Source organism: Acinetobacter geminorum (assembly GCF_013009345.1).
Lineage (GTDB): Bacteria > Pseudomonadota > Gammaproteobacteria > Pseudomonadales > Moraxellaceae > Acinetobacter > Acinetobacter geminorum.
Genome location: NZ_JABELE010000011.1, coordinates 111858 through 160381 on the forward strand (window position 1 = coordinate 111858; position 48524 = coordinate 160381).

55 protein-coding genes, 1 tRNA gene and 2 pseudogenes (1 of these 58 only partly in view) are annotated in these 48524 nt (G+C 39.2%); 32 read left to right on the forward strand and 26 right to left on the reverse strand.

The window, feature by feature from the left end; translation table 11 throughout:
- From HJG58_RS12005 to HJG58_RS12040, 8 genes and pseudogenes are all read right to left on the reverse strand, one after another.
- Positions 1 to 254, reverse strand: the start of a protein-coding gene (locus tag HJG58_RS12005) for a L,D-transpeptidase family protein (protein ID WP_005249581.1). The gene continues 784 nt to the left of window position 1, outside the view; 254 of the gene's 1038 nt are visible here — the first part of the coding sequence; its start codon is at positions 252 to 254; its stop codon lies beyond the left edge, outside the window.
- A gap of 128 nt (positions 255 to 382) precedes the next feature.
- A pseudogene (locus HJG58_RS12010) lies at positions 383 to 886 on the reverse strand (IS4-like element ISAba33 family transposase); the annotation flags it as partial.
- A gap of 28 nt (positions 887 to 914) precedes the next feature.
- A protein-coding gene (locus HJG58_RS12015; RefSeq protein WP_456263974.1) for an IS1 family transposase occupies positions 915 to 1615 on the reverse strand; the annotation gives its coding sequence in 2 pieces (ribosomal slippage) (positions 915 to 1534 and positions 1534 to 1615; 702 coding nt in all).
- Positions 1616 to 1810: 195 nt separating this feature from the next.
- On the reverse strand, positions 1811 to 2557 hold the full coding sequence (locus tag HJG58_RS12020; RefSeq protein WP_068534509.1) for an ATP-binding protein: 747 nt from the start codon (positions 2555 to 2557) through the stop codon (positions 1811 to 1813).
- Positions 2558 to 2567: 10 nt separating this feature from the next.
- Positions 2568 to 3146: a DUF1376 domain-containing protein gene (locus HJG58_RS12025; RefSeq protein ID WP_068550931.1), complete on the reverse strand. Its 579-nt coding sequence runs from the start codon at positions 3144 to 3146 to the stop codon at positions 2568 to 2570.
- A 69-nt stretch (positions 3147 to 3215) separates the two neighbouring features.
- Positions 3216 to 3464: a hypothetical protein gene (locus tag HJG58_RS12030; RefSeq protein WP_004684367.1), complete on the reverse strand. Its 249-nt coding sequence runs from the start codon at positions 3462 to 3464 to the stop codon at positions 3216 to 3218.
- Entirely contained in the window at positions 3457 to 4638 is a 1182-nt protein-coding gene (locus HJG58_RS12035; protein WP_004684368.1) for an Arm DNA-binding domain-containing protein, read from the reverse strand. Before HJG58_RS12035 ends, HJG58_RS12030 begins: the two co-directional genes overlap by 8 nt.
- Positions 4639 to 4651: 13 nt before the next feature.
- Positions 4652 to 4867: a hypothetical protein gene (locus tag HJG58_RS12040; protein WP_004684369.1), complete on the reverse strand. Its 216-nt coding sequence runs from the start codon at positions 4865 to 4867 to the stop codon at positions 4652 to 4654.
- 110 nt (positions 4868 to 4977) lie between these two features.
- Between HJG58_RS12040 and HJG58_RS12045 the strand changes: the two genes are divergently transcribed.
- Positions 4978 to 5187: a helix-turn-helix domain-containing protein gene (locus tag HJG58_RS12045; protein ID WP_017396932.1), complete on the forward strand. Its 210-nt coding sequence runs from the start codon at positions 4978 to 4980 to the stop codon at positions 5185 to 5187.
- A 447-nt stretch (positions 5188 to 5634) separates the two neighbouring features.
- Here the strand turns inward: HJG58_RS12045 and HJG58_RS12050 are convergent.
- Positions 5635 to 5710, reverse strand: a tRNA-Gly gene (locus tag HJG58_RS12050).
- 230 nt (positions 5711 to 5940) lie between these two features.
- Here HJG58_RS12050 and HJG58_RS12055 point away from each other — a divergent pair.
- From HJG58_RS12055 to HJG58_RS12075, 5 genes are all read left to right on the forward strand, one after another.
- Complete coding sequence (locus HJG58_RS12055; protein WP_002114074.1) at positions 5941 to 6249, forward strand: BolA family protein; 309 nt, start codon at positions 5941 to 5943, stop codon at positions 6247 to 6249.
- Between the two features lie 11 nt (positions 6250 to 6260).
- Positions 6261 to 6653, forward strand: coding sequence for a SirB2 family protein (locus HJG58_RS12060; RefSeq protein WP_005071964.1), 393 nt, complete (start codon positions 6261 to 6263; stop codon positions 6651 to 6653).
- Positions 6654 to 6729: 76 nt separating this feature from the next.
- Positions 6730 to 7572 (forward strand): ParA family protein, encoded by an 843-nt coding sequence (locus HJG58_RS12065; protein WP_005071966.1) that lies wholly within the window; start codon positions 6730 to 6732, stop codon positions 7570 to 7572.
- A 10-nt stretch (positions 7573 to 7582) separates the two neighbouring features.
- The gene (locus HJG58_RS12070) at positions 7583 to 7969 is read left to right on the forward strand and encodes a hypothetical protein (RefSeq protein WP_170249051.1); all 387 of its coding nucleotides are present in this window, start codon (positions 7583 to 7585) and stop codon (positions 7967 to 7969) included.
- Between the two features lie 214 nt (positions 7970 to 8183).
- Positions 8184 to 8774, forward strand: a complete 591-nt coding sequence (locus tag HJG58_RS12075) for a LysE family translocator (RefSeq protein WP_170249053.1) — start codon at positions 8184 to 8186, stop codon at positions 8772 to 8774.
- A 7-nt stretch (positions 8775 to 8781) separates the two neighbouring features.
- Here the strand turns inward: HJG58_RS12075 and HJG58_RS12080 are convergent, their stop codons facing one another.
- Positions 8782 to 9423 carry a DedA family protein gene (locus tag HJG58_RS12080; protein ID WP_069036563.1) on the reverse strand — a complete coding sequence of 214 codons (642 nt, stop codon included), beginning with the start codon at positions 9421 to 9423 and terminating at the stop codon, positions 8782 to 8784.
- Between the two features lie 194 nt (positions 9424 to 9617).
- On the opposite strand from HJG58_RS12080, the gene HJG58_RS12085 reads away from it, so the two are divergent.
- Positions 9618 to 10055 carry a DoxX family protein gene (locus tag HJG58_RS12085; protein ID WP_002114126.1) on the forward strand — a complete coding sequence of 146 codons (438 nt, stop codon included), beginning with the start codon at positions 9618 to 9620 and terminating at the stop codon, positions 10053 to 10055.
- Positions 10056 to 10118: 63 nt separating this feature from the next.
- On the opposite strand, the gene HJG58_RS12090 is transcribed toward HJG58_RS12085, so the two are convergent.
- Positions 10119 to 11336, reverse strand: a complete 1218-nt coding sequence (locus HJG58_RS12090; protein WP_014208114.1) for a DUF445 domain-containing protein — start codon at positions 11334 to 11336, stop codon at positions 10119 to 10121.
- 384 nt (positions 11337 to 11720) lie between these two features.
- Here HJG58_RS12090 and guaA point away from each other — a divergent pair, with 384 nt between their 5' ends.
- On the forward strand, positions 11721 to 13289 hold the full coding sequence (gene guaA / locus HJG58_RS12095) for a glutamine-hydrolyzing GMP synthase (RefSeq protein ID WP_170249054.1): 1569 nt from the start codon (positions 11721 to 11723) through the stop codon (positions 13287 to 13289).
- A gap of 56 nt (positions 13290 to 13345) precedes the next feature.
- Here guaA and HJG58_RS12100 read toward each other — a convergent pair whose 3' ends face one another.
- Positions 13346 to 13843: a GNAT family N-acetyltransferase gene (locus HJG58_RS12100; protein WP_069036562.1), complete on the reverse strand. Its 498-nt coding sequence runs from the start codon at positions 13841 to 13843 to the stop codon at positions 13346 to 13348.
- Between the two features lie 270 nt (positions 13844 to 14113).
- On the opposite strand from HJG58_RS12100, the gene HJG58_RS12105 reads away from it, so the two are divergent.
- The 5 genes from HJG58_RS12105 (at position 14114) to HJG58_RS12125 (ending at position 17278) form a co-directional block, all read left to right on the forward strand.
- Positions 14114 to 14620 (forward strand): PadR family transcriptional regulator, encoded by a 507-nt coding sequence (locus tag HJG58_RS12105; RefSeq protein ID WP_170249057.1) that lies wholly within the window; start codon positions 14114 to 14116, stop codon positions 14618 to 14620.
- A 60-nt stretch (positions 14621 to 14680) separates the two neighbouring features.
- Positions 14681 to 14986 carry a DUF3861 domain-containing protein gene (locus HJG58_RS12110; RefSeq protein WP_086266226.1) on the forward strand — a complete coding sequence of 102 codons (306 nt, stop codon included), beginning with the start codon at positions 14681 to 14683 and terminating at the stop codon, positions 14984 to 14986.
- Between the two features lie 158 nt (positions 14987 to 15144).
- The gene (locus HJG58_RS12115) at positions 15145 to 16092 is read left to right on the forward strand and encodes a pirin family protein (protein ID WP_170249059.1); all 948 of its coding nucleotides are present in this window, start codon (positions 15145 to 15147) and stop codon (positions 16090 to 16092) included.
- Entirely contained in the window at positions 16089 to 16496 is a 408-nt protein-coding gene (locus tag HJG58_RS12120; RefSeq protein WP_046813010.1) for an OsmC family protein, read from the forward strand. The genes HJG58_RS12115 and HJG58_RS12120 overlap by 4 nt, the downstream gene beginning before the upstream one ends.
- Before the next feature lie 113 nt (positions 16497 to 16609).
- Entirely contained in the window at positions 16610 to 17278 is a 669-nt protein-coding gene (locus HJG58_RS12125) for a glutathione S-transferase (protein WP_170249061.1), read from the forward strand.
- A 41-nt stretch (positions 17279 to 17319) separates the two neighbouring features.
- Here HJG58_RS12125 and HJG58_RS12130 read toward each other — a convergent pair whose 3' ends face one another.
- Positions 17320 to 17934, reverse strand: coding sequence for an SPOR domain-containing protein (locus HJG58_RS12130; RefSeq protein ID WP_170249063.1), 615 nt, complete (start codon positions 17932 to 17934; stop codon positions 17320 to 17322).
- Between the two features lie 156 nt (positions 17935 to 18090).
- A complete protein-coding gene (gene argS, locus HJG58_RS12135) occupies positions 18091 to 19881 on the reverse strand; it encodes an arginine--tRNA ligase (protein ID WP_086266224.1) in 1791 nt (596 codons plus the stop codon).
- Between the two features lie 494 nt (positions 19882 to 20375).
- On the opposite strand from argS, the gene HJG58_RS12140 reads away from it, so the two are divergent.
- Entirely contained in the window at positions 20376 to 22073 is a 1698-nt protein-coding gene (locus tag HJG58_RS12140) for an NAD-dependent malic enzyme (RefSeq protein ID WP_170249065.1), read from the forward strand.
- 44 nt (positions 22074 to 22117) lie between these two features.
- On the opposite strand, the gene HJG58_RS12145 is transcribed toward HJG58_RS12140, so the two are convergent.
- Positions 22118 to 23038: a Dyp-type peroxidase gene (locus HJG58_RS12145; protein WP_068929850.1), complete on the reverse strand. Its 921-nt coding sequence runs from the start codon at positions 23036 to 23038 to the stop codon at positions 22118 to 22120.
- A 158-nt stretch (positions 23039 to 23196) separates the two neighbouring features.
- Between HJG58_RS12145 and HJG58_RS12150 the strand changes: the two genes are divergently transcribed.
- Entirely contained in the window at positions 23197 to 23823 is a 627-nt protein-coding gene (locus HJG58_RS12150) for a LysE family transporter (RefSeq protein WP_170249067.1), read from the forward strand.
- Between the two features lies 1 nt (position 23824).
- Here the strand turns inward: HJG58_RS12150 and znuB are convergent, their stop codons facing one another.
- The 3 genes from znuB to HJG58_RS12165 are packed head-to-tail and all read right to left on the reverse strand — an operon-like array spanning position 23825 to position 25896.
- Positions 23825 to 24634 carry a zinc ABC transporter permease subunit ZnuB gene (gene znuB, locus HJG58_RS12155; RefSeq protein WP_170249069.1) on the reverse strand — a complete coding sequence of 270 codons (810 nt, stop codon included), beginning with the start codon at positions 24632 to 24634 and terminating at the stop codon, positions 23825 to 23827.
- A gap of 3 nt (positions 24635 to 24637) precedes the next feature.
- A complete protein-coding gene (gene znuC, locus HJG58_RS12160) occupies positions 24638 to 25426 on the reverse strand; it encodes a zinc ABC transporter ATP-binding protein ZnuC (protein WP_170249071.1) in 789 nt (262 codons plus the stop codon).
- Positions 25399 to 25896 (reverse strand): transcriptional repressor, encoded by a 498-nt coding sequence (locus tag HJG58_RS12165; protein WP_002114130.1) that lies wholly within the window; start codon positions 25894 to 25896, stop codon positions 25399 to 25401. Before HJG58_RS12165 ends, znuC begins: the two co-directional genes overlap by 28 nt.
- A gap of 127 nt (positions 25897 to 26023) precedes the next feature.
- Between HJG58_RS12165 and HJG58_RS12170 the strand changes: the two genes are divergently transcribed.
- The 10 genes from HJG58_RS12170 (at position 26024) to HJG58_RS12215 (ending at position 34200) form a co-directional block, all read left to right on the forward strand.
- On the forward strand, positions 26024 to 26863 hold the full coding sequence (locus tag HJG58_RS12170; protein ID WP_005804756.1) for a metal ABC transporter substrate-binding protein: 840 nt from the start codon (positions 26024 to 26026) through the stop codon (positions 26861 to 26863).
- A 170-nt stretch (positions 26864 to 27033) separates the two neighbouring features.
- The gene (locus HJG58_RS12175; protein ID WP_002114124.1) at positions 27034 to 27432 is read left to right on the forward strand and encodes an ATP synthase subunit I; all 399 of its coding nucleotides are present in this window, start codon (positions 27034 to 27036) and stop codon (positions 27430 to 27432) included.
- A gap of 104 nt (positions 27433 to 27536) precedes the next feature.
- On the forward strand, positions 27537 to 28412 hold the full coding sequence (atpB, locus tag HJG58_RS12180; RefSeq protein ID WP_002114072.1) for a F0F1 ATP synthase subunit A: 876 nt from the start codon (positions 27537 to 27539) through the stop codon (positions 28410 to 28412).
- 84 nt (positions 28413 to 28496) lie between these two features.
- Entirely contained in the window at positions 28497 to 28742 is a 246-nt protein-coding gene (atpE, locus tag HJG58_RS12185; protein WP_000424060.1) for a F0F1 ATP synthase subunit C, read from the forward strand.
- A gap of 38 nt (positions 28743 to 28780) precedes the next feature.
- Positions 28781 to 29251, forward strand: coding sequence for a F0F1 ATP synthase subunit B (locus HJG58_RS12190; RefSeq protein WP_001024691.1), 471 nt, complete (start codon positions 28781 to 28783; stop codon positions 29249 to 29251).
- Between the two features lie 12 nt (positions 29252 to 29263).
- The gene (locus HJG58_RS12195) at positions 29264 to 29800 is read left to right on the forward strand and encodes a F0F1 ATP synthase subunit delta (RefSeq protein ID WP_002114070.1); all 537 of its coding nucleotides are present in this window, start codon (positions 29264 to 29266) and stop codon (positions 29798 to 29800) included.
- Between the two features lie 46 nt (positions 29801 to 29846).
- Positions 29847 to 31391: a F0F1 ATP synthase subunit alpha gene (gene atpA, locus HJG58_RS12200; RefSeq protein ID WP_002114049.1), complete on the forward strand. Its 1545-nt coding sequence runs from the start codon at positions 29847 to 29849 to the stop codon at positions 31389 to 31391.
- Positions 31392 to 31468: 77 nt separating this feature from the next.
- Positions 31469 to 32338, forward strand: a complete 870-nt coding sequence (gene atpG, locus HJG58_RS12205; protein WP_002114131.1) for a F0F1 ATP synthase subunit gamma — start codon at positions 31469 to 31471, stop codon at positions 32336 to 32338.
- A gap of 30 nt (positions 32339 to 32368) precedes the next feature.
- Positions 32369 to 33763 (forward strand): F0F1 ATP synthase subunit beta, encoded by a 1395-nt coding sequence (gene atpD, locus HJG58_RS12210; RefSeq protein WP_002114045.1) that lies wholly within the window; start codon positions 32369 to 32371, stop codon positions 33761 to 33763.
- A gap of 17 nt (positions 33764 to 33780) precedes the next feature.
- Positions 33781 to 34200 carry a F0F1 ATP synthase subunit epsilon gene (locus tag HJG58_RS12215; protein WP_003655525.1) on the forward strand — a complete coding sequence of 140 codons (420 nt, stop codon included), beginning with the start codon at positions 33781 to 33783 and terminating at the stop codon, positions 34198 to 34200.
- A gap of 57 nt (positions 34201 to 34257) precedes the next feature.
- Here the strand turns inward: HJG58_RS12215 and HJG58_RS12220 are convergent, their stop codons facing one another.
- The 4 genes from HJG58_RS12220 to HJG58_RS12235 all read right to left on the reverse strand — a co-directional run bounded on the left by HJG58_RS12220 (position 34258) and on the right by HJG58_RS12235 (position 37661).
- Positions 34258 to 34854: a hypothetical protein gene (locus tag HJG58_RS12220; RefSeq protein WP_170249073.1), complete on the reverse strand. Its 597-nt coding sequence runs from the start codon at positions 34852 to 34854 to the stop codon at positions 34258 to 34260.
- Positions 34855 to 34995: 141 nt separating this feature from the next.
- Positions 34996 to 35541, reverse strand: a complete 546-nt coding sequence (locus tag HJG58_RS12225; protein WP_016144051.1) for a glutathione peroxidase — start codon at positions 35539 to 35541, stop codon at positions 34996 to 34998.
- A gap of 119 nt (positions 35542 to 35660) precedes the next feature.
- Positions 35661 to 36425, reverse strand: a complete 765-nt coding sequence (locus tag HJG58_RS12230) for an AraC family transcriptional regulator (protein WP_170249075.1) — start codon at positions 36423 to 36425, stop codon at positions 35661 to 35663.
- Positions 36426 to 36446: 21 nt separating this feature from the next.
- Positions 36447 to 37661, reverse strand: coding sequence for an MFS transporter (locus HJG58_RS12235; protein WP_057086151.1), 1215 nt, complete (start codon positions 37659 to 37661; stop codon positions 36447 to 36449).
- 135 nt (positions 37662 to 37796) lie between these two features.
- On the opposite strand from HJG58_RS12235, the gene HJG58_RS12240 reads away from it, so the two are divergent.
- A complete protein-coding gene (locus tag HJG58_RS12240) occupies positions 37797 to 38450 on the forward strand; it encodes a TetR/AcrR family transcriptional regulator (protein ID WP_170249077.1) in 654 nt (217 codons plus the stop codon).
- A 104-nt stretch (positions 38451 to 38554) separates the two neighbouring features.
- Entirely contained in the window at positions 38555 to 39475 is a 921-nt protein-coding gene (locus HJG58_RS12245; protein ID WP_081309703.1) for a DMT family transporter, read from the forward strand.
- A gap of 392 nt (positions 39476 to 39867) precedes the next feature.
- Here the strand turns inward: HJG58_RS12245 and HJG58_RS12250 are convergent, their stop codons facing one another.
- From HJG58_RS12250 to HJG58_RS12260, 3 genes are read right to left on the reverse strand one after another with little or no spacing between them, the layout of a single operon-like run.
- Positions 39868 to 40437, reverse strand: coding sequence for an L-threonylcarbamoyladenylate synthase type 1 TsaC (locus tag HJG58_RS12250; protein WP_005072030.1), 570 nt, complete (start codon positions 40435 to 40437; stop codon positions 39868 to 39870).
- A 51-nt stretch (positions 40438 to 40488) separates the two neighbouring features.
- Positions 40489 to 41622 (reverse strand): DNA-processing protein DprA, encoded by a 1134-nt coding sequence (gene dprA, locus HJG58_RS12255; protein ID WP_170249079.1) that lies wholly within the window; start codon positions 41620 to 41622, stop codon positions 40489 to 40491.
- 20 nt (positions 41623 to 41642) lie between these two features.
- A complete protein-coding gene (locus HJG58_RS12260) occupies positions 41643 to 42797 on the reverse strand; it encodes a LysM peptidoglycan-binding domain-containing protein (protein WP_170249081.1) in 1155 nt (384 codons plus the stop codon).
- Positions 42798 to 42919: 122 nt separating this feature from the next.
- Here HJG58_RS12260 and def point away from each other — a divergent pair, with 122 nt between their 5' ends.
- From def to HJG58_RS12280, 4 genes are all read left to right on the forward strand, one after another.
- Positions 42920 to 43450 (forward strand): peptide deformylase, encoded by a 531-nt coding sequence (def, locus tag HJG58_RS12265; RefSeq protein ID WP_002114101.1) that lies wholly within the window; start codon positions 42920 to 42922, stop codon positions 43448 to 43450.
- 46 nt (positions 43451 to 43496) lie between these two features.
- Positions 43497 to 43922 carry a DUF2946 family protein gene (locus HJG58_RS12270; RefSeq protein ID WP_086394857.1) on the forward strand — a complete coding sequence of 142 codons (426 nt, stop codon included), beginning with the start codon at positions 43497 to 43499 and terminating at the stop codon, positions 43920 to 43922.
- Between the two features lie 72 nt (positions 43923 to 43994).
- Entirely contained in the window at positions 43995 to 46109 is a 2115-nt protein-coding gene (locus tag HJG58_RS12275; RefSeq protein ID WP_170249083.1) for a TonB-dependent copper receptor, read from the forward strand.
- 53 nt (positions 46110 to 46162) lie between these two features.
- Entirely contained in the window at positions 46163 to 46369 is a 207-nt protein-coding gene (locus HJG58_RS12280) for a hypothetical protein (RefSeq protein WP_005072046.1), read from the forward strand.
- Between the two features lie 68 nt (positions 46370 to 46437).
- Here HJG58_RS12280 and HJG58_RS12285 read toward each other — a convergent pair whose 3' ends face one another.
- The gene (locus HJG58_RS12285; protein ID WP_170249085.1) at positions 46438 to 47652 is read right to left on the reverse strand and encodes an oxygenase MpaB family protein; all 1215 of its coding nucleotides are present in this window, start codon (positions 47650 to 47652) and stop codon (positions 46438 to 46440) included.
- Positions 47653 to 47739: 87 nt separating this feature from the next.
- Here HJG58_RS12285 and HJG58_RS12290 point away from each other — a divergent pair.
- Positions 47740 to 48310 (forward strand): annotated as a pseudogene (locus HJG58_RS12290) (TetR/AcrR family transcriptional regulator).
- The last annotated feature ends 214 nt before the right edge of the window (positions 48311 to 48524 follow it).

Consider the following 48524-nt stretch of genomic DNA (forward strand, 5'->3'; position numbering starts at 1 on the left):
CCTGAGGATGAGTAATGGCGACTCAACAGCACTTGTAACTTTGCGTAAACAGGAAGATAGCCTTTTTCAAGATTGTCCGACCACTCCGCTTTATTTAGATTATCTAAAGACCATGTGTCGGCTTGGTTTAACAGTGCTAAATTGTTTAGATTGTTAGTGGTAGGAGGAAGTGATTTTTGTGGTTCAGCTGCAAGAGTATAAGTCGAAAAAATATACATACTACTCAGGCAAATAACTAAAAAGCGACTCAACATAACGACTAACCCCCAAACTAATTTTATTGATCAAAATAACTGCACTCATATTTTAAATAAAGTTGATAATTTAAAAATGTATATAAAATGCGGCTTTGTAACAATTTTAACTCTGTACACGACAAATTTCATAGGGCCCTTGTCCTATCAGGCTTTTTCTTTCTTAAAATTGCTAGCACTTTCTTAAATTCTTCTTTTTTCCCAAAACCAATCAAACGTAGAATAGCCATTTGAACATGGTCCAAACCGTAGCGAAATAAACTTACTGAAAGTCGTCCATGCTTCTTTATTTTTATCGCTTTTTTTCGATCATGTTGCCATTCACCTGTTAAATAGCACCAACAGAAACCGATAGCTAGCACTGCTATCAATTTCTTGACTCGTCTAGGGTCTGTTAAACGAGTATTTTCAAGATTGAATCCACGTCCTTTGAGACAACTAAATAAGGTTTCGATTTCCCAGCGTAATGCATAATCACGAATAGCTGAAGCATTCAACATAGGAGAAACAACAAGTAAAAGTTCTCCATCTTCTAATCGTAGCGCACTAATATACAGTTTCACTCGACCAACCCAAATACGTCGTTTACGACATTCAGTTTGACCAACTTGAAGATGACGAAATAAATCACTAGGTGGTGTTTCAAAAAGTATGCTGGCGTTAAACAAATCCGTTATTAAGGTAAAAGAAAGTCAAATCAAAGGCTTTAAAATGATTTTCGAGCTTTTTAGAAAAGTTGCAACTTCTCCTAAATCCACGCCTGATTCGATGACGAATTCTACAATTGTTACCTTCAATACCGACGGTAAAAAACTTACCGATCACTTGCTTGCAACATTGAAATGCTGTAATAAAACTATCCCAATGATCACTCGCAATTCGAGCATATTGAACCCCAAGCTTTTTAAGTCTAGCTTTAAGACGTTGAACCGTTGCTAAATCCCGCTTACCCCAAACATAAGCAACAATTTCTCCAGATTCTCGATGGTAGGCATAAATAAGCCATTGTTTATTTTTCTTATTCCCTACAAAAGTCCAAAGTTCATCGACTTCAAGACATTCGTAGTGGCTTTGTTTAGGCTGAATCTGATAGATCGATTCACTTAAGGTTCGTAATACCTTGCCAATGCTGATACGCTCGACTTCAGCAATATCTCTTACACCGCTTCCTCTGATCATTAAATGTAATATCTTGCCGGTAATACCTGAGTTACACCCTTGATAGCTTAATGCATGAGCACCAATAAACTGACGTTTGCAATCTTTGCATTGATGGTTTTATTTCCATCTACTTTGATGCCATTTCTCTTTATATTGTTACTTAGACAGGTAGGACATTTGATTTGTAGCGTTATTTTCATACCTCTATTTTATCAAAAGCCATATTGTTTTTTTCAGCATACTTTTTGAAACACCACCAAATAAGAACGGGTGTTTAGCTTCAAATAAGAATATCTGTCCATTTAATAAGAATATGCAATTAATGCAATTTTGAAAAATCTAATTATAAAAGCCAATTATTTCAGCGAGATAATTGGCTTAAGTAAAGAGTCGTATTATTTGGTTATCCGCTGATCATCCCAATAACACGGTACTACAATCAAATTGTTTTCATGTAATCGTGACCATAATCGGATACCTAAATCTCGCTGCATATTTTGGACTGTGAAATTGGAAATCAGAAGGGTAGATTTCATGTTGTCATAACGACTATACAAAACCTTATGTACCATCTCCAGGCGTTTTTCATGCCGGTCATGCAGGCCATATTCATCAATCACTAATAAATCAAAACTGGAGAAATGGTCGATGACTTCTTTCTCAGAGCGTGAAGTATCTGACCAAGTATCCATCATTTTTTGAGCAATTTCTGCACTGGTATAGTAGCGTGCAGATTTTGTACTGTTATGCAGAATGTTGCGAATAATTGATGCACTCAGATGGGTTTTACCTGTACCCGGTGTACCAATCATCAACATGTTCGGGTTGTGGTCAGAAATAATTTGCTGTGCAAATGCCTGACATAGCTTGATGATATTGTCTTGTGCAGGGCATGCAACTACATAATTCTTGAAGCCACTATCCAGGTAGCGTTTATTGAGCCCTGAATTTTTAATTTTCTGTTGTAGCAATCGCTGTTGCAGTTCATCCTCATAGGCTGCATGTGAGTGATGCACGGTTTCTTTGGCACACAATTTACAGAGCCTGTGACCTGCGATTTCCATCAGGGGTGTATGATGGGTAGGACAGAGTGTTTCCGTTGTTTCTGAGTGAAACTGGAGTGTTTTAAGCATGGTATTCATGACTGATCTCCTAAATCCACTTTGAATTTTCTAAAAAATCCTCATTTTTTTCTTCAAAATTTGAAGATGAAGATGAAGATGAAGATGAAGATGAAGATGAAGATGAAGATGAAGATGAAGATGAAGATGAAGATGAAGGGCATGGTTCAAGCATGACTTGAGTAATACTCAGGCTCTTCTCTAGAGCTGCTTGAGCATTTACTTTTCGTTGCATAGTTGATGCTTGAGCATTACTTGCAGATTTATTCCAGCGTGCTTGAGCTGCATTTTTAGCTTTATCAGATTTCATCTGTTGATTTTGCAATGCTTGGTTTTTTAAACTGGTTAAAAAACTTGAAAGAATTTGTTCAGATTCGACTTCAAATAATTCCAATGCTGTCAGCGTATTCAACAAAGTTTTAGCCTTGGTATGCTGCGGTAATTTCGTGATGCTGCATACCGTTGCTAAATCATGAGGAATAGTTCCATTTTTCCAGAAATCCATCATTAACAGCAGTGATGCACCGATTTGCTCTGCAGTCATTCGTGCAAATTTTGCCTGTAAGTCGCCAATATAGAGTGGCATCCAAATTGAAATATCTTTATGCATGTGTTCACCTTTTTTATAGGTATAGAGGGGCTAAGGTCATCGATTGGACGACCTTGTATATTTATTAGATCAGGGAGCTAAGCTCATTAACCGGAGGCGAGCCTGTTGGGCCAGGTCGTCGTAATGGGCTTGTCCATCATCCAGCATTCGCTGTAGCCAAAGTCTCAACGCCTGGTGATCATCGAAGCATTTATTGATTTCCAGCAAAAAGGCCAGATTGTGCAGTTTGGGAATGTGTAACTCATGAATGAGTTCACGCGCGACCATATCTGCTTCTGGGCTAACGACTACACCACCAAAGAAAGCTTTACTATTCATGTGCAAGCTCCTCTGTATTTAGTCTTTCCAGCATGGCTTCAAATGCACTGCCATCGCGACGCGTAACATTGGGAATATAGCGGCTGTAAACACGGAACAGCATTTCAGTGGTCGAATGACCTAGCTGACGTGCAATCCATTCAGGATTTTCACCCGCAGATAACCAAAGTGTGGCAGCTGTGTGACGTGTTTGATAAGCACGACGAGGCGTTAATCCTAAAAAACGCAGGATAGGGTGCCATACACGCTTATTAACTAAACGGTAGTCTAGAGGACCACCATCACGGTTGCAGAAGACGAAGTCCGATTTTCCGTTGTTGAGGCTTTTCTGTTGCAGAAAGGCTTGGTACACCCGGTCATTCATCTGGATCGTGCGGTCAGAACCATACGTTTTGGTTCCACCAAGAACACCATTCACTAACGCTTCACGGATATGGATCTCACGACGTTGCAAGTCGATATTTTTCCATTGAAGGCCATCGATTTCACTGGTGCGCATACCCGTAAAAAAGCGGATGGTGTAATAAGGTTTAAAGTCGTCACGAACAGATGTAATAATTCGCTGAACTTCTTCAAGAGAGAAAGGCGTGACTTCAATCCGACCTTCTTTCAAACTTTTTATGTTTTTGTAAGGGCTATCAAAATCATATCGTTCGGATGCGCTATCTAGTATCATACGAAGTACTGTCATAATCTGGTTGATTCGTGATGGTGAAAGGCATTCTTGGTTATTTCCGTATGTCACTTTGGCGAGGGATGAACGGAATCCAAGGATGTCTGACTTTTTGATGTTAATAACAGAAATTGTTCCGAAATATGGAGTTAAATATTTTCGAATAACAATCCTAATTTTTTCTGCGTAGCTGCTACGCCATTCTATTTCTTTATCAGCAACCCATATTTCACAGTACTTAGAAAAAACAGGTGCTTTAGAACTCACTGCATTGATTTGGTTTTCAGCAGCTTTAATTTCTGCCAGTCGAGCACTTTTGGGAAAATATTTTGCATAATCAAATACACCTAAGAGCATTTCAGCTTCCATACGTTCAATCGCTTTTTCAAGTTTTTTGCGATTGTTAGGTGTGTCCTCCATTGCAGTTGTTTCACGGCAACGCTTATTTAAGTACCGAAAATCGATTGTAAGCTTGCCGTATCTAGTACGGATTGAAGCCATTGGCTTGAAACTCCTATTGTAGTTGTAGGCTATGTAGAGAACCGAACGAGGTTTTAGTCATGTCTTCCTCAATACGTTCCCAAACAAAAAGAATTTTGCGTCCACCAAATGGGCGAATGTAATGAACGCCTTCGAGTAAAACACTATCTTTGAGTTGATTTCGGATAGTACGCTCGTTGTAATGAATTCGTTCCGACAGTTCTTTTGTAGTAAGATACGTGAAGTTCATATGTATATCCTTTTAAAAAGTATCACAATGATGTTATTTAAGATCACAATGCAATACTATAAGCATTTAATACATCATGCAAGTACTTTATTACACAATGGTGGTAATTAATGATAGTTTGCAATTTACCAGTCTTATTAGCTGAGCGCAGAATGAAGGTTGCGGATGTTGCGCGTGAAACAGGGATGAGTAAAACTACTCTGCATAAACTCTATAATGGTCAATCGACGCGTATTGATTTTGAAACTATTGAAAAGCTCTGCTTATTGCTAAATGTAGAAGTAGGGGAGCTTCTAAAATTACAAGCTGATGAAGACTAAGTTAATGAAATATTAATAAAAATAAGGTGACCAAATTTGGTCACCTTCCTTTTTTGAAGTATTTTTAATTGTGAGAACAGTCGTTAAATCTGGCTCTTTGGGCAGAGTTTTTGAAACTAGAAATGATTAGTATTTGTCGATATTTTTATTGCGTGACCAAATTTGGTCACGATCCTATTTGATCTTGTAAAAATATTGAATTGAAAATAATAGAAGTCTAATGACATAGAAATTTTCGATGGAATAATTTTTTAAGCAGTTTTAGAAAGGGGTTCTTATCTTTTTGATTTATTGAAGGCACTTTTTGGTCACTTATGGTCACCTGCAAATTGAAGACGTTGGGATAGACGTTATTTGAAAGCAGTCTAAAAATCTTTCTTGTTTTAAAAAATCTAATAAAATCAACAATAAAAAAGCCCCCATCTTTCGATGAGGGCTTTCTGAATTTGGAGCGGGAAACGAGACTCGAACTCGCGACCCCAACCTTGGCAAGGTTATGCTCTACCAACTGAGCTATTCCCGCGTGCCGCTTATAATACATTAAGCAAAACAAGGGTCAACAACTTTATGCAAATAATTATGCTGATTGCATAAAATAAAAACAGAAATGAGCATTTAGTGGTATTTCTATTGTTAAGTTGCCGAATAAATAGACATTTTGTTTGAAGTCAAAGCATACAAGAGCAACTTTTGTTTGTGTGTAGACAAGGTATACTAGGTTCAAATATACGAATAATCGTAAAAGGAAAAGCTATGAGCCTTGAACAACAGTTGATTGAACGGTTACAAACACTTGCACCTAGCCATTTGGAAGTGATCAATGAGTCTGCCGGGCACGGTGGTTATTTTCCAGGTAAGGAATCTCATTTTAAAGTGATTATAGTGAGCGACGAATTTAATGGATTGCGTTTGGTTCAACGTCATCAAAAAGTATACGCCTTAGCTTCTGATTTGATGAATCCGGGCCAAATTCATGCTTTAGCGATTCATGCTTATTTGCCAAGTGAGTGGCAAGGTCAAGCACCTGCTAGCCCAGAATGTGCACATGCACCTAAAAGCTAAGGGTTAATTTCATGGATGCACATTTACTCACTAAAATTATTCATATGACTGCGGTGGCTGCCGCACTTATGGTCTTCGTTTTACGCGCTTCAACTCTGTTTATAGGTGTTCAAGGTGAACAACCCAATCCAGCAGGGCGTAAAGTATTAGTTGCCTTACAACATTTGTCATTTACCGTAGTTTTCATTACGGGTGCAATTTTGTTAGTCATGAAAGACTTTCAAGTACAACCGTGGTTTTACGCTAAAATTATTCTATTTTTAGTGTTGTTATCTTCCCTGATGAAAGCCTTTAAAAAAGATGACACTCTTTTATTGGCACAGCGCCGTGCAGGTTTGGTCATTAGTGCGATTGCATTTATTGCTATTATTATCTTAGTGATTGTGAAACCTGTTTTTGCTTAATTGTTCTACATTCTTTGCCTTTTTGATTAAGCTCTAGGTTAAACTGCGTACAGTAAAATAATATGCAGAGGGAAACATGTTAACTCGTGTGGTGTTTAACCAAAAAGGCGGTGTAGGGAAATCAAGTATTACTGTAAATTTGGCTGCAATTAGTGCCAAACATGGCTTAAGAACATTGGTGATCGATCTTGATCCTCAAGCCAATTCTAGTCAGTATCTTTTAGGTGACGAAGCAACCTATTCTGCTGAAAAATCAATTTTAGAGCCAAATATCGAAAATTTCTTTGATGATGTGTTGGGCAACAATCAACAAAAAGGTCTAATCGGTAATGCATTAGGTTCAATTTTAAAAGCTCCAAGAAATAAAGATCTCGACAGTTTTGTTCATTCAACTCCTTTTGCAAAATTAGATGTGCTTCCAGCAAGTCCGACACTGGGCGCGCTTGAACATGCGCTTGAAAGTAAACATAAAATTTATAAATTACGTGATTCGATTCAAAACTTAGTCGGACGATATGACCGTATCTATATAGACACACCACCAGCATTTAACTTTTTTACTCTCTCTGCTCTGATTGCGGCAGATAAAGTACTTATTCCTTTCGACTGTGATGTTTTTTCAAAGCGTGCGTTACAAACATTGATTGAAAATGTTCTCGAAACGCAAGATGATCATAATGATCGCTTGGAAATTGAAGGAATTGTGGTGAATCAATTCCAATCCCAAGCAAAATTACCTCGGGAAGTGGTTCAGCAGTTAAAAGATGAAGGGTTGCCTGTACTCAATAGCATGTTACCGCCTTCAATTTTGATGAAAGAATCGCATCAGAAAAATTTACCTTTGGCCCATTTGGCACCCGAACATAAATTGACTCAAGCGTATGAGACATTGTTTGGTGAGATTGAGCCAAAACGATAAGAGAAAAATGATGAAAGGCTTATATATTGTGCCTTTAGTGGCAGCCACTTTACTTCTTGGCGCTTGTGCTACAACGGTAAAACCGACTTATGTGTCTCCAACACAATATCAATCTTTGAGCTGCCAACAGCTACAAAGTGAATATAACCGTATTCAGCAATATATCGACAATGGCGTGCAAACTCCAAAAAGTACAGGTATGGGTGTTGGTCTTGGACTCGGTGGTGGCTGGGGACGAGGTGGTTGGGGATTCGGTCCATCTATTTCTGTAAATATGGGACAGTCTTCTTCAACGAAAAATACCGAACTTTCACGTGTTTTAGGCCAACAAGAAGCAATTGTTCAGGCTGCCCAGTTTAAGAATTGTCCAATTATTGTTCGTAAAAAGACCAATTAATAGTCAACTTTGCATCACAATATGCTAACTAAGGCATGTTGTGATGAATAAAGTTTAGCAAAATGTTTCATAATAAAATTAATATAAATAAGTGGTTTATCAATTTTTAAGCTTCCAAAATTCTGTATTTTCTGTAATCAAGAAGCCTCATAAACTTGCTATATTTTGCCTGTTTCGTTTAAGGTGGCCCCATCTTGGATATTATGGAAACTTTATGATTGAGAGTTGGTTTTTTGTATTAGCAATGTTGGCTGTTTTGCTCATTCCGGGGCCGACAAATGCTTTACTTGCAACCGCAGCTCATTCTCAAGGTTTATCTAAAGCTTTTTGGCTTATTCCAATGGAATGGTTAGGCTATGCTTATGGCATTAGCTTCTGGGCTGTATTCATTCATTTGGCAGCTCCAGTTTGGCCTGCGCTATTGCTCATTTTGCATATTACAAGTGTGGCATATGTGTTCTGGATGGCATTCCGATTATGGAAAACTACCCATTTACAACAATTTAGTCAAACTCACCGTAACATTCGCCCACGTCAATTATTCTTCTCAACCTTAAAAAATCCGAAATCCTTACTTTTTGCCGCAGGTATTTTCCCTGCCGAAACATGGAATTCGCCTGAAAATTGTCTAATGGTATTTGGTGTTTTTACATTGACTCTTATTCCTGTTGCGAGTTTCTGGATGATTTTTGGACGTGCACTATTAACGGGCCCAGTACAGAAAATAAAAGCCGATCATTTATATAAAGGATCGGCTATGTTACTCATTTTATGCATGCTTCCGGTGGTATTCCGTTTCTTTTAAACCAATCTCAAATCTTGGTTTTTCGGTTTTTTAGTTTTTCACGTATAAAGCCGATGATACCCGGTAAAACACTAATAATAATGATGCCAAAAATAAGATGAGTGAAGTTGTCTTTAACGATTGGCATATTTCCAAATAGATAGCCCAACGCAACAAAAGAAGCGACCCAACAAAATGCGCCAATCACATTATAAGTTAGGAAAAACTTATAGTTCATGCTGCCAGCACCCGCAACAAAAGGGGCAAAAGTACGGGCAAATGGAACAAAGCGAGCAAAAATAATTGTTTTGCCACCATGACGAGCAAAGAATTCTTGAGTTTTAATTAAATGCTGCTTATTAATGAATCGTGAATTCATTTCAAATACACGTGGCCCGATAAAACGACCAATATGGTAGTTCACTGTATCGCCTAAAACGGCAGCAATGAAGAGTAGAGCACCCAATAACCATGGATCCATCGCACCTGTAGATGCTGCTAAAGCACCAGCTGCAAATAGTAAACTATCTCCCGGTAAAAACGGCATAACCACTAAACCGGTTTCGACAAAGATAATTAAAAATAAAATGCCATAAATCCACGTCCCGTAATTTGTAATAAACTCGGCGAGATGCTGATCAACGTGTAGAATAAAATCAAGAAGTTCCATGAGATGATTAAGTGGTAAACCGTGCTCAAATCCTAGCAGTGAGCCTATAGAAAGTCAGTATAAAACATCAAAAATATACAAATTGATCATCCTGTTTGTGCAACGATATATATGGATTTTGAGTATTTAATTATCAATGTCCCAAACCTAGAATGAGCTCATCAATAAATAAGCATTTAAATAAAGGTGGCAAAATGTTTAATCCAAATGTAGTGGTCAAAAATATCGTAACGCAATCAGGCGCGGACAGTTTTATTAGCCTTATTGCTCGTCTTCTTATGGCTTATATCTTCCTTGTTGCTGGTTGGGGGAAAATTACCGGTTATGCAGCAACTGCAGGATATATGGAAGCAATGGGTGTACCAGGTGGAATTCTTCCATTAGTTATCTTGGTTGAGTTTGGTGGTGGTTTAGCCTTGTTATTTGGTTTCCAAGCACGCTTTGCAGCTTTTGGTCTTGGTATCTTTAGTATTTTAACTGCATTCTTGTTCCACCAAGGTGGGGCTGACGCAGCAGCACAATACAATAATGGCATCCATTTTATGAAAAACTTAGCAATGGCAGGTGGTTTATTCTTCCTAATGCTTCATGGTGCTGGCCGTATTAGTCTGGATCATGCAATCGAAAAATAAGATATAAGACAAAAGAAAACCGGATGAGCAATTCATCCGGTTTTTTATTTCTTTATTTAAAAATTAAAGCATAAATTGGATTTGCAATTCCCCAACCACGAAACCAAGAACTGCGCCGACTGCAATCAAGGCCCACTCATCTTCTTTAAATGCAGGACGTAACATCCCTTCAAATTCAGAAGGTGTTAATTTTTGCATACGTTCAATGAGTGTGCTACGAATATTCATTGCATCTTCTGCATAAGACTCTACATATTTCATCGTCTCTGGAAGCTGTTGCATAATACGTTCAGCAACTTGTGATTTCATATTCTGATATTTTTCTCCGCCAATTGCATATACAACTAACGGACGAATAACCCCAGCTTGCATATCAATTTCTTGTTTGACATGGCGGTTAACCAGATCAATAACACGTGCTGAATGTGTACCCGAAAATAACTCTTCCATCATGTGACGTGAAGTTAAAAGCTGTTTAGAAATTAAAGCTGCATAGTCAGCTGCAACTTCATTTTGACGTTTAATAAACAGGCCTTGCCATGTGTAACCCAATATCTTTTTAGGATAAAGTGGTCTAAACATCATTTGCAGTGCAATCCAGTCACTGAAGAAACCCACAAAACCACCAAACAAAGGTAGCATCCAAGGATATTTTCCTTGAGTGACAATCCAGCACAGCATCTGAATCACACCGATACCGAAGCCAAATACGAAACCCACATTACTGAAAAATTTAAATTCTTGTTTCCCTACACGTTTAAAAATATTGTTGAGTAAACGTTTATCTTTAAGCAAGTTGCTGATAACCAGATGTTTAATATCAAAGTATCGATTCACATCACGCTGTACTTCGCTCATGATGTGTTCAACGATTTCGGGTGCTTTGGATTGCACACGACGGATGAGTCTTTGGCGAGCAAATTCTGGCATGCCTTCCCATAAACCGGGCTGATACTCTTGAGCAACGTCACGGGTAATATCTTCAGCCGCTGCAAGTAGAGGTTTTTCTATTTCTTTGGCAATACGTTTAGGATCTAGGCGTGCAAAAATTTCTTCAGGTTTAATCAGCTTTGCTGTCATGAGTTCAACAGCAATGGTTGCCATTTTCTCGGCCTTGCGAGGCACAATGCCTTGCCAACCCAAAAATGGTTTAATACCTTTAAATTCAAGTGGTGAAAACATCATCTGGATGGCAACCACCTTGGTGATATAGCCAATTAAACCACTCATAAAAGGAATAGAGACATACAACCAAAAATGTTGCTGGAAATCTGCAATCATAGTTTGAAGCATTGTTGTTCCTTAGATTTCTATTGATTTTGATAGGGGGCAACAAGCCATAAAAATGGATAATTGTTTAAGCACAGACAAATATCGCTTATGGTATTTACCTTTCCATGGTAATGCCTGTTTTATCGGCTCATCTTAACATCAAATCCAAGACGATGTTGCATAGAATGTGATGAATTTATCAATACACATGGAGTTTTTAAGCGTAACCCATACAGTTGATAAATATAAGTAAATTTTGATTTATATCAAACAATTCAATTATAGAAATGATTCTGATATGAAAAAAATAAGATATATGATGATTTGCGGTGCGTCGAAGCGCGAAAAATGTTAAAATGGCGCGCTTAATTCTTTTGCCATTAGTGGTTTGTCATGACTACCAATACTCAAATTACTGAAGATCGTATCCTGATTTTGGATTTCGGCTCTCAATATAGTCAGCTCATTGCACGTCGTGTGCGTGAAGCTGGTGTTTACTCTGAAATGTATGCTTTTGATATGTCTGAAGAAGACATTCGTGCTTTTAAGCCAAATGGCATTATTTTGTCAGGTGGACCTGAGAGTGTGCATGAAGAAGGCAGCCCTCGTGCACCACAAGTGGTGTTTGAGTTAGGCGTTCCAGTATTGGGTATTTGCTATGGCTTGCAAACCATGTCTGAACAGTTAGGCGGTAAAGTTGAGCCTGGTACTGTGCATGAGTTTGGTTATGCCGAAGTTGATATCGTTAAACGCGACCAACTGATTGGTAACTTACAAGACCGTGAAAACCAACTTCATGTTTGGATGAGTCATGGCGATAAAGTTAGCCAAATTCCAGAAGGCTTTACGATTACTGCAAGCACACCAAGTTGTCCAATTGCTGCTGTAAGTGATGAGGCACGTCGTTTCTATGGCGTGCAATTCCACCCAGAAGTAACGCACACGGCAAAAGGTGAAGAGTTACTTGCGAACTTCGTTCATAAAATTTGTGGATGTGGTGGTCTTTGGACACCTGAACACATTATTGATTTACGTGTAGAACAATTACGTGAACAAATCGGTAATGAAAAAGTTCTTTTAGGCCTTTCTGGTGGTGTTGACTCATCTGTCGTTGCTGCTCTTTTACATAAAGCAATTGGCGACCAGTTAACATGTGTATTTGTTGATAATGGTTTACTTCGCTTAAACGAAGGCGATCAAGTGATGCAAATGTTTGCTGAAAACATGGGTATCCGTGTTATTCGTGCAGATGCTGAACAACGTTTCTTAACTGCATTGGCTGGTGAAGTTGATCCAGAGAAAAAACGTAAAATCATTGGCCGTGAGTTTATTGAAGTATTTGCTGAAGAAGCACGTAAACTTGATGGTGTGAAATTCTTGGCACAAGGTACGATTTACCCAGACGTAATCGAATCTGCTGCAAGCAAACAAGGTAAAGCACATGTAATTAAATCACACCATAACGTGGGTGGTTTACCAGAAGATTTAGCATTTGAATTGGTAGAACCTTTACGCGACTTGTTCAAAGACGAAGTTCGTAAATTAGGTACTACACTTGGCTTGCCACATAGCATGATTTACCGTCATCCATTCCCAGGCCCTGGTTTAGGTGTTCGTATTTTGGGTGAAGTGAAAAAAGAATATGCAGATATTCTTCGTCTTGCTGATGACATCTTCATGCAAGAGCTTCGTGACAGTGGTTGGTATGATAAAACTGCTCAAGCTTTTGCCGTATTCCAACCTGTTAAGTCAGTTGGTGTAGTAGGTGATGGTCGTCGTTATGCATGGGTAATTGCGCTTCGTGCAGTTGAAACGGTTGACTTTATGACAGCTCGTTTTGCACATTTACCATACGAATTGGTTGATAAAATCTCAACGCGTATTATGAATGAAATTAAAGATGTATCACGTGTTGTATACGACGTGTCATCTAAACCACCAGCAACGATTGAGTGGGAATAATCAAATGAAAAGGCAGGATTAAATCCTGCCTTTTTTTATGTTTATTGATAAAAATATTATTTATGTTTATCGATATACTGGTGACTAGTAATAAAAAAAATACTTTGATTTGAACCAAAACGTTCTACTGATTTGCCAAAAATCATTCCAACACGTTCTAGCAATTTGATAGATGCTTTGTTCTGTGTTTGAGTCTCGGCTATTACTTTCTTAAGATTTAATTCATTAAATGAATAATTTAAAACAAATTCAAGTGCTTGAGTTGCATATCCATATCCCATATATTCCGGCAGCAATTCATATGATACTTCGATATCTGAGCCGTCATGATGGGTATCCAGAGATATAATTCCTAAAAAATTATGATTAGTAGAAGATCGAATTGCCCAAATAGGTAATTTACTTGGAGTATTAATATCAGCATGTGCTCGTGTTTGAGCTAAAGATACTTCCAATGGGCCGCCTAAATACTTTCTAGTCGTATCATTTGTATAAAGTCTAACTAAATTAGAGGCATCTGCTAATGTTAAATCGCTTAAATAACACAAGTGCATATTATTTATGATTAAAGAGAAAAATTAACATATTACATTTTATAAGAAATTCATCCTAAATATTATTTTCTTTCGTCAGCTTAAACTTTTTCTCAGAAAACTAGCTAGTAAGATGCTTGAGCACTCTTTTTTATTACTTAGCTTTTAAAGCTCAAAATTAATTTTGATAACTATCAAAGCAATAGATCAACTCTTATTACTTTTACTTGATAAAAGATATATTAAGATATATCTTAATAGTTATAAATTGATCATTTTGGGTCTTAAAAGATGAAACAACAATCAGAACAGCATCATGCTGAACATCATCGTTCGGGACGCCGTGGAAGACTTTTTGAAGCTGGACGCATGAAACTTTTAGTGCTTCATCTCATTCAGCAAAGCCCAAAACATGGTTATGAAATTATTAAAGAAATAAGTGATTTGGTGGGCGATGGCTATACGCCAAGTGCAGGAACAATTTATCCAACGTTAACTAGCCTTGAAGAAATGAATTTAATTAATTTGCTAGATGTTGAGCGTAAGCAATATCAAATCACGGAATTTGGGAAAGCTTACTTAACTGAACAACAAGACAAATTGAACGAACTATTAGAAAAACTACGCTTAAGACGAGAAATCCACAGTAATGATGAATTAATTGAAATTCATCGTGCAATGGAAAACCTAAAAACAGCCTTACGTTTGAAGTTGAACTCTGCTGGTTTCCAACAAGAGCAGATTTTTCAAATTGCCGAAAAAATTGACCAAGTTGCGGTTGCGATTGGGCGCCTATAAGTCGACCTTAAGCAAATTGAAATTATTCAAAGTTATTAATTTTTAAGAGAGAATTTTTATATGAAACAACATCAATATCATGTCACGGTTCAACACTTAAAAAATGCGAAAGGAGAGGCCTCTACCTATACTGAACGTCTTGAATTCTATACGGGAAATCATGACGATATTTTTGAAATTGTCGAGCGCTTAAAAAAAGCAGATTTTTTTGATGATGAAACAACAAAATCTTTTGGTGTTGGCTTGAAGTTATTTAGTGAAGTCATGTTAGAAAATCGAGACCATCCACTATTTCAAGAGTTTCTCCCACAATTCGGACAATTCATGAAAAACCTAAAACAGCTCGTTAAAACTCAATCAACTTAAGCTGCTCAGTGCAGCTTTTATTTTTCTATAATTAAAAAATGGATTGTCTCATTCATAGCACCCTGTGTATTACTAAAAGACTATATTGAATAATGAATGTATTGTTAAGATCAATATAACAACTCATTGCAAAAGCATAGGTAAAAGAGAGTAATATCATGAGCAATAATAATGATTACGATATTTCTGATTCAAAGGATTGCGAGAAATTTGCCAATCAGTTTATTCAGGAGTTTCCAATTCGCTCTGCTGAAATTGGACAGGGGACAGTCATTAAGCGGGCTTTACCTAGCCGACAAAAACGAATGATTGGTGCGTGGTGTTTCTTAGATCATGCCGGCCCAGTGACCTTCCCTGTGGGTGATGGTTTAGATGTTGGTCCTCATCCTCACATTGGTTTGCAAACCTTCACGTGGATGATTGAAGGCACCATGATGCATACCGATAGCTTAGGCTCAAAACAATTAATTCGTCCTAAGCAAGTTAATTTGATGACAGCGGGACACGGAATTTCGCATACAGAAGTTGCACCTGATACAGAAACTCAAATGCATGCTGCTCAGCTCTGGATTGCTTTACCAGATGATAAGCGCAACATGGATCCGAAATTTGAACATTATCCTGAACTGCCTGTGGTTGAGAAAGACGGTCTAGAATTTACCGTGCTTGTGGGTGAATACTTGGCAACTACTTCCCCAGTCTTGGTACATACGCCATTAGTGGGTGTTGACTTAATTGCTACTGAAGATACTAAAACCCGCATTCCATTAAATCCTGAGTTTGAATATGGTTTTATGGCATTAGATGGTGTTGCCCATGTGAATGGCCATGAGTTAACGGCTGACAACATGGTGGTATTAGATACGGGTCTTAGTGAGATCGAAATTGAAGTAAAGAAAGGGAACCGTGTGCTGTTAGTTGGTGGTGAACCGTTTGAAACTCCAATTTTACTATGGTGGAATTTTGTTGCACGTACAATGGATGATTTAAAAGAAGCCCGTGAGCAATGGATTAACCATGATGCACGTTTTGGTGAGATTCCAGATTATGTTGGTGCACGTTTAGAAGCCCCTGTTCTTCCAGATCAAATGAGAGCATCAAAATGACAGCAGTAATCGCAAGCAGTAAAGCAAAGCCCCTTACTGAACAATGGAAGGGCGAAATCACCAGTGGTCGCCATCAATATTTTTGTGATGAGCCAGAGAAGTTGGAGGGGCAAGATCAAGGCCCAGCACCATATGATTTGCTTACTGGGAGTTTAGCAGCGTGTACGCTCATTACTTTAAGAATGTATGCAAAGCATAAGGGTTATGATTTTGGTGAGTTTTCGGTTGAAATTGATTTTCATACCAATAGAGAGCATGAAGAACATATAGAACGTCGTATTGTTTTTAAAGACTTGCCAAACGAAGAGCTTCAACAAAAAATCTTAGCGGTATGCGGTAAAACCCCAGTCACTAAAACTTTGTTACGTAGTTTAGACATTCATACTGTGCTTGTTACAGCGTAAAAATGCTATTTTGTTGAGGTGGATGATTTTATATCCATCCCACAAATGGAATAAAGCAGCATGTTCACATGCTGTTTTTTATGTAAAAAAGAAAAATAAAAGCAGGCAATAACATGATTAGTGTACACCACCTGGAATGTTCGCGTTCATTTCGAATTTTATGGGCTTTAGAAGAGTTAGGCTTAGATTATGATATTCATTATTATCAGCGCCTACCTAACTATTCCGCTCCAGAAACATTGAAATGTATTCATCCTTTGGGTAAGGCTCCAATTCTGACAGATGATGAGCAAGTCATCGCAGAATCTGCTGTGATCTTGGAATATCTACAGCAACGTTATGATCAGAATCAACAATTTAAACCTACACAGCCCCAAGACTTACAGCAGTATATTTATTGGATGCACTATGCAGAAGGCTCACTCATGCCACTCTTAGTCATGACTTTGGTCATGAATAATGTAAATAAGCATGTGCCATGGTTAATTCAGCCAGTAGCAAAAAAAATCACAGAAGGGGTGAAAGCAAATTTTGTTCGCCCGCGTATGAAAGATCATATTAGTTTTTTAGAAAACTATTTGGCAGAGCATGAATATTTTGCAGGTGACTTTTCCTTTGCTGATATTCAAATGAGTTTTCCTTTAGAGGCTTTGCAAACGCGTTTGCAAGGTAAGTATCCTCATATTCAGGCTTTTTTACATCGTATTCGGCGAAGGGTAGCGTTTCAAAAAGCGAAAAAAAAGGGAATTGGTTCTAATGAAAGGAATTGTGCTGATATTTAAAAGAAAAGGAACAAATATTTGTTCCTTCTTTTATTTTCACTTTACTTGCGTTTGATCACAATAGAATCAATGCCGCTGTGTTGTAAGGTTTGCTGCGCAGCTAAAGCAGCGTCTTGAGTGTCATATGGTCCGGAAATAACGCGATACCATGTTTGTCCGTTTTCAGTACTTTTGACTACATCAGCAGATAAACCATTTAAAATGATTTCTGCACGGCGGGCATCAGCCTGATCAGGATCATTATAACTACGAACTTGTAAAATATAGGTGGGTTGCTGAGGAGTTGTAGCTGACTGATTCGGGTCAATTCCTGCACTTTCTGAAGCAGCTGGTTGAGTTACACTTGGTGCCTCAACAATCATGGCCGTGCCTTGATTTTTGCTTTCAGGAATCGCTTGTTCCGGAATAGGCGTTACTTGCTGTTGGGGTAATAGATCGTAGAAACGATAGTCTTTATTGGTATCTTCTTCTTGATAGTGTTCAGAAGTAATCTGATTTTTTGAAGGAACAGGTTGCCAAGGTTTCCAAAGCATAAGCATTACAGCGATACATAAGACCGCCAAAATAGCGACAAGTGTCCCTAACCATTTGGGAATTAGGGGCTTTTTAGGCTTGTTAGGTCTTTCAGATACACCGCGTTGCGTTTTGCCAAACACGTGGATTATTCCTCTGTATTTTGATTGTTTTAATTCGAGTTTGATTCTCGTATTACGATGCTAAAAACAGTGGTCTGTATTCGCTATCTTAATTATACAAACCACCGCTTACTATATATTGCATGACCTTTGTTTTGCTGTCATGCAATATATTTATTACATAGATTCTGGTGCAGATACACCAAGTAATTCTAAACCATTACGAAGCACTTGTTGTACATTGATTGAAAGCAATAAACGGGCTTGTGTAAGCTCTGCATCATCGCTTAATACTTTATGTTCATTGTACCAACCGTGGAACAGGGCAGCTAACTCTTTTAAGTAGTTACCAACCTGATGAGGTTCATATGCATTTGCAGCACGTAATACCGCGTCTGGGTATGCTGCCAGTTTAGCAAGAATCTCAGTTTCTGCATCAAGAGACAAGCGAGCTGCATGTGGACGAGCAGCGTTTACATCGAATTGTAAATCTGTGCTTGCTGCTTTTTCTAACATACGACAAATACGTGCGTGTGCATATTGAATATAGTACACAGCATTGTCTTTACTTTGTGAAACAGCAAGGTCAAGGTCAAAGTCGATATGTTGTTCGCTCTTACGCATTACGTAGTAGAAACGAGCTGCGTCATTGCCCACTTCTTTACGCAAGTCACGTAAAGTTACGAACTGACCAGAACGAGAAGACATTTGAACCATCTCGCCGCCACGCCATAAACTTACAAACTGAACTAAAAGAACAGTCAATTTTTTAGAGTCATAACCCATTGCATCAATCGCCGCTTTTACGCGAGAAATATAGCCATGGTGGTCAGAACCCCAAATGTCGATTAGGTCAGTATAACCACGTTGTAGTTTATTTAAGTGATATGCAATGTCAGATGCAAAGTAAGTCGTTTGGCCATTACGACGCTTAACAACACGGTCTTTTTCATCACCAAATTCAGTTGACTTGAACCAGATGTTGCCATCTTTTTCATAAAGGAAGCCACGTTGATCTAACGTTTCTAAAGCTTCATCAATTTTTGCACTAAGTGATGCTTCACTGAACCATTGATTGAACGTTACACCAAAATCAGCAAGGTCATCTTTAATATCATCTAAAATGGCGTGAAGGGCAGCTTGATGAAATACGCGGTAGCCTTCACCCAATAATTGTTGTGAGTTGGCAATAAGGCCATCAATATGCTTTTCTTTATCACCAGATAACACAACTTTGTTGCCTTCGCTATCTAGCTCTTCAGCATATTGCACATCTTCTGGTACATCTTTATAAACATTCGCAACTTCACGAACGTAAGCATCACCATCTTTATCAATGATGCCTTGTGCGATTTCTTTAACGTAATCGCCTTGATAAGCATTTTTAGGGAATACAAGGTTTTGTCCAAGTAGTTCCAAATAACGTAAATAAGTAGAAGTCGCCAAAATATCCATTTGACGGCCAGCATCATTCACGTAGTACTCACGGTCAACTTTAGCACCCGTTGCTTCAAGTAAATTAGCAACAGTCATACCGTATGCCGCACCACGACCATGACCTACGTGTAGGCTAGACGTTGGGTTTGCAGAAACAAATTCGACTTGAATCTTTTTCGCTGCATTTGCTTGGCTACGACCAAAAATTTCTTTTTGTGCTTGAATTTGATCAAGAATAGCAAAACGCTGGTCTGCATTTAAAAAGAAGTTAATAAATCCGGGTCCTGCGATTTCAGCTTTACTGATATCTGCCACTTCCGGTAATGCAGCTAGAACTTTCTCAGCTAAATCGCGTGGTTTCATACCAGCAGCTTTCGAGCCGATCATGGCAATATTAGAAGCAAAGTCGCCATGGCTTCGGTCTTTGGTGCGTGTTAAGTTGCTTGTGTTTTTCCAGTCGGAAGGAAGCACCCCTTCTTGTTGAAGAGTTTGCACTGCATGGTCGAGAGCTGCTTGTATTGCCGTATTCATATCAATCGAAAATAGATGTCGCAGAAAAACGTCAAATATAGCAAATTTCCGATGACTTAGGGGAGGGGATTTAATATTCCAATAATTCTTTATGCAAATTACTGATGATTATTTTTTAAATGAATGTTGGTTGATGAATCGCCTTATTATTCTGAAAATCAAGAATTACAAGCCTTCTGGGCAGTTTTTGTGAGTAAATTATGTGTTTAATTTAATGCTATTTTCTGAGGAAATACCTGTTGCCGCTAAATCATATAATTATTGCTTTTAAAATTGAGAAAATAAAAGAAATTTTTAAAATTATAAAAACATTAATACTCTGATTTTTATAATTTATTTTTAAACATGTTTTAACTAAATAGTGTTCAATTTTAACATCACGGTTTAAAATATCTATTTTGATCGAATTAGGCTTAAGCTTATACGCACAAAGAGTTTTAGAGACCATACAAAACGTGTTTTTCTCTACTCTAAGCTGGAAAATGAGATAGGCAATGATATCAGGACACCCAAGTAAACATCCCCTTTATATCCCATATGCAGGTTTTACACTTTTAGAGTTACCACTTTTAAATAAAGGTTCGGCTTTCACTGAAGAAGAAAGAAGTAACTTTAACTTACACGGTTTACTCCCCCATATTATTGAAACTATTGAAGAGCAGAGCCAGCGCTCTTATCAGCAATATTGCGCTTTTACTGATGATATCAATCGCCATATCTATTTGCGTAATATCCAAGATACCAATGAAACCTTGTTCTATCATTTAATCGAAAATCATCTTGAAGAAATGATGCCGATTATTTATACCCCAACAGTGGGTGAAGCATGTCAACGTTTCTCCGATATCTATCGTCGTCATCGTGGTGTTTTTATTTCATATCCAGATCGTGATGTGATTGATGATATTTTGCAAAACGTAAATAAAAATAATGTAAAAGTGATCGTGATTACTGATGGTGAACGTATCTTAGGTCTTGGCGACCAAGGCATTGGTGGTATGGGTATTCCTATTGGGAAACTTTCACTTTACACCGCTTGTGGTGGAATTAGCCCAGCCTATACATTACCCATCACAATTGATGTGGGGACGAATAATCCACAATTACTAAATGATCCGATCTATATGGGGTGGCGTCAGCCACGTATTAGTGGCGATGAATATTATGCATTTGTCGATATGGTGATTGAAGCTGTAAAGCGTCGTTGGCCAAAAGCATTAATTCAGTTTGAAGATTTCGCACAAAAAAATGCGATGCCACTTCTAGAAAAATATCGCGATAAAATTTGTTGTTTTAACGATGATATTCAAGGAACAGCAGCGGTATCTGTAGGTAGTTTGATTGCTGCAAGTCGTGCAGCAGGCAAGCAATTAAAAGATCAAACAATTGCCTTCTTAGGTGCGGGCTCTGCGGGATGTGGTATTGCAGAGCAAATCATTGCACAAATGGTTGCTGAAGGTCTGACTGATTCTGAAGCCCGTGCACGCGTTTATATGGTGGATCGTTTTGGTTTGATTACCGAAAATCAGCCAAACTTATTGGACTTCCAACGCAAATTGGCGCAAAAAGCTGAAGTGGTTGATCAATGGGGCAATATTGAAGAAGTGATTTCACTCCTTGATGTTGTTAAAAATGCTAAGCCTACAGTGTTAATTGGTGTTTCTGGTCAACCAGGTCTCTTCACAGAAGAGATTATTAAGACCATGGCAGCGAATTGTGAACGCCCAATTGTCATGCCATTGTCTAACCCAACTTCACGTGTTGAAGCAGTACCTGCTGATATTGTGGAGTGGACTGAAGGTAGAGCATTAATTGCAACAGGTAGCCCGTTTGCTCCTGTGAATCATCACGGCAAGCTTTATAATATTTCTCAGTGTAATAACTCGTACATTTTCCCGGGCATTGGCTTAGGGGTGGTGGCATCGGGTGCTAAACGCGTTACTGAAAATATGTTAATGGCTTCAAGTAGTGCTTTAGCGAATTGCTCGCCATTACTGAAAGATCCGCAAGCTGATTTATTGCCACCTTTAGGTGAAATTCAGCAAGTCTCTAAAGTGATTGCATTTGAAGTTGCCAAAGCTGCAATGGTCGATGGCGTGGCAGTAACGATTAGTGATGATTTGCTACAGCAAAAAATTGATCAATCATTCTGGAAACCTGAATACCGCAAATATAAGCGTATTCCTTTCTAAGGTTGAGAACGTAAAAAGAGGAGCTTAAGCTCCTCTTTTTTATTTTAGTCTTCTAAAACTTCTTCTAGCAATTCTTCACTAGGTGCAAAGTAATATGCGCCGTCTAGTGGTGTCACGAAATGCAATAAGCGATCATGGATACCATCTCCACTTGTACCAAACATACGTTTTAACATGGCATCAATAATATTCAGGTCCTTGGTGTACGCAATGAAAAATAAACCCTGATCACCTCTGCCGTCGCCATAAGGCAGACTATGACGCAAGATTTCCATTTCTTCGCCTTCATCATCTTCGACAACAGTACGTGCGACATGAGCATTTTCTGGTTTAACGTCATCATCCAGTTCAATTGACTCAAGCTTAGTACGACCCATGACATTTTCTTGAGCATCAACTTTTAGTTTTTTCCATTTTTCTAAGTCATGTGCATAGCGCTGCGCGAAAATGAAACTGCCATCAGCAAAAACTCCCGCGCTTTCTGGCAATAGAGCTGTTTCTGCACGGTCATCTGGAAATTGAGGGTTTTCTGTACCGTCTATAAAGCCTGTAATATCTCGGCCATCAAAATAGCGGAAGCAAACACGCTCATCAAGAACTTCAACTTTATCTTTAATACCTTCAAAAAATGCTTGGCTTAATGCAAAACAAATATCAGAACGCATACTAGCAATATGGATGAGGACATCAGCGGGAACGGCTGGCATGTTGAATGCGCCGTTTTCTGGTTCAAGTTGTTTAAAGCCAGCAGGAGATTGACTGTAAAGTTGCTTCCAAAGTTCTGGACCAAAAGCGACTGCTGTTTTGATTTGCGCGTCTGAATGCTGAGTAATGAGACGGTCGCGTGTTTCAAACAACGCTTCGAGTTGTTCTTTTAATTCATCAATTGATAAGTCTTTTAAACGAAGAACAATAAATCGGGCATGATCTGATGGCAACGGCAAAATGACAGATTGAGCAGTCATTGGAAGGTATCTCCTCAATTATAATTTAGTATGAGCTTTAATTATTGTGCCTGATGCGAAGAGCGGTTAGTAGTCTATTTCTTGATTTTATTGTTTGAATTCTCATCAATATAGTTTTATAAAACAGTATAATTCCACTTTTATTGTCTATTTTTACTATGTCTTTGCAAGTTTGGTTTGCCTATATGTTGGCCTGTTGGGTCATTAGTGTCTCTCCGGGTGCGGGAGCTATTGCCTCAATGTCGAGTGGTCTAAATTATGGTTTTAGACATGGTTACTGGAATGCAATTGGTTTACAAGTTGCCTTGGTGCTTCAAATTATGGTGGTGGCAGCAGGTGTCGGGGTCTTATTTGCAACGACTCCTTTAGCTTTTCAGGCCGTTAAGTGGTTTGGCGTAGCCTATTTATTATATTTAGCCTATTTGCAGTGGATAGCACCTGTAAAAGATATAGAAATTCAACAAGAAAAAAGAGATAAGTCTGCTTTAGCTCTGCTATTAAATGGTTTTGTAGTCAATATTAGTAATCCTAAAGCGATCGTATTTTTATTGGCAGTTTTGCCGCAGTTTTTAGATTTGAGTAAGCCTCAATGGATACAATATCTAATTATGGCAGCCACTATGATTACGATCGATTTGATTGTAATGGCTGGATATACGGGGCTGGCATCCAAGGTTTTAAGATTACTTCGATCCCCTAGACAGCAAAAATATTTAAATCGGGGCTTTGCTGTAATGTTTAGCTGTGCGGCTTTATTATTGAGCACTGTTCATCAGGCGTCCTAAGTTAGGCCGCCTGTGTTTGATTTTTTAGCTTTTGAGTTATAAAAATAACAGCAAAACTTAATGCCATACATAAAACAATACTAAGACCTGTAGAGATATTGAGTGCTGCACTTGACCATAAACCGACACTAACACCGAGCTGGGCTAACACGAATGCCCAAATAACCATTTGCTTTGGTGAGTTTGCTAGTAGGCGAGCGCTTAAGGCTGGTATTACGAGTAATGCACCCATTAGCAAAGAACCCACAGCACGCAAGGCTAAAACTGTAAATAAAGCCAATAACAACATAAAAATAAGGCGTTGCCAGTTTGCATTCACTCCTTCACTAATGGCGATATCCGGATCAATTGCAAACTGTATTTGTGGCTGCCAAAAACGGTAAAGAATTACGAGTGATATCACAATAATTAAAGAGAAAACAGGAAGATCTGGCCAATCAATGCTGAGCAAGTCGCCAAATAAATAACTTAAAAGCTCTGGTCTTAAACTTGGAACATGTTGAATAAACAATAGGCCACTACACAGTAATGTCGCTGAGCATAAGGCCAACAGAGCATCGTTGGGCAAACGATTGTCGTGTAAAGCCCATAAAACGCCTACCAGTAAAACCGCTGTACCTGCAACACCAAGCCATAATGGAAGACTTAAAGCTCCCGCAATAGCTACCCCAAGTAGTGTTCCGTGCGCCATCGTGTCAGCAAAAAAAGACATTCGTCTCCAAAGCATTAAACAACCCAGAGGTGCAGTTAAAAATACTAGCAGAGTTCCCATAATCCATGCGGGTAACAATAATTGTAACCATTCCATCATGGCTTAAGCTTCCGGTTCTGGGTGAATATGAGGACGGTCATTATGAGGGCAGGGGTGGGCAGCATCACCGTGAGCACAATGGTCATGATGATGTTGATAGAAAACCCTTTGAGTTCCAAATATTGCCTGATATTCAGGATGTTGTTGGATATTTTCGGGTAGCCCGCTACAGCAAATATGTTTATTTAAACACACTACACGGTGTGTTCCTTGCATCACCCATTGTAAGTCATGAGAAACAATTAAGATCGCGCAACCATATCGTTCTGGCAGACTGCGAACATAATCATAAAGTTCCGCTTCTGACTGAATATCTAAACCTTGCATGGGTTCATCAAGAACTAAAATATCTGGCTGACGAAGCAGTGCACGAGCCAATAGTACTCTTTGGCGTTCTCCGCCTGAAAGTTGTTGTACTTTTGATTGTTGTAACTTTGAAATACCTGTGTCTTGAATAATTTCCTGACGTAGGGCAGGGCTGCATTTTTCTAAATCAAGAAGGTCCTGAACACGTAAAGGAAGGCTGTGTGAAGGATTAAACTTTTGTGGCACATAAGCCATTTTAAGTTTTTTATGATTGACAACACGCCCACTACTCGGCTGGAGAATACCGAGTAGAACCTTTATCAGTGTTGATTTGCCTGCACCATTGGGTCCAATTAAAGACACAATTTCATTTTGATGTAGGGCAAAATCAACTTTCTTTAATATATCCCGATCATCACGATGAACAGAAACCTGCTCAAGCTGAATTAATACAGGATTTAAGGAGTTGTGCGGCACTGTTGGCATTTCCCCGAAATTTCAATAATGCTGTGTTGAGCCACGAAGTCATCTGAAGCTGCAAGCTGGTCAAGCTGGTGTGTGAGGCCTTGAGAAGAAGCTTCTTTAACCATATGACATTCAGTACAAATCAGGAATGCTGCTTGATGGCCTTCACGTGGGTGGCAGCAAGGAATATACGCATTAATAGAAGTTAGGCGGTGAATGAGGCCTTTTTCTAATAAGAAATCTAAAGTTCTATAAACAGTCGGAGGTGCAGCAGGGCGATCAGTTTGACTTTTTATACGTGCCAATAAGTCATACGCACCCATTGGACCCGATGCATTTAAAATGAGTTCCAGAACTTCTTTGCGCAAAGGTGTAAGACGTGCGCCAGTCGCAGAACATAAACTTTCTGCTTCAGCTAAACGACTTGCGACATTATGGTGATCATGCACACCATGCAAAGAATCATGATGTTCATGCGAACAGGAACTCATAGGGGTAACCTCGAATTTTTAACGGAATATTAGCATGAAGCGATGCTTCATTCGATTAATCTTAGGTATTTTTGTAACTTTGTTATATTATAACATGCTTCGAGCTAATTTAAATTGATGGTCTGTCATGTTCCGTTTTTTTGTTTTCAGTATGTTCTCACTTTTGAGTACGTTAGGGTGGAGTCAGGGGTTGGTGGTTTCTACACACCCGATTTATCTGATTGCAAAAGAAGTCACTCAAGGGGTTGAAGAACCACAACTCTTATTAAAGGGACAAACAGGGCATGACGTACAATTAACCCCAGCGCATCGTAAAGCAATTAATGATGCGTCTTTGGTGATTTGGTTGGGTAAAGCACATGAAGCACCTTTAAATAAGTTATTAGGTAATAATAAGAAGGCAATTGCTCTATTGGATAGTGGTATCGTTTCTGTTTTGCCCCAGCGTAGTACACGTGGTGTAGCTTTACCTAATACAGTAGATACACATGTATGGTTAGAGCCTAACAATGCGGTTCGAATTGGTTTCTTTATTGCGGCTTTGCGCTCTCAGCAACATCCTGAAAATAAGGCAAAGTACTGGAATAATGCCAATGTGTTTGCTCGTAAAATGTTGCAGGCAGCACAAGCTTACGATAGTTCAAGTAATGGCAAACCGTATTGGGCATATCATGATGCCTATCAATATTTAGAGCGTTCACTAAACTTAAAATTCGCTGGTGCTTTAACAGATGACCCTCACGTTGCACCAACAGCAGCTCAAATTAAGTATCTTAATGATAGTCGACCAAAAAATCAGATGTGTTTGTTGGCAGAGAGTTTTACCACTAAGGGTCAATACCAAAAATTAGGTAACATTACTTTTCAGCCAGTAGACGAGAGCATGAATAATGAGGATGATTTCGTCACTGCATGGAAGAAACTGGCTATAAAAACAGATAAATGTGTATTAAGTACGCAAAAGTAAGATAAAAAGTAAACAAAGGCTGACTGTAGCGTCAGCACCACCTGTCATGAAAAACCCCGACTAAAGTCGGGAAAAGATTGCATGTTCAGGGGTGTAACTCTATAATGCCTGCGATTAAAAGCGATCATCAGCTAAACTTGTCAAGCATTTATGCTGTGAGTGGATAAATAATGAGCCAAACTAGTCGCTTGATTGACCGACGATTAGCAAAAGCTTTGGTCTTCTTACAAGCATGTATGATCCCTGTTTCCGCACTTGTGGCGTGGAGCATAAAAGACATGACAGCAGCATTAAGTGCGGCACTTGGTGCGTTGGTCTGCTGGCTTGCGACGAGTTATTTTTCGTGGCAATCCTTCAGAACAGCAGGTGCACGAGCATCAAAACAAGTGCTGTCTAACATGTATAGGGGCATGTTAGGCAAATTTGCAATCATGATCGTTGGATTTATTTTGATTTTGAGCAATGTTAAACCTTTATCACCGTTAGCATTGCTGTTTGGTTTTATTCTCGTTCAGGCAATGTCGTGGGTTGCTCCATTTTGGGTGTCACGTCTACAAAAACGGGTGTAGAAACAAGAAGAATTGAAGATTTTTTGGAGGGTGGCGAGATATCGACAGTACGCCGATGTTCGTTTCCCTTCTTTTTAGTAATTGACATTGACCAGGTGTGATTTATGGCTGCTGAAGAACATGCCCTCACTTCGACAGAGTATATCAAGCATCACTTGACCAATATGACCTATGGCAAAATGCCAGACGGTACATGGAAATTGGCTGAGACTGCTGAAGAAGCTCATTCGATGGGGTTCACTGCAATTCACTTGGATTCAATGGGTTGGTCAATTGGTCTTGGTGTGATTTTCTGTTTGATGTTCTGGATCGTTGCGAAAGCTGCAAATGCAGGTGTTCCAACTAAATTCCAGTCAGCAATCGAAATGATCATTGAGTTTGTTGACTCAAGTGTCCGTGATACTTTTCATGGCAAATCACGTTTAATCGCTCCGCTTGCACTCACTATTTTCGTGTGGATTTTCCTCATGAACTTAATGGACTTGATCCCAGTTGACTGGATTCCTCAAGTTGCAGCGTTTGTAGGTGCAAACGTATTTGGTATGGACCCTCACCACGTTTACTTCAAGATCGTTCCATCTACAGATCCAAACATTACTTTAGGTATGTCTTTATCTGTATTTGTACTTATCTTGTTCTACAGCATCCGCGAAAAGGGTGTTGGTGGTTTCGTTGGCGAGTTGGCACTTAACCCATTTAACCCAAGTAATCCAGTTGCAAAAGCGTTGCTTATTCCAGTGAACTTGATTTTGGAATTGGTAACATTCCTTGCTCGTCCGATTTCATTAGCTCTCCGACTATTCGGTAACATGTATGCCGGCGAGTTGATCTTTATCCTGATTGCTTTATTGCCGTTCTGGATTCAATGGGCGTTGTCTGTGCCTTGGGCGATCTTCCACATTCTTGTAATCACGTTGCAGGCATTCATCTTTATGATGCTTACCATCGTTTACTTGAGCATGGCAAGCGAAAAACATTAATGGTATTGCCTAACTATCAATTGGTGGTTAGGTACAATTTTTTTAATTTAATTTGGTAATAACCTAACCTCTGAGGAATTTTTCATGGAACTCACTTTAGGTCTAGTTGCAATTGCATCTGCTATCTTGATCGCTTTCGGTGCTTTGGGTACTGCGATTGGTTTTGGTCTTTTGGGTGGTCGCTTTTTAGAAGCTGTTGCTCGTCAACCAGAATTGGCTCCACAACTTCAAACTCGTATGTTCTTAATCGCGGGTCTTCTTGATGCTGTGCCTATGATCGGTGTTGGTATTGGCTTGTTCTTCATCTTCGCTAATCCATTTGTAGGTTAATCATCTTAATTCCTAAATCCACTATTTGAGGAATTGCAATGAATATCAACCTCACATTGATTGGTCAAGCGATTGCGTTTGCATTCTTTGTTGCATTCTGCATGAAGTTTGTTTGGCCACCACTAATCAATGCGATTAGTGAGCGTCAGCGTAAAATCGCTGATGGCTTAAATGCAGCAGAAAAAGCGAAAGCTGACCTTGCCGATGCACAAGCGCAAGTTAAGCAAGAACTTGATGCAGCTAAAGCACAAGCGGCTCAATTGATCGAACAAGCGAACCGTCGTGCAGCGCAATTGATCGAAGAAGCTCGTACTCAAGCTGCGGCTGAAGGTGAGCGTATTCGTCAACAGGCTAAAGAAGCTGTTGATCAAGAAATCAATTCTGCTCGCGAAGAATTACGTCAACAAGTAGCTGCTTTGGCAGTAACTGGTGCAGAAAAAATCCTGAACCAGCAAGTTGATGCAGAAGCTCATAACGCCATGCTGTCTCAGCTGGCTGCTAAACTTTAAGCGAGGCGAATTATGGCTGAACTCTTGACGTTGGCACGTCCGTATGCCAAAGCAGCATTTGCTTATGCTTCTGAGCAAGGTGCAACAGACAATTGGTCGAATGCGTTACAAGTGCTCAGTGCTGCGGTGCAAGACGAAGCATTTTCCGCTTATTTAAATCGCCCTGAACTTACTCCTGCGGAGCAAGTGAAGCTTTTTGCTAAAGTTTTAGGTGAAGATCAATCTCAAGCAGTGTCTAACTTTTTGACACTTCTTGCAGATAACGATCGTTTAATGCTGTTACCTGAAATTGAAGCAGAATATGAACAGCTTAAATCACAGAATAACAACAATGTGGATGTCGTGATTGAATCGGCTTTCCCGTTAACTGCTGAACAAGAGCAACTGTTGAAATCTGCTTTAGAAAAGCGTTTTAACAGTACAGTAACTGTTTCAGTTGAAGTTAAACCTGAGCTTATTGCAGGTGTTGTAATTCGTGCAGGCGATCAAGTGATAGATGATTCTGCGCTTAACAAGCTTGAAAAAATGCGTACTCGTCTTCTTGCATAATGCAAATGATGAAGACTGAACTAATAAAAGATTGAGGAATAGCGCAATGCAACAACTGAATCCATCCGAGATCAGTGCGCTCATTAAACAGCGTATCGGAGATCTGGACACCAGCGCGACCGCTAAAAACGAAGGTACCATTGTTATGGTATCCGACGGTATCGTGCGCATTCACGGTCTTGCTGATGCAATGTACGGTGAAATGATCGAATTCGACGGCGGCTTATTTGGTATGGCACTGAACCTAGAACAGGATTCAGTGGGTGCCGTTGTTTTAGGTAACTACCTAAGCCTTCAAGAAGGTCAAAAAGCTCGTTGTACAGGTCGTGTATTAGAAGTTCCAGTTGGTCCTGAACTTCTTGGCCGTGTTGTCGATGCTTTGGGTAACCCAATTGATGGTAAAGGCCCAATTGATGCGAAATTAACTGATGCTGTTGAAAAAGTAGCACCAGGCGTAATTTGGCGTCAATCTGTAGATGAGCCTGTTCAAACTGGTTATAAATCAGTTGATACAATGATTCCTGTTGGCCGTGGCCAACGTGAGTTGATCATCGGTGACCGTCAAACTGGTAAAACAGCGATGGCGATCGATGCGATCATCGCTCAGAAAAACTCTGGCATTAAATGTGTATACGTTGCGATTGGTCAAAAACAATCAACAATTGCAAACGTTGTACGTAAGCTAGAAGAAACTGGCGCTATGGCGTATACAACTGTTGTCGCTGCTGCGGCTGCTGATCCTGCTGCTATGCAGTACTTAGCTCCGTACTCTGGCTGTACAATGGGTGAATACTTCCGTGACCGCGGTGAAGACGCTCTTATTATTTATGATGATTTGTCTAAGCAAGCTGTTGCTTACCGTCAAATTTCATTACTTTTACGTCGTCCACCAGGTCGTGAAGCGTATCCAGGTGACGTATTCTATCTTCACTCACGTCTTCTTGAACGTGCTTCTCGTGTATCTGCTGACTACGTTGAGAAATTCACTAATGGCGCAGTAACTGGTCAAACTGGTTCTTTAACTGCATTGCCAATTATTGAAACTCAAGCAGGTGACGTATCTGCATTCGTACCAACGAACGTAATTTCGATTACTGACGGTCAGATCTTCTTAGAAACATCATTATTCAACGCAGGTATTCGTCCTGCTGTGAACGCGGGTATCTCTGTATCTCGTGTTGGTGGTTCTGCTCAAACTAAGATCATCAAAAAATTGTCTGGTGGTATCCGTACCGCTTTAGCACAATACCGTGAATTGGCTGCGTTTGCTCAGTTCGCTTCTGACCTTGACGAAGCAACTCGTAAGCAACTTGAACATGGTCAACGTGTAACTGAGTTAATGAAGCAAAAACAATATGCTCCTTACTCAATTGCTGACCAAGCTGTTTCTGTTTATGCATCTAACGAAGGCTACATGGCTGACGTAGAAGTTAAGAAAATCGTAGACTTTGATGCTGCGTTAATTTCTTACTTCCGCTCAGAATATGCTCCGTTGATGAAACAAATCGATGAAACTGGTGATTACAACAAAGACATCGAAGCAGCAATCAAAGCAGGTATTGAAAGCTTTAAAGCGACTCAAACTTACTAAGTTTAGTTTTAGTTAAGTTTGGTTCACGGATCAACCTTCGGAAGCTCGAAAGAGCTTTCGAATACTAGGTTAAGCGTATGGCAAATTTAAAAGAAATTCGCGCCAAAGTAGCTAGTATCAAGAGCACGCAAAAGATTACTCGCGCGATGCAAATGGTAGCTGCTTCTAAAATGCGTCGTGCGCAAGAGCGCATGGCTCAGGGCCGTCCGTATGCCGATAATATGCGCCGTGTAATTGCTCACTTGGTACAAGCAAACCCTGAATACAAACACCGTTATATGGTTGACCGCCCAGTTAAGCGTGTTGGCTATATCGTAGTGTCTTCAGATCGTGGTTTGGCAGGTGGCTTGAACATTAACTTGTTCAAGAAAGTTGTGCAGCATGTCAAAGCACAACAACAGCAGTCAATTGAAGTTGAATTTGCTTTAATTGGTCAAAAAGCGGTTTCGTTTTTTAAGAATTACGGCGGTAAAGTGCTCGGTGCAACTACCCAACTTGGCGATGCGCCGAGTTTGGAACAGTTAACTGGCTCAGTCCAAGTTATGCTTGATGCATTTGATAAAGGCGAATTAGATCGTATCTATCTCGTATCAAATGGCTTCGTTAATGCAATGACTCAGCAGCCTAAAGTAGAACAACTTGTTCCTTTAGCACCGGCAGAAGAAGGCGATGATCTCAACCGTACTTATGGTTGGGACTATATCTACGAACCAGAAGCAGAAGAATTGTTAAATGGTTTGTTGGTTCGCTATATCGAGTCTATGGTTTATCAAGGTGTGATTGAAAACGTTGCATGTGAGCAGTCAGCTCGTATGGTCGCAATGAAAGCAGCGACAGACAACGCAGGACAATTGATTAAAGACCTACAACTCATTTACAACAAGCTGCGTCAAGCCGCGATTACTCAGGAAATTTCCGAGATCGTTGGCGGTGCCGCTGCCGTTTAACATTATTAAGTTTGAATTGAGGAGACAGCAATGAGTAGCGGTCGTATCATTCAGATCATCGGCGCGGTTATCGACGTCGAGTTTGAGCGCAATAGCGTTCCTAAGATCTATGACGCTCTCCAAGTTGACGGTACTGAAACTACATTAGAAGTTCAGCAACAGCTTGGCGATGGTGTTGTTCGTACCATCGCAATGGGTTCTACAGAAGGTCTTAAACGTGGCCTTAATGTAACTAGTACAAATGCACCGATTTCTGTTCCAGTAGGTCCAGCTACGCTTGGTCGTATCATGGACGTTTTGGGTCGCCCAATTGATGAAGCAGGTCCTGTAGCGACTGAAGAGCGTTTGCCGATTCATCGTCAAGCACCTTCTTATGCTGAACAAGCAGCTTCTACTGACCTTTTAGAAACTGGTATTAAAGTAATTGACTTACTTTGCCCGTTTGCAAAAGGTGGTAAAGTTGGTTTATTCGGTGGTGCCGGTGTTGGTAAAACCGTTAACATGATGGAGTTGATCAACAACATCGCTAAAGCTCACTCAGGTTTATCTGTGTTTGCTGGTGTTGGTGAACGTACTCGTGAAGGTAACGACTTCTATCACGAAATGAAAGATTCTAACGTTCTTGACAAAGTAGCAATGGTCTACGGTCAGATGAACGAGCCACCAGGTAACCGTTTACGCGTAGCGTTAACTGGTTTGACTATGGCTGAATACTTCCGTGATCAAAAAGACGAAAATGGTAAAGGTCGTGACGTATTATTATTCGTCGACAACATCTACCGTTATACACTTGCGGGTACTGAAGTATCAGCATTGTTAGGTCGTATGCCATCTGCTGTAGGTTACCAACCTACACTTGCAGAAGAAATGGGTGTTCTTCAAGAGCGTATTACATCTACTAAGTCTGGTTCGATCACATCGATCCAAGCAGTATATGTACCTGCCGATGACTTAACAGATCCATCTCCTGCAACTACATTTGCTCACTTAGATGCAACAGTAGTATTGAGCCGTGACATCGCATCTTCTGGTATCTATCCAGCGATCGATCCACTTGACTCAACTTCACGTCAGTTAGACCCATTAGTTGTTGGTCAAGAGCACTATGAAATTGCGCGTGCAGTACAAAACGTATTGCAACGTTATAAAGAGCTTAAAGACATCATCGCAATCTTGGGTATGGATGAGTTAGCTGAAGAAGACAAATTGGTTGTTTACCGTGCGCGTAAAATCCAACGTTTCTTCTCTCAACCATTCCACGTAGCTGAAGTGTTTACTGGTGCTCCTGGTAAATTAGTACCGCTTAAAGAAACTATTCGTGGCTTTAAAGGTCTATTAGCTGGTGAATACGATCACATCCCAGAACAAGCGTTCTATATGGTTGGTGGTATTGACGAAGTGATTGCTAAAGCTGAGAAACTCTAATTTAAGGAGATCATCTCATGGCGACTATGCAATGTGATGTCGTAAGTGTTAAAGAGTCTATTTACTCTGGCGCAGTAACGATGTTAATCGCGAAAGGTGCTGGTGGTGAGCTTGGTATTTTGCCAGGACATGCTCCACTTGTAACTTTGCTTCAACCGGGCCCGATTCGTGTTCAGTTGGAAAATGGTACAGAAGAAATCGTCTATGTATCTGGCGGTGTTTTAGAAGTTCAACCTCATGTTGTCACGGTTCTTGCAGATACTGCAATCCGTGCTGACAATTTGGATGAAGCTGCAATTTTGGAAGCACGTAAAAATGCTGAACAATTGCTTGCGAACCAAAAGAGTGATTTGGACTCAGCAGCTGCATTGGCATCTCTATCAGAGATTTCAGGTCAGCTTGAAACTATCCGTAAGATGAAAAACCGCGCACTATAATTGCCGGTTTGAGATTGGAAAAGCCACCGTAAGGTGGCTTTTTTTATGAGTTAATTTTTAAGATTCAGTTTTTGAATCTGACTTTTCATCTCCTGCCATAATCATGGCAGCAAGCTTCACCATATCCATTTGAATGGTATTAAGTTGCTTTTCAATTTGGTCAAAGTCAATTTGATCCAATTTCCCATTTAATAAAGGCATACTTAGAGCTTGTTGATTGGCATGTAATAAGCTTTGTCGAATATTCTCAATTTCCTGACTTTTGATATCTAAAGTCAGAAGTGCTTGATTTAAACCTTCTAGTTGCTGTTTTAAAGTAGTGACAGTAGTTTTTAGTTCATTCTGATTCTTATCTTGGATGGCTTGTTCAACATCAAGCTGAGTATCTTTAAGTTGTTCAACGTAGTCACCAGCTTTAAGCTGTAAATTAGCAGCATCGCGGACCATATAAAAAATGTTGCCACTTTTAAATTCGGTTTTACTCGGTGCAATATCTGACTCATTTTGTTCAATAGCCTGATCGGATGCCTGTTCAGTTATTTCGGTTTTTTCTTGTTCTGTCGCATGATCCTGTGCCTGATCACATCCAAGCAAAAGCATGCCTGAGGCAAAAATTACAATAGGAAGAAATGCACCTTGTAAAACTTTTTTCATAACTAAAAACAACATCAAATAAAGCAAATAGATACTATAGGCATAAAATATGAAGAAAAATTGTATTGTTGCAAACGAACAACATTTCGAGGAGAGGATAAAAAAGAGCGTATAAAACGCCCTTTCTCACATTTTAAAATATTATTTTGCTAACTCTGCTTCAACTGCTTTAACGATCTGTTCATCGTCTGCTGTTAGGTTCGGAGCAAAGCGAGCTACGACTTCACCATTTTTATTAATTAAAAACTTTTCGAAGTTCCATAAAACTTCTGGAGCAGGGTTGGTCGGAATACCTAAGCCTTCTAAACGCTCACGGAAGGGACCTTCACCAGTGCGTTCCGGCTGAGCCGTTGTCAAAGCTTGGTAAAGTGGATGCTTATCTTCGCCGACTACAGAAACCTTAGAAAATAAAGGGAAATGAACATCATAATTTAATGAACAGAACTGTTGAATTTCTTCATCAGAACCTGGTTCTTGTTCTTTAAAGTTGTTTGCTGGGAAACCTAAAATTTCAAGACCTTGGTCTTTTTTTGCTTGATAAAGTTTTTCTAAGCCTTCGTATTGTGGAGTTAAACCGCATTTAGAAGCAGTATTTACGATAAGTAAAACTTTCCCTTTGTATTGTTCGAGGTCAACCGTTTCGCCTGAAATGGCTTTTACTGGGATGTGATATACAGATTGTGTCATGAGTCTTTCCTAAAGATTGTAATTGATATCAAGTAACGCATTTGTTTTAACTGCTATTGAGGGGCAGTGCAATAATATTCGTGTTCAAAAAGGAAAAGTTTTTAAAGATAAACTGAATTCTAGTTATTTCTGATTTGGATAGGTGTTTGCCCAGTGTAACGTTTAAAAAACTCAATGAAACTTGAGCTATGTTGATAACCTAAATCGTATGCTAAACGCTTGATAGGCATCCCTTGGCGAATCTGATGAATGGCATAAACAATTTTGGCCCGATTTCTCCATTCGGACAACGAAAGCTGAAGCTCTTGTTGACTCAAACGTAATAAGTGACGATCACTGACCGAAAAGTTTTGTAGCAACTGCTGTAAAGACTGATCAAAAAGTAATGGATCTGAAAGTTTTTCTAAAATAGGCAATAAAACAGGATGTCGTGTTTGCGGTAAATAATGCGAATATGCAGGAGCTTGTTTAAGTTGATCGAATAGAACTTGTAAAAGATGTTCTAAGTATTCAGATTGTCCAGTTTGTTTTTGCTGCTCTAGAATTTGTAAAACTAAGGTTCGAAAGAAAGGTTGAATACTAAAACATTTACAGATATCACCTAAAATAGAACAGAGGCGAGGGTGTAGTCGAATACAGATATAGTGAATTTCATGGTCAATATGAGTAGATTGATGAACAGTTTGAGGTGGAATCCAAAGACCATAGCTAGGTGGAGAAAGATATAGCTGTTCTTCAATCTCCATTTCTAATATGCCATTTAAACTGAAATTAAAATCTCCCCAAAGAGATGCATGAGGACGAACAATATCTTCTTTTTGGTATAGAAATTCATGAACTTCTATACTCTTTAATAATGAAAATTGTTGGTCCTCATCGTTCATCTATATGCTCTGACTCATATTTTAATTTTCACAAGTAGCTTTAGGATTATTTAAACCTTTCGCTAAGGTAAATGTACTTAGTAATGCTAGGGCAACGAAGCTTAATACACCATAAATTAAAGTATTTTCATTGAAATGATCAACCACATATCCCCCTAATAATGAACCTGTGGCAATCATCACCTGAAACATACCTACAAAAAGAGGCATACCTTTTTCAACAGCATGTGGTGCGTGGACAAACATCCAGATATTTGCTGAGGTAGGGAAAGCGCCAAATGCAAATCCCCATAACGCGGTTAAGACAATAGCACCAAACTCATGAACGGCAAAAAGAGGAAATCCAAAAAATACGATTGCAAAGCATGTACCCACAAAAGCTAATGTATAACGGACATTTAAATTACCACTATATCCGGCAAAAGCATTCCCGAAAATACCTGCAATTCCATAGAGCAATAATAATGAACTAATGGTTGTCCCGTTAAAACCGGCAACATTTTTAAAGAAAGGTGCTAAATAGCTATAGGCACAAAAATGAGCGAGTCCGATCAATAAAACAATCAACATGCCACTACGTGCTTTAGGAGTGCGTAATAGTGCTGGCAAATCTTTCATATGAATTGCCGAGTCTGGTACAAGTTTAGGTAAAAAGATTAATTGTAAGATTAAAACAACTAAGCCAATGCCTGCTGTAATTCCAAAAGCACTACGCCAGCCATAAAACTCGCTTAACCAAGTTCCAATCGGTACACCTAGAACTGTAGCAAAAGTTACACCCGCCATTACTACCGCAGTTGCTTTAGCGATGGGAAGGTGTGAAGGAGCTAATTTCCCACTTAAAGCAATAGCTGTTGCCCAGAAACCACCAATTGAAATACCTAAAATTAAGCGGCTCAATAATAAAATATGAAAGTTTTCAGCAAAGGCAGTAATGGTATTGGCAATAACCATAATTGCAGTCAGTAAGATAAGCACATAACGCCGATCAAGTTGTTTTACCGATACAGGCAATAGAGGGGCTGCAATTGCTGCCATAATGCCGGGTACCGTAATAATCAAGCCTGCTGTACCTACAGAAATATTTAAATCTGTTGCAACACTATTTAAAACACCAACGGGTAAAAATTCACTTGTAACTAAGGCAAATGCTGCGATAGAAACGGCCAAAATGGCAAACCAGCTTCCTTGAGTGGAGGTCGTGGGTCGTGCTTTAGAGATAGACGATTGGTCCATAGGAAATCCTTACTTGGCTAAATTTGGAGTAAAGAAAGACAATTTATTAATTAACTAACGATCATTATGAAAATAAAATAGTTGATAAAAAATCGAACGTCAATTAATTTAATAACGATTGTTATAAAAATAGATGTGATCTTTATGACAAATAGGCATGAAACGAATTTAGCTGTTGCAGAAGATACGCTGAAAAAAAAGCGCGGACGTCCTAAATGCTTTGATGAACAAGAGGTTCTGCAAAAAGCAATGTTGCTCTTTTGGGAGCATGGCTATGAAGCAACGTCTATTAGTGATTTAACGCAAGCTTTGGAAATTACAGCACCAAGCCTATACAGTGCCTTTGGTGATAAGGCGGGGCTGTTTTATAAAAGTATTGATTACTATTTGGCTCATGAAGCCTGTCCTATCGAGACCATCTTTTTAGAAGCAAAAACTACAAAAATTGCGTTTGAGTTATATCTTTATGACAACGTAAAACGACTGGTTCAACCCAATAAACCAGCTGGTTGTATGTTGGTGGTTGCTGCCATGAATTGTTCTGATGCAACTCAAGATGTGCAGCAGAACCTATTAGACAAGCGCATAAAAACCAAACAAAAATTATTGGAGCGTCTCAAACAAGGTGTTGAGCAGGGTGATTTGCCAGCTAATGCTCCTCTACAAGAAATGACAGACTTTTATGCCACTGTCATTCAAGGCCTTACCATTCAGGCAAGAGACGGTGCCAGTACAGATCAATTACATAAAGTTGTAGAACATGCCATGAAAGCTTGGAGATTATTCTAAAAAAAGATGATGTCTTAAGTTCAATATCAATGTCGGAAATACGATATTTCAATTTATTAAGACATTCTTCAAAATAAAATCTCTTTTGTAGATGGTGTATTACTATGAGTCAGGTCATGAAATATCACAAATGGGCGTTTATTTTTCCCATTTTGGCAGTATTGATTTGGTCTTTAAATATTGTAGTCACCCGCTATGTCTCGGATTATATCTCGCCAGTAAGTATTAGCTTCTATCGGTGGTTAATCGCTTTTATTATTTTGACTCCATTTATGTTTATGTCTGTGTGGAGACAAAGACGACTAGTCATACCCTATTTACCTAAGCTTGCTGTGTTAAGTGCATTTGGGATGGTGCTTTATCAAGGCTTAGCTTATACGGCTGCCCATTATACTAGTGCAACCAATATGGGAATTGTGAATGCATTTATTCCCATCTTTACGATCTTTGTTTCGCTTGCCATTTTAAAAGATGTGCCTAATCGCTTTGCAGTTTTTGGCAGTATTCTATCTTTTGCAGGTTTGTTATATGTCATGTCCCAAGGAAATATTAATAAGCTTTTAAGTGGTGGCGGACACCTTGGTGATGCTTTGATGATTATTGCCGTATTCTTCTATGCATTTTATGGTGTCTTTCTTAAAAAATGGCAGTTGCCTCTACCAATTATGACAAGCTTATATGTTCAGATTGGATTTTCTGTCATATTTCATATTCCTTTAATTCTCTGGTTTGGACTTGATGCTTTAAATGTACAAAATGCACCAAGTGCTATTTATGCGGGTGTATTTGCTTCACTTATTGCGCCGTTAGTTTGGATGTTAGCTGTTCAACAACTCGGTCCTAATAGAACAAGTATTTTTATGAACTTGGTACCTGTCTTTACAGCAGTTATTGCAAGCGTCTGGTTGTCTGAGCAGTGGACCATTTATCATACGTTAGGTGGGATTGTTATTTTAATTGGTATCATTATGGCTCAGAAGAAGGTGAGTCCTAAAAAGAGCGAATTAGTGCAAGAACAAAACTAAAGTTGCTAAAAAAACTATGGCATATTTTGAAAAAAACTCATAAAAATATGCCAATTTTTTCTTAGTTAAAGTTTTTCTATATGATTTATAAATAGTTTATAGAAATAGGTTGTAATATAAATATTAAAAAAGCCGAGTAAAAATATTAATATAATTTTAATTTATAGGCAAAAAACCGCAAATTCCCTACACTTTTCATGCTTTTTTTAGAGAAATAATATATTTCTCTCATTGAACCTCTTACCACATAATAGCTGCCACTACGAAAGGCGCTCTTTTCTTTGTAAATTACCTTTTGTTCTACAGATATCCAAACCCTCTGGATGTGGTATATACCCATCCTTTTTTATGCTCAGTTATCCCTATATAACTGAGCTTTTTTTTGTTTGAAATTAGGCGCGAATAATCTCTCTGGTAAGAGCGTTAATGATTCGGCTTGGTTGTTGGCTCTGGCCTAAGTCACCATTCAGATAGTTTAATTGTGAACCAAAGTATTGGCAGGCATCCTGTAGTGAGTGCGCAGGTTCTTGTCCACTTGGGTTCGCACTAGTCGAGACAATAAAGCCATGAAAAGCATTGCATAATGCCACACATAAAGGATGTGTAGTGACTCGAACAGCGACAAGAGGATGCTCACCTTTAATCCATGAAGGAATATGTTCACCGGCTGGTAATAGCCAGGTTGTTGCTCTTTCTGAAGGTTGATGATTAGTCCAACAATCAATAATTTCTTGTTGGGTTGTTTGTGGTAGAGAAGTTAGCAGGTGCTCGACTTGGCTAATATGACCTGCTAATAAAATTACACCCTTTTCAATAGGCCTTTGCTTTAACTCAAGAATCTTTTGAAAAGCTTGCTCATTAAAAGGGTCACAACCTAGTCCCCAAACTGCCTCAGTTGGATATGCCAAAACTTGACCTTGTTGTAAACATTCGGCTGCTTCGGTAACTGAGGTGGTAATCATGTTAATACTCTTCCTTTCAATCAGACAGAATTGCTATTGTGCACTCCAATACTAAGAGCGACAACGTAAATACAATCCTGATTGTTGCATACATAAACCAAGTAGTTCTAGTTCCATCAGTGAAGAGGTGAGTTCTGCAACAGGCTGAGAGTGATGTAAAACAAGCTGATCAATATTTTGTCCTACCCAGTCTAAAGACTGATAAAGGTTAACTAAATGCTCAGGAATTTCTGGGGTACTAGAAACTACAGCCTCCTCGGTGGAGTTTTGTTGCTGACTTTGCCATTGAGTGGGTAAAGCAAGGTCTTCAATAATTTGTTCAGGATGATCGACTAAAATTGCTCCCTCACGAATAAGTTGATGGCAACCTTGATGAAACTCACTGTAAATATGACCAGGAATGGCAAATACAGTTTTACCTTGTTCGGCAGCTTTGTTCGCAGTGATGAGAGAACCACTTTTTAATGTAGCTTCTACCACTAACACGCCTAAACTCAAACCGCTGACAATTCGGTTTCTACGTGGGAAATGCTGTTGTAATGGAGGTGTTCCAGGCAAAAACTCAGTAATGATGGCGCCGTTTTGAGCCAAAATATGTTCTGCAAGTTTTTTATTTTGAGCAGGGTAAGTACTGTCTAAACCTGTTCCTGTCACAGCAATCGTACGTTGATGTGCTGATGCTCCTTGGTGAGCAGCTTCATCAATGCCATATGCCAAGCCACTACTCACATAAAAACCTTTTTCACTTAAGTAATAGGCAAAATCATAAGCGACCTGACGACCATGGGGGCTTGGTTTTCGGCTACCTACAATCGCAATTTGCGGTTGCAATAAAGCTTGAGCTTGGCCTTTTCCAAAAATTATAGGTGGATGGTCTGTATAAGGTAATAACTGAGTGGGATAGCCTGAGTCATCTTTCGTTAAAATAAAGTCAGTATGTTGATGGATCTGTTGAATTAGTTTTTCAAACTGAGCTAGACCTTGAGCGGTTTGAAACTCAGCTACGCGTTTTAAGTGATTAGCATGTAACCCGAGATTGCGCCATTGAGATAATCCAGCCGGTTGGACCGCCTTTTCACAGCTACCAAAATAATCGACAATTTTTTTAAAGCTGACTAAAGAGTGTTGCACCAAATACCACACTTTAAGCGTGTGGTAATGGTGTGAAGAAAGTTGAGTAAGCATTGTAAAAGGTACATCCAGCATTAATCATTAAAGCGGGGTGGCTGAATGCTTGAACCAACTTTAACTGGTAAATCGCTTTCTAATACGTAGGCATAACTCAACTGATCAAAAGTTCTAAAGACCATCAGACTACCAATTTGTTGTCCTGGTAACTGTATTGGTTCTTTGGTTTTAGGATCTCGAATGGTTTCACCTTGTTGCGTAATATCAAAAACTTGTCCTACTTGAATACCTTGTACAGTACCTCTATCCAAAGTCACTACACTATTTTTGGCAGCAGTACCAATTGATCCCATTACACGAATAATTTTGCCGCCATCGGTCATCTGAGTAGCGTCTACTGGATAAAATAAAGTAGGTAGGGTTGCCTCTTCTTCTGGCATCACCCGATCACCACGACGTACTTCGGAATTGTAGCTATCAGTTAACTCAAGCGTTGTTATGTCTTTTTCAGAAGAGATCGCAATCCCTGAAGCAACTTGTTGCAGCTCAATACCTAGACTATGCTTTTTACCTTTACTGTCTGTGAAATAATAAGGTTCACCTTCACGATAAACTGCATAACGTTGACCATCAATTAAACCTTGTCCGCGCGCATAAATAGTTTGACCTTTTGCCGCAAGCACGCGTTGATCAGCAGTACCAACAATATAAGGAGTGTGTTCAATTGCGTCGGCTGGCAAAATTGTGCTGTGTTCTAACCATTGTTTGATATGTTCAAGAGGAATAACAGGTACGTTATTGTTAAGTGACTCCACACGAACTTGAGGTTGCAAATTTGTCATTTGACCTGTGTAACGGCGAATAATGCCGACACAGCCATCTCCCTCATCTTTTCCAACCAATGGACGGCCATCTAAACTACATAACAGTAATCGATCACCTGGATAAATCCAGTGTGGATTTTTAACATGTTGGTTGCTTGCCCAAATTTCAGGCCAGCGCCAAGGTTTGTTTAGAAAATGACCGGAAATATCCCATAGCGTATCTCCTCGTTTTACAACGTAGACATGTGGTGCATTACTTTTAAGAGAGGGTGGATTATGGTTTGGACTAGCAGCATAAACCTCTGCTACTGTACCGAATGCAACCCCTGTAAAAAGTGCTAAAGCAAGTAAATGCTTTTTTATCCCCAAAGCATGAAATTGAACCATGCCGTCAAAAACCTTTTTCATTATGATAATTCCTAAAAATTATGCGTGCAGATGCGTTATAATAGGCGGCTAACACACAATTTTTCGATGAAGTATTTCCTTCATTTGGTTTTTCAATCAATGGCATAAGTGAGGACGTCAGTATGGCCTTATTACCTATTTTAAGTTTTCCTGATCCCCGTCTTCGTACCATTGCTAAGCCTGTTGAAGAAGTTACTGATGAAATTCGTCAACTTGCAGCAGATATGCTTGAAACCATGTATGCGGCACCCGGTATTGGTTTAGCAGCTTCTCAGGTCGATCGTCATATTCAGCTTATCGTCATAGATTTGTCTGAATCTAAAGATGACCCTATGGTTTTCATTAACCCCAAAATAACTCCACTGACAGAAGATAAGCAGCAGTACGAAGAAGGCTGCCTATCGGTGCCACAAATATACGACAAAGTTGAGCGCCCGTCACGTGTGAAAATTGAGGCAATTAACCTTGAAGGTCAAGCATTTGAGTTAGAAGCTGATGGACTTCTCGCTGTTTGTATCCAACATGAAATGGATCACTTAAATGGCAAATTATTTGTGGATTATTTGTCGCCACTTAAACGTCAGCGTGCTCGAGAAAAAGTCGAAAAAGTTGTTCGTCAACGTGAGCGTGAAAAAGTTGCAGTAAAACGTTAAAAATTTCTATTCTTGAAACATTAATAATATAGTGTGGATGTGATTTTTGGTTTTCCGTAGTGGTTTACTGCTTGCATGTGCAGCAGTATTTTTACAGGTTGCGGTATTTCTACAGCCGCTATTACCGAAGCAGTATCAAATTGCTCCGGTCTGTGAAACTATTACCCTCGCTTTGCTTAAACCTAAAGCACAGATGGAAACCATGTCACATGCCATGCATTCACATCATGAACATCATATTGAACAGGCACAAGCTTCTGAGCAACATGATCATCATGATGCAAATCACCAGTGTCAATATTGTACCGTCTATGCCAATCTGGTTTTGCCACCTGAATTTGGCGTAAAAGAAGTTTTAGTCCGCATACAAGTCCGCTTAGTCGCTTATCAACAAGCATTTAGACACGTCTACTTTGCACTACAGCGACTTTTTCTACTCCCGCAAGGGCGTGCACCACCTCTATTTGCATAAATAAAAGCAATTTTTTGTTGGGGTCTTAACTGACTTCGATATCACTTTATTTATGTTTTAGAGCGTATAAAAATGCCACATTCTAAATTTTTACTACAACCTTTATGGGTTGCGATGCTTGCTGTCTCTCATTCGGGGCTAGTTTTTGCTGATTCAGAAAAAAATGATGCCGATACCAAAGTGCTTCACTCATTAGCACCTATTGTTGTTACAGCACAACAAGGCAACGATGCAAATGGTCTGATTGTACATGCAGACCCAAAGCAACCCATTCAGCCAGTGCCTGCTACAGATGGTGCAGACTACCTACAAAGTATTATGGGGTTTAACTCCATACAAAGCGGTGGAACCAATGGTGATGTGACATTCCGAGGTATGTTTGGTTCACGCATCAAAATTCTAACGGATGGAACTGAGAACTTAGGTGCTTGTCCAAACCGTATGGATGCTCCAACTTCTTATATTTCACCAGAAAGTTATGATCGTATTTCTGTTATTAAAGGTCCGCAAACTGTTCAATATGCCAATACAGGTTCTGCTGCAACAGTCCTTTTTGAGCGTCAGCCTGAGAAGCTCACCTCTGAAAAACCTTATCGCGGTCAAGCGAGTGTCTTGCTAGGTTCATTTGGACGTATTGATCATAATGTTGAAGCGGCCGTTGGCGATGAGAAAAAATATATTCGTTTAAATGCTAACCGTTCAGAATCGAATAGTTATCAAGATGGTGGTGGCAATACCGTGCCATCAGCATGGAAAAAGTGGAATGCTGATGTAGCGCTGGGCTTTACTCTAGATGAAAACACGTGGGTCGAACTCACTGGTGGAAAATCTGATGGTGAATCGCTTTATGCTGGACGTTCAATGGACGGATCTCAGTTTGCGCGTGAAAGCTTAGGGCTGCGTTTCGAAAAGAAAAATATCACTGATGTCATTAAGAAAATTGAAGGGCAGGTGAACTACAGCTATAACGACCATATTATGGATAACTTTAGCTTACGTACCCCGCCATTAGTTGAAATGAATCATGGTGGTATGACCATGCTGATGCCGAATCCAATGGCAATGCAAGTGACACGCCGTACCTTAAACTCACGTTTGGCAATGACTTCTGAATGGAACAAATGGAGTTTGATCACAGGCGTTGATTCTCAATTTAATAAACATGGCGGTAGCATGTCATCGCCAACAATGCCTTCTATGAATATTCCATATCGCCAAGATATGCGTTTTCAATCATATGGTGCTTTTGGCGAACTCGGCTATCAATGGAACGATTTCAACAAAATGGTTACAGGTGCACGTTTAGATCGAGTAACAGTTGAAGATGAGCGTGCTGATTCTCAAGCAAAAGGTTTTAATACTAAACTTGAAAAGACTTTACCGAGTGCATTTGTCCGTTGGGAAAATCAACATCCTGAGCATGACCTAAAAAGCTATATTGGTTTAGGTTATGTAGAGCGTATGCCTGATTATTGGGAACTTTTCTCGCCTAAACATGGTAACGCTGGTTCAACTAATACTTTTAACGGTGTGAATCCTGAGAAAACATTACAGTTGGATCTGGGTTTCCAGCAACAGCATGGCGCATTAAACACATGGGCTTCTGCTTATGCTGGTTTGGTTGATGACTACATTTTAATGAGTTATCACCATCACCCAAGTACTGGAATGGGTGGGCATGATATGAGCCATGATATTACTGCGGGTGCTAAGAATGTCGATGCAACCATCGCAGGTGCGGAAGCGGGTGTTGGATATCAATTTACCGATCATATTCAGGCAGATTTGAGTGCGATGTATGCATGGGGTAAAAACACTACAGATGACAAACCACTACCTCAAATTTCACCTTTAGAAGGTCGCCTAAATATTCGCTATGTGGCTGATAAATATAATTTAGGATTATTATGGCGAGCTGTGGCTGAGCAAAACCGTGTGAGTCTACATCAGGGTAATATCGTGGGATATGACCTAAAACCAAGTAAAGGTTTCTCGACTCTTTCTCTAAACGGAAGTTACAACCTTCGTAAAGATATCGATGTCTCTGTTGGCATTGATAACGTATTAGATAAGATCTATACCGAACACTTAAATAAAGCGGGTAGTGCAGGCTTTGGATTTGCTAGTGAAGAGCAGTTCAACAATATCGGAAGAAACTACTGGGTCCGTATGAGCATGAAGTTTTAAAAAGCTTAGCGAATTAAATGAACTGAAAATATTAATTTAAAGAGAGAAATGAAATGACTAATAAATTATCACCTGAACAATCTTGGTGGGGATGGAAGTTACTTATTGTGGCTTCTATCTTGAGTTTATTGTTTATGATTATTTTTTACTTGGCAATCAACAATGAACCTGACTACATGCCAAGTCAAAAAAAGAAGCAAATGATGGAGTCACACGAGCAAATGAATCACGCTGAAATGCATAGTTCATCAGCTCAATAAGTTCCTTAGTATTTGAAAATGGAAGTCTAATTAACGGGCTTCCATTTTTGTTTTTTAGGTTTTAAAAATTATTGATGCATACTCGCTAAGGTTTTTGCCTTACCTTGATTCTGATAAAGCGTTAAGCCAAGTTTTTGTATATTACGGCCTGATTTAGATAAAAACTTTTCAACTTTTGGTGAAAGCTTTGCACCATTATAAAGTAGTGAATTACGCACAATCAGATAATAAGCAAACCATGAAGCCGACTGCTGAGGCAATCCGAGTAGTTTCATTCTCTTCTTGCCAATAAAAAATTGGGTAAGTTCTAAATGTTGTCGATAAGCAAGCTTCTGCTGCAAAGAGCGTAAATGCAGATATTTTCTCTCAAAAGGCTCTTTAGATAAGCTTGATCCTAACTCAACACTGCTGTGATCGGAGCGAGGGTGAGCAAACTGCATCCAGTAAAGTAACCTCCAACCCTCAGATTCAGATTGAATAAGCCATTTTTCATCAATACCCATCAACCAGCCAACATAACGCCAAAAATGTAAAAAACTCTTGGCTTCTTGTTTGGTCGGCCATACACCTAAGGCTCTAATACCGAGTAAAACTACACTGCTAAAAGCCAAATTGGTCATAGCTAAATCAAATTGATTAAGAGGAATTCCCCAAACCTCGCTATCCCAACGATCAGACTTTTTTAATTGTCGGCGAACGAGTGCATGAATAAAACGAACATAAATCGTTGATGTAAAACCTGCGCTTAGACGCTCAAGTCCTTGAGGTTCAGTAATATCAACCCACCATTTTGTGGTTTCAGCTAAACGTGTACCCGCTTGTTTCTTTAATGCTCCCGTTAAAATTAGCGGCTGATTAAATCCCGGATATAAATATCCCGCCATTAAGGATAAATCTCTAAGAATAAAACCATTATTTATTCCTAAACGATGAGTAAATTTAACAGCCTCATCAATTTGACGCTGATCTAACCATTCAGGCTTTTGTTCAATGTAATTAAAGAAATTTTCTAACTCAGTAGGTATAGGCTCAGATAGGTCATCGCGGCCTTGAAATAATATCTTCTCAAAAATCATGCGGTGATCTTTGGGATTTTGCATAACCCAATCAATCACCTTATCCATTTCAACGTCCCCTTCATAAAGAGCACGTTGTAAAGACACATATTCCGTATAGTTTGGTTGTACAGGTTTTTCACAACAGATATTTAAAAACTGAGTAAAGAAATTACTGTCTTGCATGTCATTAAAAGAAGCAAGTCGAGTCGGGCTAATCGTTTGCATATCGTTACTTATTTATTGAACTGAATAATAAATAGGCTAATATGAATAATTATTCGCATTCAATTCGCATTTAACGAATAAAAAACGATGAGAAAAGCCCCACAGCAACAGCGTTCAAAAATTATTGTTGACCATATTTTAGAGGCAACACAGCAGTGTATCGCCCAGTATGGATTACTACATACGACGACGCCTAAAATTGCAGAGAAATCTGGAGTAAGTGTTGGGTCGATTTACCAATACTTTGAGAATAAAGATCAAATCATAGAAGAACTATTACGCCGTAAAAGCGAACTGTTAGGACATCAACTTAAAGAATTAGTTGTGCGACAAGGAAATATTCCTTTAGAGCTGCTCATTCCCTTAGCAATAGAGTTGGGATTTAATGCATTAAAAGCCGATCATGGATTTTTTATAGAAGTATTGAAACATTGGCATGACTATAGTCATTCGCAAGCTGCTCAGATTTTAGAAAAGCATTTTTTTGAAGTAGGGCTATATACATTCAGTAGAAATCCTCATCAGTGGGACTTCGAACAGGTAAAGCATAAATCCTTTGTAATTATTAATAGTACGCTTTTTACGATGATGCGATATGTAAGTCAGAGCAATTTTCTTATCTCAGAACAACAACTTAAACGTGAATTATCGAACATGATACTGGCTTATTTAAGCCAAAAATAAAAAATTAAAATAATTATTTATATAAAACAATATGTTAATTGGAATTTTGGTTTAAAAGTAAACGCTCGAGTCATTAATTTTTAATTTTCGCTTGCAAAGGGTTGGTAATCCTCTATAATGCACATCCATCGGCGGTGATGCAGATAGAAACTTGTTGAAAAACAGTTACTTGTGATTGAGTTAGTTGC

Excerpts from the sequence above, each read along its gene's own strand:
- HJG58_RS12045 (WP_017396932.1), top strand. The coding sequence starts at position 4,978 with ATGATAGTTTGCAATTTACCAGTCTTATTAGCTGAGCGCAGAATGAAG.
- HJG58_RS12020 (WP_068534509.1), bottom strand. The coding sequence starts at position 2,557 with ATGAATACCATGCTTAAAACACTCCAGTTTCACTCAGAAACAACGGAA.
- HJG58_RS12065 (WP_005071966.1), top strand. The coding sequence starts at position 6,730 with ATGTTAACTCGTGTGGTGTTTAACCAAAAAGGCGGTGTAGGGAAATCA.
- atpG (WP_002114131.1), top strand. The coding sequence starts at position 31,469 with ATGGCAAATTTAAAAGAAATTCGCGCCAAAGTAGCTAGTATCAAGAGC.
- HJG58_RS12215 (WP_003655525.1), top strand. The coding sequence starts at position 33,781 with ATGGCGACTATGCAATGTGATGTCGTAAGTGTTAAAGAGTCTATTTAC.
- znuC (WP_170249071.1), bottom strand. The coding sequence starts at position 25,426 with ATGCCAACAGTGCCGCACAACTCCTTAAATCCTGTATTAATTCAGCTT.
- HJG58_RS12150 (WP_170249067.1), top strand. The coding sequence starts at position 23,197 with ATGTCTTTGCAAGTTTGGTTTGCCTATATGTTGGCCTGTTGGGTCATT.
- HJG58_RS12080 (WP_069036563.1), bottom strand. The coding sequence starts at position 9,423 with ATGGAACTTCTTGATTTTATTCTACACGTTGATCAGCATCTCGCCGAG.
- znuB (WP_170249069.1), bottom strand. The coding sequence starts at position 24,634 with ATGATGGAATGGTTACAATTATTGTTACCCGCATGGATTATGGGAACT.
- HJG58_RS12285 (WP_170249085.1), bottom strand. The coding sequence starts at position 47,652 with ATGCAAACGATTAGCCCGACTCGACTTGCTTCTTTTAATGACATGCAA.
- guaA (WP_170249054.1), top strand. The coding sequence starts at position 11,721 with ATGACTACCAATACTCAAATTACTGAAGATCGTATCCTGATTTTGGAT.
- def (WP_002114101.1), top strand. The coding sequence starts at position 42,920 with ATGGCCTTATTACCTATTTTAAGTTTTCCTGATCCCCGTCTTCGTACC.
- HJG58_RS12025 (WP_068550931.1), bottom strand. The coding sequence starts at position 3,146 with ATGCATAAAGATATTTCAATTTGGATGCCACTCTATATTGGCGACTTA.
- HJG58_RS12120 (WP_046813010.1), top strand. The coding sequence starts at position 16,089 with ATGACAGCAGTAATCGCAAGCAGTAAAGCAAAGCCCCTTACTGAACAA.
- HJG58_RS12060 (WP_005071964.1), top strand. The coding sequence starts at position 6,261 with ATGGATGCACATTTACTCACTAAAATTATTCATATGACTGCGGTGGCT.
- HJG58_RS12230 (WP_170249075.1), bottom strand. The coding sequence starts at position 36,425 with ATGAACGATGAGGACCAACAATTTTCATTATTAAAGAGTATAGAAGTT.
- dprA (WP_170249079.1), bottom strand. The coding sequence starts at position 41,622 with ATGCTTACTCAACTTTCTTCACACCATTACCACACGCTTAAAGTGTGG.
- HJG58_RS12245 (WP_081309703.1), top strand. The coding sequence starts at position 38,555 with ATGAGTCAGGTCATGAAATATCACAAATGGGCGTTTATTTTTCCCATT.
- atpD (WP_002114045.1), top strand. The coding sequence starts at position 32,369 with ATGAGTAGCGGTCGTATCATTCAGATCATCGGCGCGGTTATCGACGTC.
- HJG58_RS12190 (WP_001024691.1), top strand. The coding sequence starts at position 28,781 with ATGAATATCAACCTCACATTGATTGGTCAAGCGATTGCGTTTGCATTC.
- atpB (WP_002114072.1), top strand. The coding sequence starts at position 27,537 with ATGGCTGCTGAAGAACATGCCCTCACTTCGACAGAGTATATCAAGCAT.
- HJG58_RS12235 (WP_057086151.1), bottom strand. The coding sequence starts at position 37,661 with ATGGACCAATCGTCTATCTCTAAAGCACGACCCACGACCTCCACTCAA.
- HJG58_RS12170 (WP_005804756.1), top strand. The coding sequence starts at position 26,024 with ATGTTCCGTTTTTTTGTTTTCAGTATGTTCTCACTTTTGAGTACGTTA.
- HJG58_RS12040 (WP_004684369.1), bottom strand. The coding sequence starts at position 4,867 with ATGAACTTCACGTATCTTACTACAAAAGAACTGTCGGAACGAATTCAT.
- HJG58_RS12105 (WP_170249057.1), top strand. The coding sequence starts at position 14,114 with ATGAAACAACAATCAGAACAGCATCATGCTGAACATCATCGTTCGGGA.
- HJG58_RS12115 (WP_170249059.1), top strand. The coding sequence starts at position 15,145 with ATGAGCAATAATAATGATTACGATATTTCTGATTCAAAGGATTGCGAG.
- HJG58_RS12100 (WP_069036562.1), bottom strand. The coding sequence starts at position 13,843 with ATGCACTTGTGTTATTTAAGCGATTTAACATTAGCAGATGCCTCTAAT.
- HJG58_RS12030 (WP_004684367.1), bottom strand. The coding sequence starts at position 3,464 with ATGAATAGTAAAGCTTTCTTTGGTGGTGTAGTCGTTAGCCCAGAAGCA.
- HJG58_RS12110 (WP_086266226.1), top strand. The coding sequence starts at position 14,681 with ATGAAACAACATCAATATCATGTCACGGTTCAACACTTAAAAAATGCG.
- atpE (WP_000424060.1), top strand. The coding sequence starts at position 28,497 with ATGGAACTCACTTTAGGTCTAGTTGCAATTGCATCTGCTATCTTGATC.
- HJG58_RS12280 (WP_005072046.1), top strand. The coding sequence starts at position 46,163 with ATGACTAATAAATTATCACCTGAACAATCTTGGTGGGGATGGAAGTTA.
- HJG58_RS12055 (WP_002114074.1), top strand. The coding sequence starts at position 5,941 with ATGAGCCTTGAACAACAGTTGATTGAACGGTTACAAACACTTGCACCT.
- HJG58_RS12250 (WP_005072030.1), bottom strand. The coding sequence starts at position 40,437 with ATGATTACCACCTCAGTTACCGAAGCAGCCGAATGTTTACAACAAGGT.
- HJG58_RS12085 (WP_002114126.1), top strand. The coding sequence starts at position 9,618 with ATGTTTAATCCAAATGTAGTGGTCAAAAATATCGTAACGCAATCAGGC.
- HJG58_RS12140 (WP_170249065.1), top strand. The coding sequence starts at position 20,376 with ATGATATCAGGACACCCAAGTAAACATCCCCTTTATATCCCATATGCA.
- atpA (WP_002114049.1), top strand. The coding sequence starts at position 29,847 with ATGCAACAACTGAATCCATCCGAGATCAGTGCGCTCATTAAACAGCGT.
- HJG58_RS12125 (WP_170249061.1), top strand. The coding sequence starts at position 16,610 with ATGATTAGTGTACACCACCTGGAATGTTCGCGTTCATTTCGAATTTTA.
- HJG58_RS12090 (WP_014208114.1), bottom strand. The coding sequence starts at position 11,336 with ATGATTGCAGATTTCCAGCAACATTTTTGGTTGTATGTCTCTATTCCT.
- HJG58_RS12225 (WP_016144051.1), bottom strand. The coding sequence starts at position 35,541 with ATGACACAATCTGTATATCACATCCCAGTAAAAGCCATTTCAGGCGAA.
- HJG58_RS12195 (WP_002114070.1), top strand. The coding sequence starts at position 29,264 with ATGGCTGAACTCTTGACGTTGGCACGTCCGTATGCCAAAGCAGCATTT.
- HJG58_RS12075 (WP_170249053.1), top strand. The coding sequence starts at position 8,184 with ATGATTGAGAGTTGGTTTTTTGTATTAGCAATGTTGGCTGTTTTGCTC.
- HJG58_RS12260 (WP_170249081.1), bottom strand. The coding sequence starts at position 42,797 with ATGAAAAAGGTTTTTGACGGCATGGTTCAATTTCATGCTTTGGGGATA.
- HJG58_RS12220 (WP_170249073.1), bottom strand. The coding sequence starts at position 34,854 with ATGAAAAAAGTTTTACAAGGTGCATTTCTTCCTATTGTAATTTTTGCC.
- HJG58_RS12275 (WP_170249083.1), top strand. The coding sequence starts at position 43,995 with ATGCCACATTCTAAATTTTTACTACAACCTTTATGGGTTGCGATGCTT.
- HJG58_RS12165 (WP_002114130.1), bottom strand. The coding sequence starts at position 25,896 with ATGAGTTCCTGTTCGCATGAACATCATGATTCTTTGCATGGTGTGCAT.
- HJG58_RS12175 (WP_002114124.1), top strand. The coding sequence starts at position 27,034 with ATGAGCCAAACTAGTCGCTTGATTGACCGACGATTAGCAAAAGCTTTG.
- argS (WP_086266224.1), bottom strand. The coding sequence starts at position 19,881 with ATGAATACGGCAATACAAGCAGCTCTCGACCATGCAGTGCAAACTCTT.
- HJG58_RS12145 (WP_068929850.1), bottom strand. The coding sequence starts at position 23,038 with ATGACTGCTCAATCTGTCATTTTGCCGTTGCCATCAGATCATGCCCGA.
- HJG58_RS12035 (WP_004684368.1), bottom strand. The coding sequence starts at position 4,638 with ATGGCTTCAATCCGTACTAGATACGGCAAGCTTACAATCGATTTTCGG.
- HJG58_RS12070 (WP_170249051.1), top strand. The coding sequence starts at position 7,583 with ATGAAAGGCTTATATATTGTGCCTTTAGTGGCAGCCACTTTACTTCTT.